Genomic DNA, 57,671 nt, shown 5'->3' on the forward strand with positions numbered 1-57,671 from the left:
GCCAAGACGAGGCAGTGCGTTGGGCGGCTCTGCCGACTTGAAGCAACTGCCGTGCCAAGAACGCCAAGAATCGTAGAGTGTGCGTAAGTCCTAAATTAGTGTGGGTTCATTAATCAAACCATTGGTGCTGATGGCAGTGTCGGTATTTGGCACGAAACTTATTTAATAGAACCAGGAAGATATGAGGCGGTTTACGGGAATATGCCTGTCTTTGGATTAGCTGCTGCAACTAAGCACGTCCCAGCTATCAGGCAGAGGGAGACAGCTCGCCGTCGCCTGGGAGGTGACAGCAAGCCAGCTGTGCCTTCGCCAATAACACAGCCCTCTAACTGATGACTGAGCATTGATCCTCTTGAATTGTTTGAGTTGATGAATCTAAGACAATGCCGTTGCGGGAGTTAAACCCAGTTTAGATAACAGGCGGTCAATGTCAAAATGCTCTGACATCAACTGGCGAATGCACTGAACCTTAATCGGCTCGTGGAGTCGGACTTGCCCGAAAGTGCGGTCAACAATTTCTACAGTGGTGAGGGTGTCTAAGTCAACAGATAAAATGGGGATTTCTAGTTCTTCAGCGCGACTGAGAATGAACGGTGGGGGTGGTAGTTGCCCGGTGAGAATTAAACATTGGGTAGAAGTTTCCAAAGCAGCTTGCTGAATTTCGACGCGATCGCCTCCTGTTACCACTGCCATATTCCGGCGTTTGCGGAAATACTTGACAGCGGAGTTGACATTCATCGCTCCAATTGCCAGACTTTCCACTAACAAATCTAGGCGATCATTACCACAGAGAACATCAGCCTTTAACTGCTTGACTAGTTCGCCAACACTGACACTGCGGAGCAAATCGCTGTTCGGCAGCATTGCTAGCACCGGAATTCCCTGCTGTTCCAAAAATGGGCGCAAGAGAGTGTCAACCGCTTCTATTTGAGTGAGTGGGATATCATTGATCACAACTCCAATCAGGCGATCGCCTACACGCCCTTTAGCAGCCAATAGCGCCTCAACCGAAAGCAACGATTTATAGCGGGTTACTAACAGCACAGCAGCATCCAATACTTCAGCCATTTGCAGCAAAGACAAGTCAAACAAATTGCCTTCGGACAAATCACCAGGCCCCTCCAGTAACACCAAATCTCCTTGGGACATTTGCAAATATTGCTGTGTTAGGGACTGTTGATAATCGGTTTTGTCTTCCCCCCGCAAGCGCTTTTGCACATTTAGTTCATCCAAAGCCAGCATTGTAGGTGCAACACGCTTTTCCGGCAAATTGAGGCTAAGAGCGATGAACTGGACATCTTCCTCAATTACGGTTCCACTAGACAAATTCAAACACGTACCGAGCGGTTTACCGTAGGAAATATCCAGTCCTTTTTGCTGTAGCTGATGAGACAAACCCAGAACAGTTGCAGATTTACCGCTGTAAGTCTCGGTTGATCCAATCAGCAAATATTTAGGGGATTTTGGCACACATGCACTCCTAATTTCAAAAGTCAGAAGAACCCAGCTAGGTGTTTCCTAATTCTAGTTCCTTCTGGCAAAAGCTCTCGCTCTCACAAGTTAAGGTTTCCCAGAATTACCTTCTAATTGAACAAGCAGGGAGCAAGCGCTGAAGAGACTCTATGGGTGGGAGAAAGGGTGCAGTGGAGAGGAATTTTCCCCCTGCTGCCCCCTGCTCCCTACCCAATTATTTGTAGAAGATAAAGGCTGGGGCAGAAGGAAGATATCTGTGTTATCCGTATTTTGAGCAGAAAATTGCTTTGACAAATATGAATTATAGATGAATATAAACTTGTCAATAGTAATATTCAGTAATTTTTAAATTTATTATTAATCTGGTTGACTTATATAAAACTTCTATGGCAGTATAAATACACAGGTTTCTGGCACATAGCTTCATAAATTATATAGGCTCTAAAGGAAATTTAGTCAGCTTTGAGGATTGCATTATCTTCAAATAAAAAACCTGTTGATAATAATTACTTAGCATGACGTGCTGAATTAGAGGGATTTTAAAAAACCTAGATTTTAGTTTGACTAAGCGCTCTCAATTTTTTTAATTGAGATTGCAATAACGTTTTGAATTATTCACTTTCATGATATTGAAGTGAAGTGGATTTTGGTGAATAAATAACACTTAAAAAGATGAAACTATCTACCACTAATTTAAATTCTGTAGAAACCCAATTTATACTTAACATTTTTTTTGAACTTCAAGATAGTTTGGTTAAAGGTTGGCAAGACTTTAATACAAGTGACAACCTCAAGATACTTAACGGATTTTTTGAATTTCTTTTAAGGGCTGGATTCGACGAAAGTGAGTATAGGAAAGCAATACCTAACCCTGCTTATGATAATGGTGCTAAATTGATTGGTAAACCTTTCTTGGAAACAGCAAGTAAATTTGAAGTTCATTTTGATGAAATTTTCCCTGGAAGCTTTTCTGAATCACAAGAAGCACAAAAGGAAGGTTTTGATGTTCGCTTCTTTAAGCTAAAAGCTTTTTATCACAATAAACCTTTGTGTCTATTCTTACTCAAGTTTCCTCATTTTCATGAGAAGTTTGGCTTTCCACTATCACCAGAATTAGAAATTTTAGAGTTGTATTGATTGCAGTAAAGACCCAGCGTCAGTCAAAAATGCTGAATCTGGATCAATTAAATAGTTGCGATCGCACTAGATTAGGACTTACGCAAAAATTGCCAACTTCGCTTAATTTATCGAACCGCCAAGACGAGGCAGTGCGTTGGGCGGCTCTGCCGACTTGAAGCAACTGCCGTGCCAAGAGCGCCGAGAATTCGTAAAGTGTGCGTAAGTCCTATAGATGATCCCCTCAACGCTTCTTTGAGAATGTGGCATGGGAGGATCTAATACTTAGCTTCAAGCCACAAGTTGTAAAGAGCGCACTCGCGGCATAATTTCTTGGGCAAAGCGCGTCATTTCCTGTGTAAAGGGATTAAATTGCAACATAAAAGTCTCGATTCCGGCATCAACAAAATCTGCAACTCTTGTAGCCACCGTGTCGTAGCTACCAACCAGCCCTGCTGCTGTGCCACCATTGCCGCCAACAGCTGGATTTTTGGCGAAGAGTTGGAACATTACAGCTTCTGGATCAACTCCTTTGGCAACACTTAATTTTAAGTGTTCTTCTTGCTTCTGGAGTGCCATAAGTCGCTCAAGTTCTGCTTGGGCTTCGGCATCGGTGGAACGAGCAATCACAAAGGCTGATAGACCAAAGCGCACTGGTTTGGGTAGCGATCGCGGTCTACTTAAAACTTGTTTAATCACTTTGCGGACATCCTCAATCGGTTGACCGTTAATGAAGTAAATATCTGCCTGTTCCGCAACTAGTATTTGCGCCGGATCAGATGCCCCTCCAAGGTAGATGGGAGGATGCGGTTGGGCGATGGGAGTGGGCCGAAAACTCAAATCCTCTATTTTGAAGTATTCGCCTTGGAAGTTAACCCTCTCGCCACTCCAGAGGGACTTGACAACCCGCAACCACTCACCCGAATAGCGATAGCGCTCATCGTGAGGCGGGAAGGGAATATTAGTGCGCTCCATCTCTGGTTTAAACCAGGCACTGATTAAATTTATCGCAAAACGTCCACCACTGATGGCATCAATGCCCAGCGCCATCTTCGCTAAAACTGCTGGATGGAACAGCAGGGGTTTTATCGCAGCGATGATCTCGATTCGTTCTGTGGCTTCAGCCAAGGCTGCACATGCCGTCCAGGTTTCTAACTGTTCTAATTCTAGACTGCGGGGGTTGGCGATGTGCTGCGCTACTAAAGTGCTGGCGTATCCCAAACGCTCTGCTTCTAAAATAAGCGATCGCGTGCGCTCATAACTTGCATTCACAGGTTCCTCTGGGGTGTTGAGAGGGCCAAAATTGCCACCAACAGGCGCCCAAATCCCATAACGTGGTTCTGACATAGTTAACTCCTAGTAAAAAGTTAGTTACAAATTCCCTAACCGAGTATTAACTAGTTTTGGGGATCTAAATCCCTGTTACAAAACTGAATTACAAATTACGAATTATTTAATTGAGTCCTAAAGAATCCCTTAAAGTGTTGCCTGTATATTCTTTACGGAATAACCTACGTTTTTGTAATTCCGGTATCACTAAATCGGTAAACTCATCAAAAGAGCCGGGAAGATAAGCAGGCGAAATCACAAAACCATCCCCAGCCTGTTCGTGAAATAGGGCTTCTAGTTTGTCAGCAATTTGAATAGGAGTACCAACCAGTTGTGGTACAGCGAGACTTCTCCCATAAATTTTGCCTAAATCTCTCAGCGTTATAGTTTTATCTAAACTCAGTCTTTGAACTACAGCTAACAGTTTTTAATAATCTTGAACTTCAACTTTTTCCACAGATTGATCTAAAGAATATTGCGACAGATCAACGCCTAAATGATTCGACATAGTTAATAAACCAGCCATAGGATGTACTAACTCATTGTGGAAAGCTTGCTTTTCTTGAGCAATAGTTTCTGTCTCACCTACAAATGGCATCACCGCAGGTAGAATTTTACAGGTGTCTGGCTTGCGCCCATATTTAGCCATGCGAGTTTTAATATCTTGGTAATAGGATTTCATGGCTGTGGGATTGGGACTAATTTCAAAAATTAATTCCGCCCATTTTGCAGCAAACTCTCTACCTTTATTAGAAGCACCAGCTTAAATAATCACTGGACGACCTTGGGGAGAGCGAGGCACAGTCAATGGTCCCCGTGACTTAAACCATTGCCCCACATGATGAACATAATTCACCTTGGAGGGGTCAGCAAAGATGCCGTTTTCCTTATCCAGAACTAATGCCCTTTCTTCCCAGCTACCCCAAAGTTTGCAGGCGACTTCGAGAAATTCATTCGCGCGATCGTAGCGGAGATCGTGTTCTAGGTGGTTCATTGCTCTGGAGTTACCGCCAACGCAAATCCCAATTCTGTAGGATGGTTCAGACATAACTGGCTTTACCCTTGTACTAGGGGCTTTTAACATTTGACTCGGACTTAGGGCGTGAGCATTTGGGTTAATTAATTAACCTATTTATACTACGGCGAACTGGTCAATAAACCGTATTATTATAATTGAGTATGAACATCTCACAGATAGTGAGAAAAAGCAAGAGCATTGACATTCTCTTCGGCAAGATCGAATTTTGAAAAACTGTTGTGTTTAGTAAGGAAAATCTCAATGATTATCGATCCCTCCCAGAACGATCCACGAAATACCTATCAATTACTTGTTGGTTCAGTGGTTCCCCGACCGATCGCTTGGGTGTCAACGATCGCCAGCGATGGTACGCCCAATGTCGCACCTTTCAGTTTTTTTATGGGCGTGACAGCTAACCCACCAACTTTAGCCATCTCCACAGGTCTACGGGGCGGTGTTAAAAAAGATACTTTATTGAATGTAGAGCAGTCGGGTGAACTGGTGATCAATATAGTTGTTGAAGAATTGGGGGAACAAATGAACGCCACCAGTGGCGATTTTCCGCCAGATGTGGACGAATTTCAAGTAGCGGGACTAACTCATGCTCCCTCAAAACGAGTGCGTCCGCCACGAGTTGCTGAATCACCAATTAATATTGAGTGTGTGCTGAAGCAAGTAGTTTATCTAGGGAATGAAGGTAGCCAATCGGGATTAATTATTGCTGAAGCGGTGCTGTGGCATGTTCGGGACGATTTACTTACACCACAAAACACAATTGATGTCGCCAAGTTACACGCGATCGGTCGCCTGTCGGGCAACTGGTATACTCGTACCCAGGATTTGTATGAGATTATTCGCCCAACTTAAACAAGTTTCAACCAGCCCACAACTCAGAGCATTTTAAGTCTAATAGGACTTACGCACACTCTACGAATTCTCGGCGCTCTTGGCACGGCAGTTGCTTCAAGTCGGCAGAGCCGCCCAACGCACTGCCTCGTCTTGGCGGTTCGATAAATTAAGCGAAGTTGGCAATTTTTGCGTAAGTCCTATCTAAGAAGGTTGTTATGGACTTTTGTAATAGCCTAAATAAATCTGTCTTTCACCAATGTGGATAAATTAGCATTACCAAGTACTGCGATCACTTCCAGTCTGCCGGAAGCGATCACAGTGAAAAGCATTCAATATTTTCCTCAAAAACCCAACACCTGCTTTGATTTTTCAAGTACTTCTTTGGGGCGAAATGGTTTCGTTAGATATAAGTCTGCACCAACCTCAATTCCTTTTTGTTTATCAAATTCCTGCCCCTTAGCTGTCAATATCACAATGTAGATGTCAGTCATTTGCATGTCGTGTTTAACAATATGGCAGACTTGCAGACCATTCATTTTAGGCATCATTACATCAAGAAAAACCAAATTTGGTTTTTCAGTTTTAATAGTTTCGAGAGCTTCTTCTCCATTTCTAGCAGTTAAAAGTTCAACCCCCTTGTCTTCTAATGCTTCTAGGGCTTGTTCCATCAAAATCAAGATATTGGGTTCATCGTCAACAATCAGAATTTTCTGGGTCATAAGGATTGGGGATTGGGAATTGGGCATTGAGAATTAGGCATTGGGGATTAGAAAAATTTTTTTCCAGTCTTTAGTAGCAGCGATTACTATTCGGACAGCATAATAAAAAATACATTTTCCAACTCCTTTTCAAAGCGTAGAGTTTTCACCAAATCAGCTTCTTGAGAAAACATAGAATCGATGATGATCATGTCAGGTTTGGCTGACAAGGCTTTATGGATGCATTCTTGCGGATTCGAGGCTTCAATCACGCTGTATCCCTGAGTTTGTAGTACATCTGATAAGGTTTTTAAGGCTGATGCATTTTTATCTACAACCAATACCTTTTTACTAGAAGTGCCTTGGTAAAGGAGTGAGCTAATTTCGTTGAGGAGTTTCTCTGTGTCAATGGGCTTGGTGAGATAACGATCAATGCCAATATGGTAGCCCCGTTCTTTGTTTTCAATAATTGACAGAATAATGATCGGAATGTCTGCGGTCTGAGGATCATTTTTGAGAACGGCTGCCACATCGAAGCCGTTGATTTGGGGCATCATCACGTCCAAGAGAATCAGATCGGGACGGGCTATTTTGATTTGATGAATTGCATCCATGCCGTCTTTTCCTTCCCGAACGTTGTAGCCTTCGTTTTCCAGTTGTTGACGGAGCAGTTCCCGAATGTTAGCGTCATCATCTACAACCAAGATAGTTTTACGGTTTTGGTTGAGTACAGCGTTTCTGGTGATGACGTGTTCTTTGAGTTGTTTGACTAGCGTATCCAGATTAGCAGTGGTTTTTTGATCGCAGGTGTAGGTGGGAATAATGAACGAGAATATGCTGCCGTTACCCGGTTCACTCTCAACCCAGATTCTACCGCCGTGATGATCGACGATTTGTTTACAGATGGGCAGTCCTAACCCTGTGCCTTTGGGTTTGTCGGTGAGAGTGTCGCCAACTTGGCGGAATTTCTCAAATACTTTCGGCTGGTCTTCAAGTGCAATCCCAATGCCTGTATCAATGACACTGATGCAAACACCGTCGTTTCCTTGTTTGACGCGGCAGGTGACACAACCAGATTCGCTAAACTTAACGGCATTGGAAATCAGGTTAATTAAAACTTGCAGCAGACGGTTGCGATCGCCTACGATCTGAGGCAGTCCAGGTTCAATCTCGCAAACCAACTGCAAGCCATTGGTTTCAAATAACCCTGCGGTGGAATTGCTTGCCCAATGGAGTAATTCGCTGGGATCAATGGGCTGCATCTGCCATTCCACTTTACCTGCTTCCATCTTGGCGATGTCCAGGACATCGTTAATCAAAGACGTGAGCCGTTCTGCTTCAGAGACAATAATGTTGAGATTGTCACCCACCCGCTTGATGGTTTTCTGAAGCTTGCGGTCTTCGGTAGAAATTATTGGGAACACATCAGTTTCTAGCTTTTCTTTAATGATCGATGCAAAACCGAGAACAGAAGTCAGCGGCGTCCGCAGCTCGTGGGAAACTGTTGAGATGAAGTCGGTCTTCATCTTGTCAATCTCCTTTTCTGCCGTCACATCCCGAATCAGCAGCGCCGAACCGAAGCAGGCAGCAGGTTCTTTATCTGTCGTCTTTTTGAAAATGGCGGTCGCCACAACCTGACCAATGCGTTCCTTCGTCAATGCAACTTCGGCAGAGAACACCTCTTTGGGATGGGACTGAGTTCGTGCAACCAGGTCTGTTAAGCCAGAGATCGGCAGTTCTCGGTAGTGACAGTTGAGGGCGGTAGCTGTCAATCCGTACATGCCTAAAAAGGCAGGATTGAAGTGGGTGATTTGTCCTGCGGTGTCTGCCACTAACAAACCATCTGCTAAGTTATCTAAAATGGCATTTAATCCCTGCGCTTCTGCTAGAGTATTTTGCATGGCAGCTGTCCGCTCTACAACTCTGGCTTCCAGTTCTTGATTCAGTTGCCGCAAAGCGATTTCTGCTTGTTTGCGGGCTGTGATGTCGGTATTAATTTCCAGCACCGCGCAGGGCTGACGGTCGATGTCCCGTTGTAATGTCCATCGGCTCTGCACGGTAATCAGGCTGCCATCATGGGTGAGATGTTGTACTTCTCCTTCCCAATTACCTTGCTCTAATAAATCTGCGATAATTTCTTGTTTTGGTTTTGGAAAGGTTTTTTTAATAAATGCGTGAATGTATTGGCCTTTCACTTCTTCACGCGTCCAGCCGTAGAGAGTTTCGGCACCTTGATTCCAGTACAAGATTTTCTCGGTCATGTCGCGGACGATGATCGCATCGCTGGAATGATTCAACATATCCAATAAACGTTGATTTTCAGCTTCTGCCTGCTTGCGATCGTGAATATCAGTACAAGTGCCAATCCATTCCCGAATGCTGCCATCTTCTTCTAGGACAGGGGTACCACACACAGAGAAGTAACGGTATGTGCCATCCTTGCCACGCAGCCGATATTCGGTTTGGTAAATACCTCCGTTCGCCACAGCTGCATTCCAAACTTCTGTGGAGCGGGCATGGTCATCGGGGTGAATTGGATCAATCCAGCCCCAACCCTCAACTTCAGCTTCGCTCTGCCCCGTATAGGCTATCCAGGTGAGCATTTCACTGCTTATTCCTAGTCCTTCTGGAGTAGCTGCCCAGACGATCTGTGAAGTAGCAGTTACTAACGAGCGATATCGTTCTTTAAGCCGCTGACTTTCGGCTTCTGCCAGCTTGCGATCGTGAATATCGGTACAAGTGCCGATCCACTCCCGAACGCTACCATCATCTTCGATGACGGGGGCACCCCAGACCCAAAAGTAGCGATAATTGCCATCCTGACCCCGAATTCGGTATTCAATTTGATACATGCTCAGGTTTGTTACGGCAACACCCCAGGCTTCTCCGGTATAGGGGCGATCGTCGGGATGAACAGCATCAATCCAGCCTCCATTTTCCGCTTCAGCTAGACTTTGACCTGTGTAGGCGATCCAGTCTGTCAATTCAAAGCAAATTCCTTCTGGTGTGCTGACCCAGATAATTTGCGTGTTAGTTTTGATTAGAGAGCGGTATCGTGCTTCGCTCCGTTTCAATATTTTTTCGGAGTGTTGACGTTCCTGCTGCGCCCGCCTGAGGTCGCTAATGTTTTCCACACTTGACCAGATCAGGCGCTCTCCATCCTTGTCAATCATTAGTCCAGAAACCCTGACCGGAACTAGATGCCCGTCTTTGTGGATGAACTCTTTCTCATCCGGCCCGTAGCGACCAGTTTGTTCTAGGTTTTCTAGCAGGGCTTGCTCGGCGGCATAGTTTTCTGGAGTAATTTGCGAGTACATGAGATTCAGGGTTTCTGGAACAGTGCGCCCCAAAATGGCAGCATAGGCGGGGTTAATGTTAATTAGTGTCCCATCTGTTCGGCATAGTACTAACCCAACAGGACATTGTTCAAATAGCTGACTGTTGTATTGATCAAGTTGGTTAAACATAGTTGAGGTTTCTTTAGTGGCGTATTTGAGTAGGGTTAGAACAACAGAACCAAGACAACAAAGTGGCGTAAAGCTTTAACGAAATTGGGTGGCGTTGGAACATCTGGTAAATTTGATCGGGTGATGCAGCTTCCACCTCTGGACTGTGCTGTGAAAGTCGCTGGATCAATTGAGTGTGGCAAATCAGTAAATCCGTCGGTTCGAGCATTGGAATTGTTGATGCAATGAAGCCGTCGGCGTCGCAAGTGGGGGATGATTCGGTTGTGATTGGCGAGGTAGAGGTGCTATTTTGTTCTTCAGTAGCGTTCACCATTGCACAATTTACTGGAATCTGAATCCAGAATTCTGTCCCTTCACCTGGTTGAGAACGACACTTGAGAATTCCCCCATGTTTATCCACAACAATTTGGTAGCTGATTGCCATGCCTAACCCGGTTCCCTTACCAACATCTTTTGTGGTGAAGAAGGGATCATAAATGCGGTGGATTGTCTCCTCCTTCATGCCTGGGCCGTTGTCGGCAATGCGAATCACAACCGAATGGTGGTCGAGGACTTTGGTACGAATGATGATTCGGGGAGTAGGGGCGGATATTTCCCCATTTTTTATTCCCCATTGCCCTTTATCCCTAATTCCCAGAGGGGACACTGAGTCCTCCATTCCCTCTTCCAGCGCATCAATGGCATTTGCCAAGACGTTCATAAACACCTGATTCAACTGTCCGGGGTAGCATTCAATCAGGGGAAGTTTTGCATAGTCTTTAACGATTTCAATTGCCGGACGATGAACATCTGCTTTCAAGCGATGGTGAAGAATCATCAGCGTTCCGTCGATGCCATCGTGGATGTTGACGGCTTTCATTTCGGCTTCGTCATGGCGGGAGAAGTTTTTCAGAGATTGCACAATTTCCACAATGCGATCAGTGCCCAGCTTCATCGAATTCAGCAGTTTGGGGAGATCCTGCATGATAAATTCCAAATCGATATTGTCTAACTCTGATTCCAGTTCTGGAGGAGCAACAGGTAGAAATTTCTGATAGTTTTCCAACAGGTGCAACAAGTCGTGGGCGTATTCGGCAACATACTTTAAATTGCCGCAAATAAAGTTAACCGGATTGTTGATTTCATGGGCAACTCCGGCAATGAGTTGCCCTAAACTGGACATTTTTTCGCTTTGGATCAACTGAGTTTGGGCCAATTGCAACTCATGGAGAGCTTGCTGAAGCTTCTGTGTCTGGGCTTTTGCCTGGACGGCTGCTTGAGTGCTTTGTTCGTAAAGTACAGCTTTGTCAATAGCGATCGCACTTTGAGAGGCAAAGATACTCACAAGTTTCAGGTGTTCAGCCTTGTATGAGTCCGTTTTGTCCGCTCCAATGGCGATCGCTCCCAGTACCCGCTCCTTGGCTCTTAACGGTACACAAATCATTGCTCTAACGTTTTTTTGTCCCTCTAACCGCGGATCGGCTTGCACATCATTGACGAGTTCTGCTCGGTTGGATTGCACAATGTTGCCAATAATTCCCTTACCTGGTTCCGGCTGACTGTCATTAAAAAACACTCCAAATTCGGCAATGATTTCAAATGCAGTTGCATCTGGACTCAGGAGCAGAATCATCCCCGCAGACGATTCAATTAATTGACTCAATTCCTGAAGCACGAGTTGGGCAATCTGTCGAGTATCTAAACTTGTTGTCAGTTGAGTCGAGATATCCTCAAACAAATCAATTTCTTGGTATCGTTCTAGCAATTCTTTGGCGAGTTCTTTCTTTTCAGCTTCCTGCTTTGCTAAAAACGAGAGTAAAGTTGCAAGTAGAATTGCCTGTTCTCCCCCAACAACCCAACCGATGATTTCTCCTGACACCTCGATTGGATATCGGTTTTTTGCAGTTTGCTCCCCAACGCTAATTAGTTTCGTGCCGTCTACCAGTTCAACATCAATCGCAATGTTCAACTGGTAGACTAAACCCTGAAGAAGAGATGGCAACTCTTTTTTGTTGAGAATCTTTCTGAGGCTAACTGCCGACATGAAACACCTCATAAGCAGCAAGTTGCAAATTTCCAGCAATAAAACCAACTGGATTATTAATTTTATTTGCCACCTCTACCACTAAGTTTCCCAAAACGGACATTTTCTCACTTTGTACTAGTTGCAGTGGTGTCTGTTGATAAAACCCTGGATTTTCTGAAGACGTGGCTTGAGTACAGAACCGATTCAGGATTTCAACTAAATCGCGTGTAAATTCTTCTCTAGACTGTTTGATGGCAATAGGGAATTGGTTAGTGTCACCCTCAGAGTAAATCTCTTTGGTGGTCACATAGCAGAGAATCCGAACGGTTGCCTTAGCGTAGCTATCTGTAACCCTACCCTTCGGGTTCTGCTTTGCAGTACGGGAAAGCAAGCTACGCCTAGCATCGCCCCAAAAGAGAGAAATTATCATAAAAATCTAGGCAATATAATAATTTATTAATTAAGACTAGCTTTCCCAAAAAGATTGGCGGTATAACAACATTAAAGTTAAGCGGTGGCAAATACCTTTAAACTCTTTACCAGAGGCATCTTTCTCTCCGTGTAACTCGCTTACTTTTCGATGAGTTATAGAAAAACTATAAATAAAAATTTTATAATTAGAGAGAAGCATAGATTTTAATCTATGCTCAATTAATATTTTTTATTGCTACTACTTTTAAATTGGCAATCAACATTTCTGAGACTGGAATAATCCCCTCTCTGGCAAAACATAAATAGTGTACCAAAATCAGCTGCGATCGCCGCTGATTTTGGTAATTTTAAAAAGTATTTAGGTAAGCGGTAGCTTCAGTTAGATCCGAGAGTAGCGAAAACGAAGTCTGAGTAGCCGAAGCCAGCGTAACCACATTTGTGCAGGTTGTTCAAAGAATGTGAAAATATCACCGAAACCCAAATTAGTTTTGTGATGGTGTAACCAGTGTCTCTCAGGAGTAGTAATAAATAGAATTTGGCATAAAATATTTACAGGCTTTGAAGTTTGCCAACCTAGTACACTTATGTGTCTCCACCATACATGAAACTGACCAAGCAGTAATCCAGAGATAACGCCAATGGGAGAGAAAGACCACAGGACTACTGCTATGAGTACATAAGGCAAAGCTCCCAAGATACCATCTAAAAGAACCTGGGGATTAAAAGTCAAAATAGCGTAGTGGCGGAAGTCCTTCTTCCAGGAGTGGTGCGTTTTTAAATGAAGGCTACCAAAAACGTGCTCGGGTACGTGATAAAAGAATGTAGATAGAAAATCGCCAAAAAACAGTAATAACCAAGCAACAGCGATAGCCTCAAGCATTTGTACTCCTCAAGTAAGTAAAACTCCACAGAAAATATGCAAATGTCATGCTGTCGGCGTAGACACCTGTTTTGTACTATGCAAAGTAACTGTGCATCTCATGGCTCTACATTCCAGTTAATTTGGCTCAGAGTATATGTAATTGGGTTTGCAGTTTCATGAATCTCCGCTGCTTAATGCAGTCAACAGCAACTTGTAATAACCTCCAATTTGACTTCTAACTCTGGGTTAACGGTAGTAATACATCTAAAAAACGATAGAAGTACAGTACTTTATCATAGTTACTACACAATCTTCTTACTAAGGCATACAGCGTAAGCAAAGGTTGAGTTAAAGTTAGTACAAATTTAGGTTAAGGCTTTTTTCAACATTGTTAATTCTAAATTGATTGCGATTAAGCTACAATTATGAATCTAATTAGAACGATATTAATAGGTATTATGCCAAAGCAATCAGGGTTATCGAGGTAAATAAAGCGGGTTTATAATTAAATTGAGAAGCGGCAAATTTTTGATCATCTAGAATTAACTAGATGCCATAATAGTAGACTATCAATCAATAGATCATGGATAGGGAGCGACGCAATTAGACGAAGACATAGTGACGCGGAGAATGAATATTTCCCTGTGTCCCCGTCTCAACCTATCAATTTCAACTTATACCAATTCTATGTAGGCTTAAAGCAAGTGGCATCAGGTTTTCCGATTTGTAGCCTTACGGGGATCTTGCTAGCAAGAGCGTCTCCCTTAGGAGAGTTTAGTTTTTTTATGCCCATATACTTGCTTATCTTCACACAGTTTGGTATTTTCTTGTCTACCTACTTAAACTCTGCTTTGATATAGAAAAAATGTTCAGAGACTTTAAGAGCGGCAAATGTGGCGATGCCTGCGGCGGGCTGCGCCAACGCAGATGGGTTCACCGATCTTTTGGTTTGTGAAAACTGAACACTATTAGTCAAGCTCTGGAGTATAAAAAGGTGATTAACTTCAATCAGTATAAGGCTTTAACTTTCGATTGTTACGGAACCCTGATCGATTGGGAGAACGGCATCTTAGGGGTGCTAAAGCCACTTCTGCTGGCAAATAGCATTAATTTGGATGAGGATTTGTTTAGGACTTACGCACACTCTACGAATTCTCGGCGCTCTTGGCGTCTTGGCGGTTCGATAAATTAAGCTTTTTAGCAATTTTTGCGTAAGTCCTATTGTTGTTACAAAACGAAACAGGGATTGCAACATAGATTGATTCTGCCTTAATGTGGAAAAACTACTACGCCAGTTTGATGGCACGTTCACCCTTATTTTGAGGGCGAGGTGCAAAGGACGGGTGACGCTCGTACCAACGCTCTCCTTCTGACTCTCCAGGATCAGCGTGCTGATAAACTTGTTGAATAAAACACTTTGATAGCCTAAAACGATGAAAGCATCTGCTAATTTCGACTTTGAAGACGATAAATTTAATGCACCGCCTTCTCAAGTCATTCCCTGGTGTCAGATGATTAATCCTCGGTATGGCACAGATGGTATGCAATCCCACGGTTTGGCGATTAAGCTAGATAATGCCAATGCTGTCGGCTTTGTGCCAGATGATAATTGGCAGCAGGTAGAGCATGAATTTAGCTCTGGAGTCGAAACGGTGTTTATTAGCACTAGTCCACACTTGGTTTTAGTGCGTCGGGGGCCATTGTCTGTTAAAGACCGGGAAAGTGGTTTAAAACTGGGTACGCTCAAAGAGAATTATGATGCTTTTTTAGCCGACAAACTTAAATTTAAAACCTTTACTCGCTATCTAATTTTTATAGTGGATGAGAATAAAAAGTTTTTACATGAATCACCACTACAACTAACTCTTAATGGTGCCGCCGGAGCGAGTTTCAGCAAAACCTACTGCGAATATCAACAAGGTAAAGTAGTTAGTGGATTCGTTGCTGAATTAGAAAAGGCTTATGCTGTTTACCGCAAGCAACCCTTGACACCAAAAGGCCCTTTGTTCCACGCTCACGGGATTTTTTGCCCGATAATTGAGTGTGAAGAAAGAGGTATTGAACCAAATACAGTTCTGGTAGCTTCAACTGTAGACTACAAACATCCGACAGTAGGAACTTTAACACAATACTTAATTGCTTCCGATTCTCTTGAGTCTGCAATGATTTGCAAGACTTTTGAAGAATACAAAGATTTTGGGAAGGAACCTGTAAAATCAGAAACGCCTAAATTGGCGATGGCAGGAGTTTCTAACTCTTACGTTTATGCTGATGAAGATGATTTTGCTTATCCGCCGTACTAAAAAAAGTGAAGAGTGAGGAGTGATGAATGATGAGTTTTTAATTAATAACAGAGGCGATTAATCGCGTTCCTAACTCCTGTACAAAAGCGATTAATCGCGTCTCTTTATTCTTTGAGCAGCAAATAATATAGTGAACCATTACCGCCTGTGATGCCAGCGCGATCGCCTGCTAGTTTACCAGACCCCATGAAATAATCTACCCGTCCTGGGCCTTTGATGGCGCTTCCTGTATCCTGGTCTAGCACAAAGCGGCTGACAGTACGCCTCTCTAGTTTGCCACCACTGGCAGGATAGGGAAATGAGTTATGAATCAGGGCTAGCGCTCCCGGAGGCATGAGAGACTTATCTGTAGCAATGGAACGTTCTGCTGTCACTGGCACACGAATACAGCCTGTAGCTGCGGTACCACCAGTTTCTTGAAAGAAAATAAATCGTTTCCAGCGTGGCAGATAATTGCTCAACTCCTGCGGACGTCGCCGGAAGAAAGCAGTCATCCGTGGCAGTGTCAATCCATCTAGTGGAAGTTTGCCATCTTTGGCTAGTTCTTTGCCGATACTTGTCCAAGGGTAATCAGTTCCACCTGCATAGCCAACTGACGTTGTTTTGCCATTAGTTAATTTAATTTGGGCAGAACCTTGGATATGTACCATGTATGCGTCAAAGCGATCGCGAAACCAAAGCAGTTCTAAACCGCGCAACTTGCCCTTATTTCCTTGTAAACCATCCTTACCTTCCAAATCAATTCGTTTTGGGTGGGGTTTACGCCATTGGCTGAAATCAGGTGGTAGCCGATAAAGAGGATACTTATATATTGAAGTCCTGACACGGCTAGCAGTGTAAACAGGTTCGTAGTAAGCAGTAAACTTAACAGTACCCTTGCCATCGTTGCCCACAGACTGGTAAAAAACAAACTCACGGCGGACAGCGGCTTGTAGTTGCGCTGCTGACTTAGAACCGATAACCAGTTCGCGGAAACGTAGCAAACTCGTGCGGACGCGATCAAGGGTAATTTCCTTAACTGGATAATTTTGATATGCTGCGATCGCCTCCTTCTTTGTTAGGTAAAGCAGACTGTTGTCAATGGAAGCCAACAACGCATTGCGATCACCTCCGGTGGGCGAAGCGCCAACGCCTATTCTACCTGTTTGACCCCAAATTTGGTCATCCCAACCCAAACAAGTCTGCCCGAACGCACAATCGCTTGCAATAGCGATTGGTTTTAGCGGTGGCCTTAACTCAGGAGTAATTGGTACTGGTAGAGGTTGAAGATCAGGAGTTGTGGGTACTGGCAACGGCAGTAAATAAGGAACCTGAGCAACAGCCGACCAGAGAGGGTTTATAAGGGCAATTCCCAAACTCAAGGAAAGCAAAGCAAGGGTTTTTCTCATCATTTAGTTGAATCTTTCAACACTGGAACTAAAAACGGGTTCTACCCGGATTGCCACAATCCGAGAAGGGCGAATGACCATATACTCCCCTTGAATATTTTTGATCGGCACGCTAATAAAGTCATTAGAAGCAGACTTTGGCACAAGTTCGCCACTATACCACTTCTGAAACTCTTGAATAGTAGGAAAACGTACTTCTTCCCGGTGACCGCTTTCCAGTAGGAGGTATACGGCATATTCATTTGCAGTTCTAGGCATAAGGTTGGATCGTTTGAAAAACATTCAACCCATTGTTAACCACGTAACCCCCGAATGAAAAGGGTAAGCATACGGGAGGTGGGGAGCAGAGGAGCAAAAGAAAATAAATAACTAATGCCCAATGACCAATGCTGCATGACTCTTCACTGTAGACGCCTAATCCTTTAACCAGTTCCTTAAAAAGTGTAAGTTTATATTAGCTGTTGCGTAACGGCGAAACTTTCTCTACCACCAGTAGCCTATAAATTGAGCTTTAGGGGAATCACCTACTTTGTAAATAAAACTGCACAGGGAGAAGTTCCCGTAGTCTCTCAACCAACTAGTACTTCAAAAGTTGCGACAGTAGCGATTTCTGAGGAATTAAAACTTCAACAATAAAATGGCTACAAGCCGATCTGAAGTTTAGGAAGTGATGAACTTGTAGTACAATCCTCAAAAAACCTTGGTATTTTAGCACTACCTATCTAGTTTATTTCTCAACAAACCTTGCCAAAGCTGGTAGTTGTGCCAAGATTAATTTGAGGACTTAGGCAAGTGAGACAATGTTAGGACAATTATTAGACGGACGTTACCAAGTCCTTCAAGTCTTAGGTGGAGGTGGATTCGGTCAAACGTACATGGCCCAAGATACCCATCGACCAGGTTTGCCGAAATGCGTTGTCAAACACCTTAAGCCTGTCACTCGTAGCCCTGAATTTCTTGAAACTGCTAGACGGCTATTTACCAGTGAAGCAGAAACACTAGAACAACTGGGCAACCATGACCAGATTCCTCGGCTTTTAGCCTATTTTGAAGATAACCAAGAGTTCTTCTTGGTGCAAGAGTTCATTGAAGGGCATACTCTCAAAGCGGAACTATTCCCCAATCAACCTTGGACAGAAGATCAAGTAATTCAACTGCTCCAACAGGTGTTGGGTGTTCTACAATTTATTCACAGCCACAACGTTATCCATCGAGATATCAAGCCGGACAATATAATTAGGCGGCAACAAGACGGCAAGTTGGTGCTGATTGACTTTGGCGCAGTTAAACAAGTCCAAACTCAACTGGTTACAGTTCTAGGGCAGATGGGGGCTACTATTATCATTGGTACCCCAGGATATATGTCTACAGAACAGGGGCAAGGTAAGCCCCGCCCCAACAGCGATATTTATTCCTTGGGCATTATTGGTATTCAATCGCTGACTGGGTTACATCCGATAAACTTTGAGGAAGACCCAAATACAGGAGAAATTTCTTGGCAGCATCAGGCTAACGTCAGTTCTGGGTTGGCATCTGTGCTATCTAAGATGGTACTACACCACTTCAAACAACGCTATCAGTCTGCGGCTGAAGTTCTACAGGCGCTTAAGGATCTCGATTCTAAAATAGAAGCGCAATCACTTCAACCACTATCTTTTACACAACCGCCTCAAGCTTTACTTTCTCAACAAAACTCAATTGGGTATCTGCCTGCTTCTATCCTGTCTCCCGAAAATTACAGCCGCTTGGAAATAATTCTTTTAGAATTTGTCGGCCCCGTTGCCTCAAGATTACTACGACAAGTTGCGGCATCAGCGCTCAACCCCGAAGAATTAATTAATCAATTGGCCCTTCATCTTCGAGGAAATCAACAAATTGATTTTAAGAAGAAAACAATGTTTCTACTAGAAAAACCTACTCTACTACAGGAACTTACTGTTAAATCGGAAATTAAATCAAATAGTTTACCAAGCCAAGAACCTCAAGGAATCAGTGATAGCTTTGTGCATCAGTGCGAACGGGAATTAGCTAATTTAATTGGGCCAATAGCTAAGTTCTTAGTCCAAAAAGCTGTTAAGTCTTCTGGGCAGATTTCCCGTGCAGAATTTGTGAAAGTTTTAGCATTACAAATTCCCGAACCTCAAAAAGCTCTGCAATTTCAGCAACGTCTACTTTCTTAAATTTTTAGCTAATACCAATTTTGAGAAAAATGCAACAAATGGGTAGGTTGTACGCTTGACTCTTTCATAAGCCAAAATCTAGAATCTAAAATGGAATTAGCTCTAATTATTCAGCATCTCCAGAGCTATTTTTAAGCTAGCTTTCATTCGATTAAATGCTTCTGCTAACCCGCCAATTTCATCACTAGAGCTTTCTTCAAAATCAGCGCTCATATCACCCACACTAACTTTTTGGGCTATTTTCTCTATTTTTCTGATCCGCTGAATCACATATTTTTTGATTAAGAAGTTAATTAAGAAAAGTACGAGCGCAAAGATAGTAATTAAAATTCCCATTATCAATATCCAAGTCCGTTTGGCATTGGCAAAAATCTCTTGAGAGGGAACAGAGATTATTTGGGCAGAAACAATCTGATTCAGTTTCCAGCCAAAACCATTTTCCGATCCATAAGTTACCAGTTGACTCTTAGGAGCCTGTTCTGGTGTAGTATGACATCGCAGACATTGCTGCTGTGTAATCTTGAGTGGTTGGGCAATATAAAATACTTCGCCTTCTGACAAGGTGCGAAAGCCAGTAATTTCTAGAGTGTTTGGTTCCTTGCGAAAACGCTCTACAAGTTGAGTTTCAAAACTATCGGCTTTATCTGCTAAATTAGTTGGATTAAGTGTTGCATCTTTATGAAAAAAGTTTTTATATTCCGGCTTTTTACGAAAATTCTCAAAAACCTCTTTAGAGGAAAAAGTTGGTACTACTTCAGGCATAAACGTTGGGTTAGTATCTAGGCTGGGTTCCAATAGAGGAACTATCCGATTTTGTGTATAATCTCTAACTGCGTTCACCATTTGGATGAGAGTCTGTGCTTGAGAAGCCACTTCATTTTGCGCTCTCCCTTGAAGTACACTGGATAAGGCAACACCACTTCCCACAATACTGACTATGAAAACTAATATTAAAAGTAAGTTAAATTTAGCACCTATTTTTAAGTTTTTTAACGTAATGTTATTTAACATAACCTAAGCAACGAAGGTGGGATCTAAGTTTGTCTAATATTTATTTATACCTGTTAGAAAGCATCTCAACAATATTTAAATAAATATTAATTTTTTGTTGCAATGTAACCTATTTAGGCAGCAGTCAAACTTATCTAAATTAGTCCTGAAAGCCAAGTTATTTCTTTAACCATAATTAATGATGTTTTTGCGATTTCCCCGTCGTTTCTTTCTGTTTAATCTACTAGGTTTGACATTTGCTGCCTGCCAATCACCAAAGGAGTTTGAGGGCACGTTAACTATTGGTGTTATCAACTATGGTGGAGGTGAACAGATAATTAACCAATATGCTAAATTCAATAGTTACTTGGGTGAAAAGACAAACTCATATATTCAGCTAGAGCCTGCTTTTAATGAAAATAGAGCGGTTGAGCGTCTTCAGGCTCGTGCTTGGTCATTGGTATTTGCTCCACCAGGTTTAGCGGCTATTGCGATCGCACGTCACCAATATGTTCCCCTATTTCCTTTAATAGGTATTAGTAATTTGCGTTCAATCTTCGTTGTTCGCAAAGACAATCCAATATCTGACTTAAAACAGCTGCAAGGTCAAACAGTGGCTTTAGGTCAGTTAGGTTCAGCAACAGGATATTATTTCCCACTTTACAATCTTTTTGGTACAACATTAGCAGAGATCCTATTTGCACCCACACCCAAAGCCGGGCTGGAATTGGTCGCCCAAGGAAAAGCGATCGCCTGTGCTGTCTCGGAGGCAGAATTGGCTCTCTACGGTTCACAGTTGGGTTCAACCGAATTCCGCATATTATTTAAAGATCCTCATTATGTACCGTTAGGTGTGGTCTTGATTGGACCGAATGTAGAACGTAACCGTCAAGAGTTCATTCGCAAAGTAATGAGCGATGCACCTTCAGGTTTAGCTCAAGAAGTAGGGTATATATCCAATGGACAAGTACCAGATTACAAATACATGATTTCTGTGGTTGATCGGCTGAGTTCGATTACTTCTCAGCTACAAAAAAAACCTGTTCGTTTATTTTAATTAACGTAATAATAAACTTTTTTAGCTTATCGGGACATTATTTACATACCCTTACCCTGTAACCTAAGGCACTTACAAAAAACTCCCCTCTAGGATGAAGGGAGTTAGCTGACAGAAATTAATGGATGATTACTGACTCAGTAACCCGATAGCGATTTCAAGATACATTTTCGCTTTATGCAAAGCTAACAGCTTCTCTTGAGTGTACCTATCTGGGTAATTCATAATTCTCCCTTCCATCGTAATTTTGATGAGTGCTGCTTGTTCATCCGTAGGAGCATTCATCTCATCTATAGCGTTACTCAGTGCTTGCATGAAAGCAAAGGTAGGAGGTTTTAACCCTTTACCTGCCTCGAATTGAGATAACGCCATTCGAGGGAATACCATCAAGGATGTAATCCATGAGGTTTTATACCCTTTATTCCCAGTCGGTTTGATGCCGTAGCGTAAGCATAGCTCACTGAGTTCTTTGATGGTTTTGATTTCTAACTCGGAACGCGTAAACATAAAATAGAGTTACCTCTTGTAAAAGTGGTATCGGTGAGCTACAAGTTTTCCAGACAATATGCTCACCGATTTAAAACTCTATTCCCTCGCAAACATTAGTATCAAGCCTTATTTACATCTCTCAACAATGCCTAATCCTAAAGGGAACCCACAGAATTTTGAGCCAGCACAACCAAAAGGTGAGGAACCCATGACAGCTACTATTAGTTTTCGTGCTACTGAAAAGATGAAGGAAGAGGTGAAGGCACAAGAAGACCCGCCAGAGTTTTGTCGTCAAGCTATCCAAGAAAAGCTAGATAAGGATAAAAAGAAATAATTCCAAAAAACTCTAAATATAAAAAGCTCTCTACTTATCAGGGAGCTTTTATTTTAAAAAAAATTTGAGCTTCAATTGTTGAAATCTAGTTCAATCATTTATTCGATCCTTTATCTATTTTTAGTACATATGTACTATAATAGTATTGATTTGTTAATGTAATCCCATACTTATTAAATATATTTACTCATATATTTATATTTGAAAGTAAAAATTACGTAAACAAGCTGAAGATTTACTTAGAGTAAGTATGCAACGGTAATATTATTCTTTCAACGTCAAAGATAAAAGGAAAGCATGGAGATAACATCAATCATTACTGAAATTTTAAGTGGTGCAGATAAAGCGGCGATAACAATTTTAGTTAAAGCCCTCTTTGAAAAAGAAATAATAACGATAGGCAATTTTACAAAGAAGAAAGGTGAGAACTTGATTGATGCAGTAAAAAGGCTTATAAAAAAGCCAACTTTAAAAGATATCAAACCTAAAGAATTGATAGAGAAAATAGAAGATGTTGAACCGCAAACATTACAACCTATATTAGAAGGTGTACTTATAGGAGATAAAAACGAAGTAATTAGACAGAAATGGATTAATTTATTGGAATCAGCAATATTGGGGCATCAAATTCATCCTAGATACATAGAGGCATTAAGACTTTTAGATGGTAGAGACGCCAATGTTTTGGAATTTATGTCTGATTATCGTCAAAGAGGAAATCGATTAACTAACTCTGAAATTGTAATAGGCTTACAACAAAGACAAATAGAAAATCCTACGGAAGAAATGGTAAAAGATAGTTTATATAATTTAGTAGAAAGAGGATTGTGTGATGTAAATACCTTACAGGGAAAACCAAGGTATTCAGACATGAATAGCGAAAACATATATATTAGCCATTTCGGGAATAAATTTTTAGATATGGTTAGACTAAAAAGCTCTGAATAGCAAGTCTAAAAATAGAGTTTGCAGTTCAGAGCGTCAATGAGCCGACTTTCACGAATAATTTAGGAGTGTTATAGTTCGATTTTTGGTAAGTAATATTATCTTGCTCAGAAAAACAATTTGAATCGTGCTAGCTGGTTTTCAATGGTTCCTGTGAGGATTTTATTTAGTTCTGTGGTGTCTTGGAATTGCAAAATTTGCTGTGTGGGTAAGTCGAAGGGAAATTGCCCTTCAAACTCTGGGCGTTGCATTTGCGCTAGTAAAATCTGTTCAGACCGCTTACTTTGAATAGCATAGCCAATCTCAATACAGACATTAGGACTGGGAATTAGTTGGGGAGTTTCTTTACCATCAATACTAGCAATGGGCGTGGTGTCAGCGATAAATAACAAACTCTTACGGATTTTTCGCATGATCGTGCGGTTAATCCGTACAGGCGCACCGCCAGGACGAGAGGATTCTATTAATGTTAGGGGAAAGCGCGATCGCTTGTTTAAACTGTCCAAACTTTTTCGCAGTTCTTCTCTTATAACATTTGTCGCTGCGGCATACTCAGTTTGATAGCACAAAAAAATCGTTGGTTCTAACTGAGCTAACACCGCCTGCTTGGTGAAATAAATTTCATGACTAATTAAGTCAATGTTAGCTACGCAATAGCCACCACTACCTTCAATATAAAATTCAATATTTTCCCCTTCCAGATAGCGCCCAAACCAAGTTGATTTCTTAACTTCGTCGCTTTCTTCCAAAAAGTCTGCTCGCAATGCTGATTTCAACAGACTTTTTTTGCTTAAGCGAATGTCTGGCAGACGTTTTTCCAGTTCTGGAATCGGCTCGTAATCCTGTAGATACCACGCTCTGAGCGCAATAATTGACATAAGGCGCTATTTAAACTATTTCTTACTATTCAACTTCGTATAATCTTACACCCAGAGGAGACCCTAGCTCAGACTTTTCTTTAAACACAGCAACATCCAAACCTCTAATTGTTGAACTATTTCCTCCTCTTCTTTATTCTATCCAGGGATGTAATCACTTTCATCGCTTCTGTAAACAAGTAATGAAAATCAGTTACGGCGTCCCATATCTTCCATATTTGAGGAAATAGCAGTTTTCGCGTTGGGTGTTGCTGTCTTTTTACGAGACAGATGTAATAAGTTAAACAGCGTTTTTTACCTCTTATTACATTTCAAATGCAGCTGTTATATCTGCTAGCGAATGCTTATTTAGTGGCTTCAACTATTAGATTATCATTTGGGGAGGAATTTTTTTTGCAACGAAACTTTACTTTTGAAGCATTTTTAATCATTGTACCATGAATTATTTATGCAAGAAGTCTATTGATTTTGGCTTAAGGCTTGACGGGAATTTCAATCCAGAATTCTGTACCTTTGCCAGGTTCTGAAATACACTCCATTATTCCACCATGTTTTTCGACAATAATTTGATAGCTGATTGCCAGTCCCAGTCCTGTACCCTTGCCCACAGGTTTGGTAGTGTAAAACGGGTCAAAAATTCGCTTTTTCACCTCTTGAGTCATTCCGGGGCCATTGTCACAAATACGAATCAACAGACGAGAGTTGTCTACTGAGATTTTAGTGGAAATATAAATAGTCAGTATTGGGCATGAGTTATTCCTTTTGTCTACCTTGTCCTTAGTCTTCAGTTCCCCAGTCCCTAGTCTCCAGTCCTCAGCCCCCATTATCAGCGCATCTATGGCATTGCTGAAAATATTCATGAATACCTGATTCATTTGGCCGGCATAGCATTCCACCCGGGGGATGTTGCCATAATCTTTAATTACCTGAATACCTGGAAATTCAGCATTCGCTTTCAGCCGATGTTGCAAAATTAATAAGGTGTTGTCAATGCCTTCATGCAAGTCAACGCGTTTGTTTTCAGCCTCATCCAAGCGAGAAAAATTTCGTAACGACAGCACTATTGAGCGGATACGCTCAGTTCCTACTTGCATTGAGGTCATGATTTTCGGGAGGTCTTCTACCAAAAATTCAAAATCGATCGCTTTGATCGCAACGTGAATTTCACTATGCGGGAGGGGATAGTGTAACTGGTAGAGGCGTAAAATTTCTAGCAGTTGTTCGGTGTAGTCACAGGCGTGGCACAGGTTACCGTAGATAAAGTTAACGGGGTTGTTGATTTCGTGGGCGACACCCGCTACCAACTGTCCTAAGCCAGACATTTTTTCGGTGTGAATCAATTTTGTCTGTGTTTCTTGGAGTTGATGTAGGGTATGCTCTAAATGTGCAGCTTGATTTCTGGCTTCAGTTTCGGCATCACAGGTTTGTTTGTAGAGTTCTGCTTGTTGAATGGCGATCGCAGCCTGATCTCCTAGCTGTTGTAATAAATCAATTTCTGCATCCTGCCAATTTCTGGGAGCCTTACACTCATGGGCAATTAGTAACCCCCATAGTTCCATACCGATGTTTATTGGAACTATTAAGTTTGCTTGCACTTGCAGACTCTGCAAAAACTCTTGATGACAATTACTTAAAGGATCTGTTGAAACATTGTTAATTGCCCTTACTTTGCCCTGAAAGTATGGAAGGGTATACTCATCAGGAAAGCATTCTGGTGGTGCATTCATTCCCAAAGTTGACTGCCAATTACCATTGATCTCTTCTACAATCACCGATCTAGTCTGAAGTTGGAAAATCAGCACCCGGTCTGAGTTTAGTAGGGGACGGACTTCCCGAACGATGGATTGCAGGGTTGTCTGTAAGTCCAATGTGCGGCGAATCTGCTCTGTGACTTGCTTAAGTAGTTTGGTAAGCAGTAATGATTTTTCGAGTTCAGCAATTTGCTCTTGCACCCGCAATTCTAGGTTAACATTCAGGGATTGTACCTGTTTATACATTTGCTGCTGCTGAATTGCCATTGAGAAATGCTCGTATAAGGCTTGTGCCAATAAGATTTCTTCCGGTTTCCACTCAGCTGCTTGCCCCTTTTTTTGCTCTCGCCAAACCTCAAAGGAAAGCTGGGGTAATAGTTGTCGCCGATTTAGATCACATCGTCCCGCCCATAAGATTTCAGTTTCAAATTCCGAGCGAAAAATGCTTAATACACCGATAAATTTTTCGCGGTAATGTAGGGGAATCACCATGAGTCCACGAATTTGAGTAGAACGGAATGCTAAAGCCAAAACTCGCAAACGTGGTTCTTTATAGAGGTCGGCAGTTGTCCAAATATTACCTTGTTTACACTCAGCCATCCACTTTTGCCAGATGGGATGCTGTTCGATAATACTGTTATCTAACTCGTAGGGCAGTGTCGGCTGATCGCCGCAGGTGTATAGTTCCCGACTCTGTTCAATGTAAAGTCTGCCACCTACTCCACCAAAGGCAGTAATAACTTCTTCTAGCGCTCCCTGCAATTGGATTGTCGGTAGTTTATGCAATAGTGTGGTAACTCGGTTAATAGTAGCTTCTCGCTCTTGCTTGGCGCGGGCTGCGGTGAGGAGATTACTTTGAGCAATGGCAATTGCTACCTGGTCAGCAACTTGCTGCAATACTTTCAGTTCCCGCTTCAAAATATTTCGCGATTCACTGTGGTGACATACCAACAATCCCCATAATTTAGGCTTTGCCGATTGTTCTTGTGGATCGGAATCTAAAATTGGCACTATCAACGAAGACTGCACACCCATTGCATTTAGGTATAGAAGATGGCACGGGTCTACCTGCCGATAGTAGATATTAGTTTGTAGGCGTTTGCCAGTTTCTTTTGACTGTAGAGGTGATAGCCCGATTTTCTGGTTTACCACATCCACAATCGAACGTTGCTGCGCTAACAGAAACATCTCCCTAGCTTCTTGTGGAATATCATCAGCTGGGAAGCGCTGCCCCAATAAGGATGGCAGACGTTGCTCATAGATAGATTCAGCAATAACTTCACCACTACCATCAGTCTCAAAGCGATATATCTTGACCCGATCTACGCCCAAAAATAAACGCACTTGGCTAACGGTAGTCGTTAATATCTCTTGGAGGTCGAGCGATCGCCTGATCTGGTTTATCATCCGATGCAGTAAACTTTCTTGGTCTAAGTTTTGCTGCAAACCTTTTGGTTTATCGGTAAATGTCATTGCCTATATACACCATGACTGAAGTATAGTTTTTTTTATAATTGTCTTTGATAAAAATTTTTAACTTACAATCCCTTGATTTTCATCCAATTTTAAGAAATTCCTGCTACAAACGCATTGCTTGGGGCGTACATTTGTTGCAAATATTTTTGGAAATGGATTATGAGGATATTTGAAAAGGATCAGATGTTTTTCTTGATACCCGTAGACTTCTAAAATTTATTTAAGTAAATATTAAAACGCTTACCGTATCAGTAAAGACTTTTCAAATATTTCTCAAGTCTAAAGTTAAGAAATTTTAATCATTGTCATCTATTAATTTTATATTCTAAAACATGAAGTTATTCCAGTAATTATACTTAATTTTATGCATTGATAATTTCCTGAAATTAAAAATATTTTTTAACTATTTTTGCCCATTAATTCAATTAATTAAGATTTTTTCAAATAAACAACTAAATTATTGGCAACTTTTTCAAATATTTTTGGCTGGGGAATTTTACTATTCCCCGTACAATTGCTGATTTTATGTTGAATGCAACTATTTTGATGAAATTATTCGTAAATTACCGTTAAAGATAGTAACTTACGGATTTCTTCACGCACACTCATGAGAGTTTTACCGAGATGGTTTTGACCTGTTTTATTAGCACCACAGCCCCAAAAAGAATCGGTTGGGGAGTTTTCAACCAAAATCTCATCGTCTGTGTTCAGGAGAACTTCTCTAATATCAAGATGAGTGAGAAACTTTTTGAGTACAGCTTCTCGCATAATTTGAGTTTTCACCAAATCCCAGTCTCGACGGAATTGGCGAGTGTTACATCTTCCCAAAGCGGCAGCTTCTTCTGGGGTGGCGGCGGCATGAATGAGGGGTATAATTGCCGCATCTGTGCTGCCGACAAACTTTTGCGCTTGATAATAATGCTCAACCGTTGGCCAGTAAGTACCCTGGATATGGATTCTATGGAGAGAAAAGTTAGAAAAACAGCCATAAGGCTGCCAAACCTTATAAAAGTAAATAGTCATTTGAAAATTGCTCTTTTATATATCAACTTCAGGGTAGCTGAAAGATCGATCGTACTCGCAACCCAAAACCGAACTTATCAAACAGATTTTCTCTCAGTTCATATGATTGGGGATTCTTCCCAACGACTTATAAAGATTATCAAACTTCAGGATAATTGAAACTTTATCAGATTTGAAAACTCCTCATTTGTATGAAGGGTTTGTAACATCACCATCCGGTAATTATTTTATACAATTCTTGGAACAGCAAGTTTACTACCTTGCTCATGAGGTTACCCTGAATGTGCTTACCACCTAGCAGCTGCTCGCCTTGCTCATTGACTGTCTTCTTGAGTGAGTTGCAGTGGTAAATCAATTCTCTACAGGATTTACGCAAATTATGATAAAACGTAGACGCAAAGCGGTGAAGCAGCGTAGTCTTTTCACTTTGGGCTAGCACGTGCCGTAGGATGCCCGTTCGCCGCAAGGCGTCCCGTTAGGGAAGGTAACTGAGCGCAGCCGAAGTAGTCGAACCATGCCGTACTCCTACGGGGATCTTGCTACGCGCAGCATCTCGTAGAGAAGTGTGAGCTACGCCGCTTGCTCACGATGAAAGTGCGATCGTCGCGAAGCGAACCGCCTTCGGCATCGCATGGTTATTTATTGAAATCACTTTCAGCCTATCTACTCAGTTGTGATTTGTCACAAGTTCGGGTAGATTTCATCAACTTCATCTTATGCCTGGTTCGCTAAACACGGAGAGTGCCTAAGCCTTGATCTCTTGATGGTCATACTCCCCATGCTGCAAGCTCTCAAAAAAGATTTAGAGAAAGCAGAAAATAGAGTTTGGCGTTCATAAAGCATTGATCGCTGTCAATTTCCACATAGCGCTCTAGGGATTTGAAATCTTGATGGCTCGTAATTTGCTTGATTGTATAAAGGTCTGTTCCGTCCTGGTGCAATTTGATCATAAAGTTCCTGCGGGTGCTATGGGTGCTAATACCCTTTGCAACCAATCCAGCCCGCCCTCATTCCTTAGTACGCCCAATTGTGGCTACTGAAAAACTTTTTACCTTTTCTCATCTCGCCACAAAGCAATACCGCCTAATAAACCAGTGATATTGGGAATGAGTTTCACATTTAACGGTAGCTGGAAATTCACTCTCACGGCTTCACCACCGCCAATGTAAAGGTAATCATAATTGAACAGATGTTCCAAGGATGCGATCGCTTTTTCTAAACGCCTGTTCCATCTTTTCTCACCAATTTTTTCTAACTCTGCACGCCCCAACTGTTGCTCAAAAGTCTCTCCTTTGCGAAACGGATGATGCCCCATTTCCATATTCGGTACCAGCTTACCATCCATAAATAAAGCCGAACCAAACCCCGTACCTAGAGTAATCACCAATTCTACGCCTTTACCTGCGATCGCTCCAAACCCCTGCATATCTGCATCATTAATCACCCGCACAGGCTTGTTTAAATGTTTTAATAATGCTGTTTCCAAATCAAATCCGATCCAATCTGGATGTAGGTTTACCGCTGTTTCCGTGACTCCAGACCGCACCACACCAGGAAAACCGACCGAAACGCGATGAAATTCACCTTGAGCCGCTGCTAACACAACAATTGCATTAATTACAACATCTGGTGTAGCGGGTTGGGGTGTATCTAAACGTGCCCTTTCCGTGACAGGATTCCCCGTAACATCTAAAACCATAGCCTTAACGCCACTACCGCCAATATCAACTGATAGGGTACGAATCGATCCATTTTCTTCAACCATTAGCTTAAGTCCTTGTTATTAGTCCCTATCTGGTTATTATCCTCTGCCGCATCTTGATTAGACTGGATATAGCTAGAGTTCTTCACATGACGATTTACAAGCGAACGCTCCCAATTTACACATAGGAAAAAATCCGGCTTGCTTTGGGCGGGGTTATACCCCTTTTCTGTCACTCTCCGGGAGGGCGATCGCTAGAAGCCTCATGAGGCAACCAATACAAGCTATACTATTAGAAAAAAGTGGTCTTGTATTTGTTATTAGAAAAGAATCGCGCGTAGGCGTAGCCCGTCGTAGACATCGCCTGCTATACAAAAGCTCTAGAATTCAGAAATTGTAAAAGTTTTCGGAGAGTGACAGAAGAGGGGTATTGTGGCGGACACTGTACTTGCAGATAAAGGCTATGATGCCGATGAGCGAGTAATTGAACGACCTCAGGTACAGGGCAAAACGGCAGTGATTCCTCCCAAACGCAACCGTAGCAGACCTCATGACTACGACCGAGATTGAATTTTTGCCAAACTCAAGCAGTACCGAGCGATGCCTAAGGCGGGCTACGCCTACGCAACGCGCTACGACAAACGCGCTACAAACTTTCTAGGTGCAATTTATCTGCCTGCTTCTGTCATTTGGCTCAATTGATGACACGCCCTAGCAAGTTGTAAACAAGTCGGAGTAGTTCATGTTGTGTACTCGGCGTTAATCTTCACGTAGTCATAACTCAAATCGCAACCCCAAGCTTTACCTGCACCATGACCGTTGCCAACGTTGACTGCAATGATCACCGGATTATCTACTCGTTGAGCCTTGATAGTGCTTCTATCAAAGGATAAATCATTACTATTATTGGTGGCAATGAAGTCTTTGGGCAGGGAAGAATCAGCAGCAGTTTGTTTCAAATAAGCGCTTGCTGCTGCACGATCAAAGGTTAAAGGTTGGCCATTTTCTAACATTAAGAAATCCCCTAGCTTAATTTGCAGGTTTTCTTGCTCAAAGGGCACACCTGCACGTCCAGCGGCGGCGGCGATGCGTCCCCAGTTGGGGTCACGTCCAAAGATTGCAGATTTAACTAAGGATGAGCCAGCGATGGTTTTGGCTATTTGTCGGGCTGAGAGTTCATCATGGGTACCTGTTACTTCCACTTCAATTAGACAGGTTGCACCTTCACCATCACGAGCGATCGCTTTGGCTAAATGCTGACAAACTGCTGTTAACATCGCCTCTAATTTCTCTGCTTCTGCGCCCAATTCTGTAATTGCTGGGGTGCGAGATTGACCATTTGCCAAGGCGATTAAGCTGTCGTTAGTGCTGGTATCACCATCCACGGTAATCGAATTAAAGCTTCTATCAGCTGCCCTTGCTAACATCTGCTGCCAAAGGGCTGATGAAACGGCTGCATCACAAGTAACAAATGCCAGCATGGTTGCCATGTTGGGGTGAATCATGCCGGAACCCTTGGCAATACCGCCAATTCGTACCGGGCGATCGCCTATAGTTGTCTCTAGAGCAATGGATTTTGTTACCAAATCTGTAGTAATAATCGCCCCGGCGGCGGCATCTGAGCCTGTTTCTGAGAGTGCTGCTACTACCTTGGGAATCCCGCTTCGCAAAGCATCCATCTTTATTCTTTGACCAATCACGCCAGTGGAAGCCAATAACACAGATTCAGATGGGATGTTCAGTGCTTGGCCTACTGCCATAGCCGATTCTAAGGTATCAAGGTAGCCTTGAGTCCCTGTAGCGGCATTTGCTTGTCCAGCGTTGCAGAGGATGGCACGAGCGCTATGTTTGGCTTGCAAGCGTTGGCGACAATATTCTACGCAGGCAGCTTTAACCTGGCTGGTGGTGAATACACCCGCTGCGATCGCTTCCACCTCTGAGAATATCAAAGCTAAATCTGGCAACCCCGAAGGTTTCAACCCTGCGGTAATTCCCGCCGCCTGATACCCCCTTGGTGCTGTGATGCCACCTGTTATTTTTTGCCAATCTGCCATTATTCTTCCTTACAACTATCAGGTTGGATAGGTTAACCCTTTGGAAATTCAAAATTCAAAATTCAAGTATTTCTACTTCTTGTGAGTTGATTTACTGATGGCAATAATAATGCACGAGTTGGCGATTAGCATAATTGTTTTTACCTTTCTTATGACGAAAGACAAAAGCGAAAAAGGAGAGCCACTTGGGTCGCTCTCCAGATCAGTACCATGCATTCTTTTAACACTAATTTTTTGATAATGTCAGGGTTAATACTTATTTATTGGAATTATTTTTACTAATGTTATGACTTTATCCGTAAATACCACAAAAATAAAATAAAAAAGAGAGCCACTTAGGCAGCTCTCCAGATCATCAGGGTGCATCTACTTACCACACTATATCATTTTATGTATGCGGGTTGTCACCAGTTTTTATGTGAAGATTTTGTGAAGAAGCACCGGGAAAATACTTACTTAGGGCATGGGGCAATTCAATTTTGGATAATGGAATTGATGATTTTAGATTAAATTTAAATTCCATTATCTAAAATTCTTATTCCTCTGTCCCCCTCACCAAGCATTGTTGACTGTGACAGACTACTAGGCGTTCAGTTTTTTCTCCACCAATTCGTTAGTCAGCTTAGGATCAGCACGTTTGGCTGTCTTTTTCAGAACTTGTCCGACAAAGAAGCCTTTGAGGTTGGTATTACCGTTGCGATACTTTTCTAGTTCTTTGGGATTGGCGGCTATTACTTCATCAACGATGGGTTCCAGTACACTAGGATCAGTGATTAACTCCTGACCAACAAAGGCTTTGTCAGGAGAAATACCACTGAGCAAATCTGGCAACTTTTCTTTAGCTTGAGCATTGCTAATTTTGCCCGTTTCAATGCGAGTGATGATATCAGCTAAATTGGTGGGAGTCAGGGCGATTTCAGTAATACTGAGTTTTTGCTTATTGAGGTGGGCTGCGATATCTTGAGTAATCCAGTTTGCAGCAGCTTTCGGATTTGCTCCAGCCGCGATCGCAGTTTCAAAATATTCCGCTACCGGATGATCTTCTGTCAACACTCGCGCATCGTAAGCCGAAAGCCCCAACTCACTTTCATAATGATGGCGTTTTTGGGCTGGTAATTCTGGTAATTCGCTGCGCCATTGCTCTAATTGGGCATCTGACACCTCAATTGGTGCTAAATCTGGTTCGGGGAAATAGCGATAATCGCTAGAACCTTCTTTCACCCGCATACTACTTGTGCGTTGAGCGCCTTCTTCCCACAAACGAGTTTCTTGGATAATGCGATCGCCTGCTTCAATGGCGGCAATTTGGCGCTCAATTTCGTAGTCAATCGCCCGTTGGATGGCGTTGAACGAGTTCATGTTTTTAATTTCTACCTTAGTGCCAAATTCCTTTCGTCCCACCGGACGCACGGAAATGTTGACATCGCAGCGCAGAGATCCTTCTTGCATATTACCGTCACTCACGCCGAGATACCGCACAATCCGGCGCAACTCTTCAGCATATTCAGCAGCTTCTAGTCCAGAACGCAGTTCAGGTTCTGAGACAATTTCCACTAACGGTATACCTGCGCGATTGTAGTCTACCAGAGAATAGGAAGAACCGGAAAGGTGATCGCTGCCAGCATGAACCAATTTTCCAGCATCTTCCTCCATATGCAGACGCGTAATCCCAATACGTTTGCGAGTGGGATTACCTTCAGCATCTACCAACTCAATTTCTAACCAACCATGTTCTGCGATCGGTAGATCATATTGAGAAATTTGGTAATTTTTGGGTAAGTCTGGATAAAAATACTGTTTACGGTCAAATTTGCTATATCTAGCGATTTGACAATTTAGTGCCAAACCAGCCTTGACAGCGTATTCTAATACTTTTTCATTGAGTACAGGTAAGACGCCAGGCAAACCCATACAAACCGGGTCAATGTTAGTATTTGGGTCAGCACCAAATGCTGTAGAGCTATTAGAGAAAATCTTGGTATTGGTACTCAGCTGACAATGGGTTTCTAGACCAATAATCGCTTCATACTCAGTTTTTACAGTCGTAGCAGTGGTCATAATATCAATATTTGGGCATAATCCTTGTAGTGGTACTATTGTAGCGGCGTATTGAGTTGCCCTGAAGACGGTTATTTGGGTGAGTAATGCTTACCCTCTTTAGCTTGAAAAGGGAGATGCAAACCTAAGGTGAACAAAATCTTAATCATTGGTTCTGGGGGTGCTGGTAAATCTACTTAAAATCAATAGTTTTTTCTATTATTCTCATTTTCAAGTGCTTTGAGAATTTTAAGATATAAATTTTCTACTCTTTTTGTCTGAACTTCACCAAATGAAGCATAGTGAGTTAAGCTAGGAGCGCCATTTACTTCAATGATTGTATAATCCACCATTGGTGACGTTATATCACTAGTAAGAATATCCACACCTGCTAATCTCAATTCCATATCTTTTGTAATACTTACTGCTAATTTTTGAAAGTCTGGATGGATATTTTCAGTAAAGTCTATTGCCTCACCTCCAGTCGATAAATTTGCATTGTCTAAAAGATAGACTATATTGTTTTTAGGTATAACACTACTAAAATTTAACTTTCGTCTTTGCAAGTTTTTTTTGATTCTGTAATCTTCAAAATCTATAATTTCTTTTCTACCATTTTTGATAAAAGTTTCCTGTTTCTCTTGCAGAAGTTCAAAAACATTAGATTGACCATCTCCCATTATAAATAGGGGAATTCTTTGATATGCTGAAACTACTTCATCATCAAATACTACAATTCTATAATCATTGCCACTATAGAATCGCTCGACAATAAACCCTGAGATTTTTTGCAAGATTTTCTTGGCTGCTTGATAGTATTCTTGCTTGTTGTGAACCTTTGTAACAAATGCTCCTTGACTGAGATTAATTGGCTTGACAATTAAGGGAAATCCCAACTCTTTAGCATAATAGAATCCTGCATCTATATTCCTGTAATTAGCTATTTCTTCGCATAATTCTTTACTAAAAAATGTTTTTCCTTCAGTAACCTTATAGCCAAATTTATTCAGAAAAAAGCTCGAAACCCCTTTGTCTTTTGCTATTGAAGCTGAAGCAGAAGAATTAACGCTAAACCTAGTAGTACGAAAAAAGGTTTTATTGCCGTTTTTAAACGTAATCAGTCCCACAAAGGTGCATTCGGGATCTACTAAAACTACTGCTCCTATTTCCTCTGCTACTTTTTGAATTATTGATGTTACAAAGGGTGTTTCCATTATCATAATTATAATTTGTTTGGGGAAATATTAACTTTTCTATAGCAATTAGTCAAGATATTCTAAATTAAACAATTGCACTATGTATTGTCCCTAAAACTCTAATAAAAACCTAAGAAAAAATTTATTTTTTTAATATTAAAAAAATAATTAAAATTTAAATATATAGACTAACTATAAAGAACGTAAATGTCCGCAATATGGCTTTAATGAATGCACTTATAGAAAATTTAACAGTGTGTCTGCGCCCATTAATTTTAGGCACGTTATTGTTCATTTCCAACTGAGTTTTAAGAGTATTTTTTCAGACATCACTGTTGGCTTTACCACTGATACGGACTTTACTTCTGTGTATGCATAAAATCATGCAAACCCAATACTTGCCAAACTTTCTGCTTGAGCTTTGTTGTGTCCTGGAAACAATTGCAAATTAAGCTTTTGAGATTCATAGCCAGCTGAAAATTCCAACTTAGTTGGTCTAAAATATAGCGTTAAGTGTTGACAATCTATAAATAATCGAATAACAAGGTGGCAGCAGCATTAAAAAAAAGCGTTAGTGCATTCCTACCTAGAAACTAATTGACGCCCTTGATTAAACTTCATACGGATAACAGAATTATGCCAGAAAATACGGATAACAAAGCTACTAAATCAGACAATCAGGCTGTTGCCTATAAAGAGCGGCTCAATTCTTGGGCGATCGCTCGTCTACTTCCTAATACACAACGGGAGATTGTTGCTCGCTTCCGCAGCCGTTCTGATGCCGATGGCTATATGCGGCACCTCCCCCAGGAAATACCAAATGCTTCCTACATGGTTGTTTTTGATTGTCAACACCAAGAAGCTGTCATTTAAAGTACAAGTATAGGCAATAGACCTATCTTGAAAATAGGGAACAGCTTACAGGTGATAAGGAACAGGGAAAGAGATTTTCGTTCTAAATTGTGTTCGCGTAGAGGGTGCTTTGTCCTGACTCTGTTCATGAGCGTCTCTTGCAAAAGGCACTTTTGCACTCTTGTGGTGAAAAGGGAAGGGTTAAAGGGGAAAGGAAAATTCAATCCCTATAACCCTTGCTCTCAATCCCCACCACAATCCAAAATTGATTGACGCTTCACTTAAAAATTCTGGATGTTGCCAACGAGCATATTGACCTTTGTATTCTACCTTTCCAAATCCAAGTTTCTGAGCCACCCTTGATAATTTACCAAACAGTAAGCCTTTGCGCGTCTATATTGGTGAGCCATTAACTTCAAGTTTATTCGCATCAGCCGCACATTAGCGATCGCTTTGTGCATCTGGTAGAAAAGCCTAGTACAGCAGGCGCGTAAATCCACCTACCATCTCAATTTTAATGATTACAGCAGTTGAAGATCAAGAGTCAGTTGACCGTACATTTGAAGTGGGGGCAATGGATTATGTTAACAAACCGATTCACTGGCCAGTTTTGCGACAACGGGTAAAACGCTTGATTCAACAATTTCAGTTACAGCAAAAACTGGAAGCCGTTAATGTGGAATTGCAGCGATCAGTTATTATCGATGGATTAACTCAAGTAGCTAACCGCCGACGGTTTGAAGAGTATTTTAACCAAGAGTGGTAGCGCCTGAAATGGGAGCAACGAACCCTTTCGTTGATTCTTTGCGATGTTGATTTCTTCAAATTATATAACGATACTTATGGTCATCGGGTAGGCGATCGCTGTCTTCAAGAAATTGCTAAAGCCATCAAAGATATTATTAAATGTCCCGCAGAGCTAGTTGCCCTATGGTGGGGAAGAATTTGCTATGATTTTACCTAACACAGACACTGAGGGGGCGACTCATGTTGCCGACAAAATTTGCCTCGCCTTTGCGTGAGACTAAATTTCTACTCTTTATCAGCAACGCCTAAAAATCTACCCCCCGTTTGAGTTCTACTCCTTGATTAGCATAGTGTTTGTGGCAATAAACCTCTGAGTGGACGCTAGCCAAGTCGAAGTACGCTGGTTGATTTTGGCAGCGACCAGTGATAATGATTTCAGTGTCGCGAGGTTTGCGGAGTAAAGCTTGGACAATGGGTTCAACGGGGAGTAGTTCTAAGTCAACTGTGGGATTGAGTTCATCGAGAATAATAGTTTTATACATTCCAGAGGCGATCGCAACTTTAGCGATTTCCCAACCCCGTTCGGCTTCTACGTAGTCTAATTCTTGCCGGGAATTTCGCCAGACGATCGCATCTCCACCGCAGCGCTGATGATCCACCACTTCTGGATATGACTGCTGCAAGGCAGCGATCGCTGCGTCTTCTGTATACCCGCTACCACCTTTGAGCCACTGCATAATCAACACACGGGTAGAACCGGGATGATTGATTCCCCTACCAATGGCCTGTAAAGCTTTGCCCAAAGCACTGGTAGACTTGCCTTTCCCAGCACCAGTATAAATTTCAATCCCTTCAAGTAAGAGGGCTTTAGCTGTTGGGTGGTGATGAGGTTTCATTTCTGAGTGCAAATCTGCAATATCGAGCAACTTTTGCGGCGCAGCGCGTCCGGTGGCGATGATTTCTAACTCTTGGGGTTTGGATTTTAATGTCTTTACCACTTCATCCACTGGTAGCAAACCTAGATCCAGAACAGGGTTAATTTCATCTAAAACCACAACTGAATATAAACCACTGGCGATCGCACCTTTGGCTACATCCCAACCCCGCTCCGCTTCATTTCGGTCAAAGGGGATAATTTCCTCATGCCCAAAAAATTCGGCTCTGCCAGTGCGAACCTGGTCAATTAAATGGGGAAAACCGCGCTGCAAAGCTGCGATCGCGCCATCTTCATCATAATCACGTTCCGGTCCTTTTAAAAACCGCAGCAGTAAAACCCGATTAGAATTGCTAGGCGTATTTATCCCCAAGCCAATGGAGCGCAAAACCACTCCCAAAGCCGCTTGAGACTTACCTTTACCCACGCCATCGTAGACGTGAATTTGACCGATGAGCCGCTCCTGACGCACTTGCGCCGTGCGAATACCAATACCGTTCCTTGTCATCTCTCGAAAAGCTATAACGTGGCAGTCTTTAATCTTACCTAACGTCTTGTCCTCTCATCTGAGAAACTGCTCCTCTAACACGCCCGTACAAGCATCAGCTTGATATATTAACAATATCAATAAAGGAATACTGGCACACCAACATGGTAAAGGACATGTCTAATGTGATAATTTCCCCCATCACCCTCACTATCCCAGTTATACTCTCTACAGTTAACCCTTACCGTTGACCATTTATGCCTGAAAATTGGATACCTCCCAGGATTTTTCCCATTGGTGGAATTCTGTTTGACTTTTTATTTGTACTGATTGCCATCCCCATCGAAGCATATGTTTTCCACAATCGACTAAAATTTGACAAAAAATCCAGTATTTTTTATGCCATTTCTATCAATCTGTTTTCTAGTGTGATTGGTTGGATCATATTTTTTGTATCAGAACCAATGTTGCCGATCCAGGTGAAATCAGAATTAATTAACTATATGTTTTTTAATAATTTTAAATCACCCAAAACACAAACGTTTATCATCTTAACTGCTTTTGGAGTTTTTTTTGCTACTTTTTTGATAAAATTCTTCCTTTTAAGAGGATTACTACTATTATTAAATGAATCATTTGCTAAAAAAGAAGAGGAACCTAAAACATCTCAACGGCGGCGTTGGCGGAGTTTTAGCAATCTTAGATTACAAAGTACCAATTTAGTCACTACTATGTTAATTGCGAATTCTGTGAGTTATAGTGCTATCACCATTATTTTATTGTTTCGCTCAAAGTAGGAAGAATAGTGATTAATCAGGTGTGATGAGGAATATGAATACGCTATTTAAAGATGTATTTGGGCTTTTTAAATTTACGGAAGGGCTTTATGCGGGAATTAGAAAGCTATTAGTTCCACCCAAAGCTTATTCCTGGCAGACATTTATTTATCTGAGTATTTTTTCTTGGGTACTTTCATATTGTGCTACAGGTTATATCAAAGATATAATTGCCTTTTTCGGTTGGTTATTTTTAATTGCTGGCACAGCTTGGTATACAACTGAAGATCCTTTGAGGGTTCCTGGTACTTTTATGCCAGTCGGGGCAGTGATCACTGGATTCTTAGTTAGCGTTTTTGCTTTTGGAAGTCAACAAGATGTAATTACATCAAGAACAATCGTTTTTTGGCCAACAATTTCATCACTAATTACAGCAATACCAGAATTTATTGAAGGAAATGACACCGACGCTAAAGCTCGAATTCCTAAGCCAGAAGACCGCCAAAGAATTATAATTTTAGTTGCTAGTAGTATGCTGCTAAGTTGCTGGATTCAGTTTTACTTTGTGATGGATAATTGGTTCCAACAATATCCCAGTTTGCAGGCAGATACTTTTAAACGTAGTGCCTTTGTTGTCAGAACAGAAGAACGAGTAAAAATACCGCAAAACGGTGTTGTGATTTTAGAAAAACTTCAACCAAGAGTAGTAGAAGAAATAGATCAAAGACCTTGGTCGGAAGTAGAAAAATGGTTGCTAGATGCGAAACAGCGGGTAAGAACTCTGAGTACGGAAGTAATTCAAAAAAACCTTGGGAGATATGAAGAGAAGGAACTATGGCACGTTGAACCGCGTGTAGCTAATACTAAGTCTGGATATATATTAGATTTATTAAGTATTTGGATAGGCCCAAGTTCTAACCCACGGGGCTATTACTTGAAAAAATCTTGTCGGATTGAACCGGTTGCAGCAACTAACAATCCAGGGAATAAGATTACAGTTGCAGAAATTGAATGCGATCGCATCAATAAATTAATTGCTGGATCACCGCCTCCGCAGCAGTGACTCAATTTTGTATTTTAGATGGCAACTCTTAGAGACACTCTCGCGAACGCTTCAGTCGAACAATTTTAGATTTATTCTCGCATTTAAATTTGGGGGCAACTTTTACAAGACGCGTAAGGGACAGGCATTTTTAAATTCTTTGATTTTGAATTATTCAATTCCATTATCCAAAATTTAAAATCTAAACTTCGGTGAGGGAGATGAGAAAATGAGGGAAAAATGATAAATGACTATTAACAGAATTTTTGTATTGGCAAAGAATGTGTTTCAGGAAGTGGTACGCGATCGCATCCTATATATTATTGGTTTTTATGCCTTAATACTTGCCACTGCTTTCCGCGTCCTTCCTGAATTTGCGGCTACGACTGAAGACAAAATGTTTTTAGACTTTGGGATGGTGGCGATGAATGCCATCGGGTTAATTGTGACGATATTTGTTGGTACAGGACTGGTTAATAAAGAAATTGAAAAACGCACTGTCTTAATGTTAATTGCTAAACCTGTCAGCCGCAGCGAAATTATCGTCGGCAAATACTTGGGTTTATCCGCAGTACTAGCTGTACTTATCACCACGATGACAGCAATTTATCTGATATTTCTGCAATTTGGTAACATTCCTCATCCAACGGGGAGCATTCTAATTGCGGCAATTTTCTTATTTTTACAGTTATCATTAATCACTGCTATAGCTATTACCTTTGGTGTTTTTACTGCTTCTTTGCTAGCGACTATTTTAACCTTTGCAGTATATTTAATCGGAAATATTACTCAAGATTTAGTACAACTTGGTCGTCTTAGTCACAACCCTGGTATCGAACGTCTAACTCAAGGTTTGTTTCTCATCTTACCAGATTTATCTCGATTAGATTTGAAAAATGATGCTGTTTATGGTCTGCAAGCACTACCTGACATAACTGCACTGATTATGAATGCTGGCTATGGCTTACTTTATAGTGCCATGTTGTTAGCGATCGCTATTCTTATCTTTTCACAACGCGAATTTTAGTCATTGGGCAGAAGAACAAACAGAAAGTTATTCTCTCTTAACTCTGCTAATTTTAGATTTTAAATTTAAGGAAAAATCTAAAATCTAAAATCTAAAATTGAATCACTCCTAATTCTTTTAATAAATCATTATCTGGGGTTGCTTAATTGTGCCATCAGGCATGATAGTATTTCGGAACTTCGCATAAATCAGGTTTGTTTCCCAAAGGTTTGCCTTACTCAAGTTTGCCTTGGTTAAATTTGCCCATGTCAGGTCTGCACCAGTTAAATTGGCCTCAGTTAAATTAGCTTCTAGTAATTTTGCTCCACATAGCTTTGCTTCTGTGAGATTTGCTCTAACTAAGTTAGCTTCAATCAGTGATGCTTCAATTAATTTGGCTTCACTTAAGTCTGCTTCCCTCAAATCTACATCACACAAAGAAGCACCCCAAAGATTACTATTTGTGAATTTTGCCCGCCATAAGAAAGTTCCGCACAAATTTGCTCGTGTTAAATCAGCATTAATCAAGTTAGCTTCACACAAAGATGCTTCATACAAATTAGCTTCACGTAAGCTAGCTTGCATCAAATTTGCGCCACTTAAATTAGCACGAGTGAGGACACAGCCACACAGATTTGCATCACGCAAATCCGCTCCTATGAAGTTAACACCACTTAAATCAATTCCTTTCAGGTCGATTCCACTCAAGTCACATCCACTGAAATCTCGGCGCTGAAAATATTTATTTGTAATTTGACTTAATATAAATTCCTGCTTATCTGCATAATTTTTCATGGTATTCACCTCTGGGTGTAATTTATCTCAAAGTTCGAGTAGATAGTTACCGTATATTGAGAGTACACCCCAAATGGAGATCAGCTCAGTAAATAATCAAAAATAAATTCTTAAAAAATCGCCAATAACCTGAAAATACGTTTTTGAAGTGGTTTTTAAAACAAAGAATGCTGACATAGGTCAGGAAACATTGATAAGTCAAGTTGGTAGGGTGCGTTACACTAAATACTAACGCACCACTTTACTAAGTTGATAGCGAAGGCTAAAGTATAAACCATCATCCTGGGCGTTATTACCGCGATCGCTCAGATCGATAACTTGACCAAATTTAATTATACTAGTACGGCTAACTCCATTGGCGTCAGGGCCAATACCAAAGGGGGTTGCAAGGTTATCGAAGAGAAAAGTTTGACCATCCTCATAGGTAAATCCCAGAGATAGGGTAAATTCAACTCTTAGCGATCGCAATTATCCCACTCTTAATCACCTCATTTCTGCTTGCCACCGACTATATTTTGCAACAAATCCCCTATTTACGAATTACGATTTATTTTAATTACTAAGTCAGTCTTTCAACTTTGAATTTGGAATTGCTTATGTCTAACCTACCACCACTGAATACAGAAACAATTTGGGCAATTCTTAACGAGAAACTTGATGATGCCACAGTCAACCAGTTGCTATGGCATTATTTAGGCTATCGCTATGATTCCTCAACTGCACACTGGGACACTAGCCAAGTTGCACCAGAATGGCAAGATGAGTACCCACAACCACCAGATTTCATTGAATCTCGCCCTGCAACAGTCAAGTTGACTCGTTCCATTCCTGCTGAAAATAAACAAATGCTAAAAGAAAAACTGGGTTTCAAAGGTTACAAAATTGGTGAATTTGGGCCTCGACAAACTCGCAGGGCGACGGCGGCGAATTGGTTATTAAGTTATCTACAACAAACTAACGGCAAAATTGAGTAATTTCATGCGGCAGATATTTCTAGTAATCCTAAATCCTTTCTGAGAAACAAGATCCCCGGCTTCGTAAAAGTTGTCGGGGATCTATGGATTGCAATTATCATAAATTAAATCACATTGCTCTAGTAAAAAGTATCTTATTATTACCAATATTGTTTTCATTACCGAATATCTGCTGTTTTATGACTTAATAAAAAACTATCAATTTATTTATTAACTAATATTTTCTATTTAAATAGAATAATACTTTAAAGACAAAGTTGTAATCAGTCAATTTGAATATTAATCACAAAGTAAATGCTATAAACAGTCAAAAATTGCCAAAAAATAATTAATTTTTATAAAGTATTTATCAATTATTCCTGAAGATAGAAGCACTGGTTATATAATTATTTCTCTAGAGTGATTTGCAAATTCAAATGAGCATCAGAAAATATTCCTATCAACCATTGATATTAGAAACACTTTTATGGCAAAGCCAATTGAATTTAATTTATTTGCACCTTACAACAAAGGAGCCGCATTAATTGGTTCTTTTTCTGATTGGCAGGAAATTCCAATGGAAAAAGGTGATGATGGTTATTTTCGTACAAGTGTTGAACTAGAAGACGGCGTTTATAAATATAAATTCCGCGTCCAATCAAATTCATGGTTTTTGGAACCAGAACAATGGGTTGATGTCACAGACCCCTATGCAACTGATATAGATGAACAAAGTGGAAAAGATGATGGTGTTATCCAGGTAAAAGATGGTAAAAGGATTACTGATACTTATATTTGGCAACATGATGATAAACCTTTACCCGCTGACCAAGAATTGGTAATTTATGAATTGCATGTCGGTGACTTTTCTGGTGGTGAGGATGACCTTTATGCACGAGGTAAGTACAAACATGTCATTGAAAAGTTAGATTATTTGTGTGAACTGGGAATTAACGCTATTGAGTTGATGCCACTTAAAGAATATCCTGGTGATTATAGTTGGGGTTATAATCCCCGCCACTTCTTTGCAACAGAATCTAGTTATGGTTCAACTGCTGAGTTAAAAAAGTTGATTGATGAGTGTCATGCTAAAGGTATTCGTGTGATTCTTGACGGTATTTATAACCACTCAGAAGCATCTGCTCCTTTAACACAAATTGACCACGATTATTGGTATCATCACTCTCCCCGTGACCCTGGTAATAACTGGGGACCTGAGTTTAATTATGAACATTATGACGAAAAATTAGATATTCATCCAGCATGGAAATTTACTGGTGATACAATCCGTTTTTGGATTGGGGAATATCATCTTGATGGTATTCGCTATGATGCAGCACGGCAAATTGCTAACTACGACTTCATGCACTGGATTGTTCAAGAAGCTAAAAAAACTGCTAGCATGAAGCCTTTTTACAACGTTGCCGAATACATTCCTGAAACTACCAGCATTACCAATGTAGATGGGCCAATGGATGGTTGCTGGCATGATAGTTTCTATCACTGCATTTTAGAACATATCTGCGGTGATACATTTGATTTAGAGCGTCTCAAAGATGTCATTGACTGCAAGCGCCAAGGCTTTTTGGGTGCCACTAATGTGGTAAATTACCTCACCAACCACGACCATAACCATCTCATGGTTGAATTGGGGAACCGTGAGATTTTTGACGAAGATGCCTTTAGGCGGGCTAAATTAGGAGTAGCCATCCTAATGACTGCTGTTGGTATACCTTTGATTTGGATGGGAGAGGAATTTGGCGAGTATAAACCTAAACAACCCGAATCATCCAAAATTGATTGGACGCTGTTAGGTAATGATTTAAATCGTGGTTTATTTGAATCATACAAAGGCTTAACCAACCTGCGTAAAAATAATCATGCCCTCTACACAGAAAATATTGATTTTATCCACGAAAATCCCGAGGCAAAAGTATTAGCTTATACTCGTTGGAATGATGAAGGTTCTCGTGTAGTCGTGGTAGCTAATTTTTCAGAAAATTTTCTAGGTGACTATCATGTTCCTAATTTAGCAAGCAGTGGTACATGGCACGAGTGGACAGGGAATTATGATGTCGAAGCTAGTGACGATGGTATCGTAGCTGATTTGGGACCATACGAAGCCAAAGTGTTTGTATGGCAGTAATGATATACACTACTGCTGAGTCGGTAGTCCAATAGCAAAGAAAAGGGGAAACATTTTTCCCCTTTTTCAGTTATTATCTTATGTATATACAGTTTCATTAGAAATTTGTCAAGCAGAAAACAGGCTATTTTAAAATATCATCGGTTTGTGTTACACTTTTGAGTTGAAGTGCGGATATAAAATTGCCAAATCATCCCCATGCACAACAAATTATTTAATAGTAATATCGAGAGCGATCGCATTTTATTAACTCCCAATGAAATCAAATCAAAATTACCTTTAACACAATTAGCTGAACAAAGAGTTTTAGCATCTAGACAGGAAATAGAATATATCCTGGATTTTCAGGATCGCAGAAAATTTATAGTAGTTGGCCCATGCTCAATCCACGATCCTAAAGCAGCGCTCGAATATTCTGAGAGATTGAAAATATTGGCCGAGCGAGTTAAGGATAACTTGCTATTAGTTATGCGAGTGTACTTTGAAAAACCAAGAACAACTGTAGGCTGGAAAGGATTAATTAATGATCCAGATATGGATGATTCTTTCCATGTAGAAAATGGTTTGTTAATTGCCCGGAACCTGTTATTAAAAATTACAGAATTAGGATTACCTGCTGGGACAGAAGCACTAGATCCAATCATTCCTCAATACATTAGTGAACTGATTACATGGTCTGCCATTGGAGCACGCACGACCGAATCACAAACTCACCGCGAAATGGCAAGTGGGCTTTCGATGCCTGTAGGTTTTAAAAACGGTACTGACGGTAATATTCAAGTAGCTTTGAATGCCCTACAATCAGCTAGAAACCCGCATAATTTTCTGGGAATTAATCAAAACGGACAGGTCAGCGTATTTCAAACTAAAGGTAATGCCTACGGTCACGTAATTTTAAGGGGTGGTACTCAGCCCAACTTTGATCCAGCAAATGTCAAACTGGTAGAAGAGAAATTAAAACAGGCAAATTTACCACCGAGAATTGTGATTGACTGTAGCCACGGCAATACCAATAAAGATTACAAATTACAAGGTATTGTCTTAGAAAATATTATTCAGCAAATAGTGGATGGTAATACATCAATAGTTGGCATGATGTTGGAATCCCATTTGTATGAAGGTAATCAATCAATTACTGGTAAACAAGAAGAATTAAAATATGGTACTTCTGTAACTGATAAATGCATTGGCTGGGAAGAAACCGAAAAAATTATTTTGGCTGCTCACGAAAAACTTAAGTAAATATTATAGCGGAGGTTTTCAGAGGTTTTGAATCTTACTCCCCAACGCTAGTAGGGCTTGTCATTACCCATATATGACAATCCCCGCTTCGTTTTTATATAATATGAACCTTATGTAAAATAATAAAAAATACTTGAGGGGGCGACAAGTGAGCTAAAAAGCTTACTGTATAAGTGACATAGCTTTTAAACTTCGCCGATAAAAGTTTGCCTATTGCGAATAGATTCCATGAGTTCCTCAACCCATAGTTGACATTCATGAAAAGCAGCTATCTAATTTTGTCTGTATAAACCTATCCAAAAATTACTGTGTCGTTTTCTTGTTCTAGCTTTGGTGTTACACAACAACTATTGCGGTAAATATGACCCCAAATTCTCCTGCGGGGGTTTTTTTTAAATTAGCGATGTTTACGACGAGCTTGTTTTCGAGATGCTACGCGCAGCTCGATTCTCCGTGTGGGTACGCTTACGCAAGCAAATCTACTAAGCCTGTAATGCCTTAAACCATTTATTTAAAACTGTACTGATGGTTTTCTTAATCTGATGCTTACGACTCCATTTCTGAAATGCCATTTCATACTCTTCGCCTTTGATTTGAAAGGTATTCCAAACATCTAGTCCTATAGGCAATCCGCAGAATAGTAAAATGTACAGCGACCAAGAAATTCCACCACCAGTAATTAAATTCAACAGTATAAAAAAGCCACTTAAAATTGCGTAATTGCCTAGACGCTTCTGAAATTTTTTGATGCGGTAGGCGTCAAAAGCCTTTCGCTGTTCAACTTGACCCTGTTGTACTAACCAATCATGTTGGGCTAATTTTAAAGAATCAGGTGAGATTTCTAACTCAGCAGCAATTTCTAATATTTGCTCATAAGAAAATTCTGTATCCTTGTCATTAGCTTGACGAGCGATCGCTAAGTGCAGAATTTGTTGGACATCTTCTTGGCTATAAGAGCGGATGCTTTGAGGTTCAAACGCTGTCATAATTCTTTCGCTTATATTGGTTTTAATAGAAATTTGCAACCCAATAGATTTTAAGTAGCTACGCCAGTACTATTTCCATTATCTCTACATTAGCAAATCTGGATGTTGTCGCGCGTCTAATGTATTGTATTTTTAACTTTGAGTAAAATGCGTCTATCGCTCCTGCACTTTTGGTTGTCAATAGGCATAAATATCTTTAATAACTTGTACCCAACCGTTAGGGACAGATTCGAGGATGCGATCGCCTTTTTCTTTGGTTGCGATTGTGGCGTCGCCAATCACTTCACTTTTACTGATATCTCGCGTCACCCAAGCCACAGGTAACTTACCTTCCCAACTCAGTAAAATAATTTCTGACTGTTCTGGAGGATACTCTGCAACAGTTTTTTCTAGCTTTACTTGTTCTGGCAAAATCGATAACATAATGCTAGTTTCAGCATCTACAATTAACCGCAGATAAGGGCCATGTTATTCAAGTTGCCCCCACAGGTACTTGACAATAAAATTCAATTTGAATGGTTGAAAACTTAGACAAATCAAGATTATAGTGATTCGATGCCAAATTCTAAGGGGCGATCGCTCACAATTGTAAAAGCTTGCTCAGGGGGAATTTCTGGTCTTCTTAAAAAGAAATATTCTCTAGCATCAGAACCATAATTAAAACCCACAATTACTACAAACTCTTTTCTTGGGTCGTAGTTGTCAATGAAAGCGCAAAACTGGGCATATAGTATTGGTTGTCTAGCGGCTGCTGCTGAGAGTTGCATCATCTGCCAAGCTTCAGTGCCTTTAGCAGTATAATACATTCTGTCTCCTAGCTGCGATGCACCTTCAACTAGCGAAAAATTATTCCCACTAGTATGCTCTATCTGGAGTACTTTATGTAGATAGAGGTAGCCCCTGCCTAGTCTTTGGAAGAACTTCCATGCTTGGGCGCTAAACAATACTTCACCCAATGAAACGATATTTTCGGCAATTTGCTGCTGAATTTCCTTTTCAGGTGTCATAGTAATTCCTAATTCGTAATTGCTAATTCGTAATTAAGACAGACTTGAAAAAAGCTTGAAACAGGCGTTTTTCAGGACTTTATCCTGGTTTTAAAAAAATAGATCCAATCCCAATTTAGTATAGGTGAGATATTTTTTCTTACTTTTAAGTTAACAAAATTTAATTGGATTGCAACTTTCAAGTTGATCTAAAAGCTAAAAATGCCTTGTGCTGCCAGTCGAATCCCCCTATTGATAGAGAAGCGCAATGAGCTTCTAGCCCCAAGCCTTGCCTAATCCTTTGCTTATGCCCGTGCTGTGGCACTCGATTTATTAATGCAACGACAAGTAGCATTTGCTAAGTTGAAATAAAAAGGTGTATTAGTACTAAATGCACCAGCAAATCAAATTGCCGATCAGTTAGTTGAGCGATATCTGCAACTCAAAGCGCGAAATCAGCTTTAGCTAATTGCATTGATAAATCGAATGCGAGGTGCTATTTTCAGCACCTCACAATCCATGCCTAAAGTGATGAAAAAGTACTAATCACGATTAGACAACCACAAAATTGTTTTTGCTTAGTGACAATCCAGCAGATAGTTGTGCAAACTGTACCTTAGCAAACCCAGACGCACTGCCATCTTGGTCAAAGAACAGTCCACCTGTAGAAAAATCATAGATAAATCGTTGAGCGATCGTCGTTGCAGATGCTCCGAGGGTAAACTGACTTGTCTGAAGTGAACCGATTGATAACCCGCCACCAAAACCAGCAGCCGATACCCGAATGATTTCATTAGTGGCATTGAAGTCATAAAGACGATCAACACCTTCATTGTAACTATTGAAAGCAAAGGTATCAGTACCATTATTTCCATAGAGGGTGTCATTACCAAAACCACCTGTCAGGATATCGTTGCCATCGCCCCCAGACAGCAGGTTCTTGCCTGTTGAACCGCTAGCACTCAAGGTATCGTTACCAGCACCACCGTTGAGAGTGTTATTGCCACGGCCACCAGTGAGGATATCATTGCCATAATCACCATAAAGGGTGTTATTACCAGAGGCATTAGAGGCAGAGAGAGTATCATTGCCATCGCCCCCAGAGAGTAGGTTATCGCCTGTTGAACCGCTAGCATTCAAGTTATCGTTACCAGCACCACCGTTGAGGGTGTTTTTGCCAGACGAGCGAGAGTCGTATGTGGTGGAGAGGTCGCGGGGTTCGTACGGATCTTCGTAAGGGGTGTAGCTGTAGTAGCCAGAGATGGAGAGAGAATCATCGCCATCACCACCATTGAGTAGATTATTGCCTAATGAACCGCTAGCACTCAAAGTATCTTTACCAGCACCACCGTTGAGGGTGTTATTGCCAGACGAGCGAGAGTCCGTAAAGACGTAGGGATTTCCTTGGTAGTAGCCAGAGACGGAGAGAGAATCATTGTCATTGCCACCATTGAGCAGGTTATCGCCTGTTGAACCGCTAGCACTCAAGTTATCGTCACCAGCGCCACCATTGAGGGTATTCTTGCCAGACGAACGAGAGTCGTAATCGTCGCTTGGGTAGCTAAAGCTGTGGTAGCCAGAGACGGAGAGAGAATCATTGCCAGCGCTACCATCCAGTAGGTTATTGCCTGCTGAACCCTCAGCACTCAAATAATCGTTACCAACGCCACCGTTAAGGGTGTTCTTGCCAGACGAGCGAGAGTCGTAGTCGTTTGAGTAGCTGTAGCTGTGGTAGCCAGAGACGGAAAGAGAATCATTGCCATCGTCTCCAGAAAGCAGGTTATCGCCAACGAGGGAGTCATTCCCCGTACCACCAACGAGAGTATCATTTCCCGCACCACCAATGAGAGTATCATTCCCCGCACCACCTCTGAGAATGTCGTTGCCACTCAAGCCGTCGATGCGGTCATTACCCCCCTGACCATTGATGACATCATTTGAGTTATCTAAACCCGTAATATTGTTAGAGAGGTCATTGAGGAAAGTCACCGTGTTCTTGATGCCGATGCTCGGATAAGTAGAGTTAGCATCCAGGACATTAAAGCTGTCGGTGATGCTAGTTTGTCCATCAAACAGGATATTACCGATAGCTGGTCTGGCTCCAGAAGCTTTTAGATTCTCCAAGTTTTCTAATTTAAAGTTTTGCAGGATGACTTTTGTACCATCTTGCCCTTCAAAGGTGATTTCTAGATTGCTGCCATTCTGGGCAAGCAGCAGATTTCGGGCAGTTAAGCCAGTACCCTGGAATTTAATGGTATCCACTTCGGCAATCACTGCTGCTGTGGGATTTATACCTTTACCAATGCCAGCGAAATCGGTGATTGTATCAGTACCGTCACCCAAGTTGTAAACAAATTTATCCTTGCCGCCTCCACCAATCAGAGTGTCGTTGCCCTGGTTAGCTGTGATAGTATCATTCCCGGCAAGACCCTTAATCGTGTCCGCACTGTCGCTACCCAGTAGGGTATCATTACCGTTAGTTCCAATGATATTTGCCATAACTTTTACCAACCTAAATCGATTTTTTCAGTAACTTAAGTTCTCAATCTGCTGTTAGTGCTATTTTAGGGCACAAATAACTCGCCAAAATTTGACATTTTCGGCATAGTTTAACGTCACCCTTGAGCATCAGTAATATTTCTCGAAGATTCACCCTTTAACTGGCTTGTAAATAAGACTTGCCAACTATTGAGAACTATCTAAATCTTAGGCACCGTACACAATTATCAGCGTGTGCATTCTAGTCAAATAGATAGTTTCAGGCTTTTTTAATTATCCTTGACTCAGTAGCTTCGGTGATACCTTTCCTGCGGAACGCTACACGTAGCAAAATCCCCGTAGGGGTATGATAAGTAAGCTTCTCTACCAGAGGCGACACCAACGCTAACGCCTGGGTTGGGTGTAGATGCGGCTATGATCAAGATTAAGCGATGCCTGCGGCGGGCTACGCCTACGCCTGGCAATGTTTTCTATCTAAACAAGAATCGCTATAGGTTACCAAAATTATGAGCGCAGACATGAACACTTGCAAACTATCCGCACCCATGCCCAAAGTTGAGGAACAAAATCCAACATCTATTCTCTGCTAACAGTAATTGTATTCAACAATCTAATGGGAGGTGCTTAAAATAGAACCTCCCATTGCGTGCCGCTTAGTGATAGAAGAACGCTAATTATGATTAAACAACCACAAAATTATTGTTGGTTAGTGACAATCCAGCAGATAATTGTGCAAATTTTACCTGAGTAAACCCAGACGCACTACCATCAAGGTCAAAGTACAGTCCACCTGTGGAATTATTATAAATAAATCGTTGAGCGATCGTCGTTGCAGATGCTCCAAGGGTAAACTGACTTATCTTAAGTGAACCGATTGATAACCCGCCACCAAAACCAGTAGCCGATACTTGAATGAATTCATTAGTCGCGTTGAAGTCATTAATACTATTAACGCCGTCATTGTAACTACTGAAGGCAAAGGTATCAGTACCGTTGCCACCTACCAGGATATCATTGCCATTGGCACTAGTGAGAGTATCATTCCCATTGCCACCGTTGAGGGTGTTACCATAATAAGAAGAATTAGAGAAGCCTGAGACGGTGAGATAATCATTCCCATCACCCCCGTTAAGGATGTTTGAACCTGTAGGACCATTAACAATTAAGTAATCGTCACCAGTGCCACCGTTGAGCGTGTTTAAACTGGAGCCGGCTGCTCCATTGGAAAAAGAGGAAAATAGAGAATCATTACCATCGCCCCCAGAGAGCAGATTAAAGACATCAAAAGAGTCAGAACCTAAAGAGTTAATACTTAAGTAATCATCACCAGCGCCACCGTTAAGTGTGTTAGTACCTCCACTACCAATGAGAGTATCATTTCCCGCATTCCCCCGCAGCAGGTCGTTGCCAGTACCACTATCGAGGTAGTCATTACCTATACCACCAATGAGAGTATTATTCCCCGCACCACCGTTGAGGGTATTATTGCCTGAGGCGTCAAAGGCACTAAGAGAATCATTGCCATCGGCTCCAAAGAGCAGGTTATTGCCTGTTGAATTGTCAATATTCAATGTATCGTTCCCCGCACCACCGTTGAGGGTGTTAGTGCCCGATGTGGTAAAACTGCGCCCGTAGTAGTCGTTGTACTCGAACCCAGAGCCGGAGAGAGAATCATTGCCATCGCCACCAGAGAGGAGGTTATTCCCTGATGAATAGTCAATATTTAATGTATCATCACCAGTACCACCGTTAAGGGTGTTATTGCCTGATGTGACAAAATAAAAACTTTGGTCGAAGTCGTTGCGGTAGTAACCAGAACCGGAGAGATAATCATTACCATTGCCTCCATCCAGCAGATTATTGCCTGTTGAATTGTCTATATTCAATGTATCATTACCAACGCCACCGTTGAGGGTATTCTTGCCAGAAGCGGTGGAGAATCCTGCGTAATAGTCAGAGTAGCCAGAGGCTATGAGAGAATCGTTGCCATCGCCACCATTGAGTAGGTTATCGCCTTTTGAAAAGTTAATATTCAATGTATCGTTACCAGCACCACCGTTGAGGGTGTTATCCCCTAAAGGGTTAACAATGCCGTATCTGGTAATATAGCCAGAGCCGGAGAGATAATCATTGCCATCGTCACCATTAAGTAGGTTATCGCCTTTTGAAGCGCCAACATCCAAGGTATCATTACCGACGCCTCCAGAGAGGAAGTTATTGCCTGTTGAATAGTTAGCAGTCAAGTAATCATCATCAGCACCACCGTTAAGGGTGTTATTGCCTGAGGCACCAAGGAAGGAGAAGTACTGGAAACCAGAGACGTAGAGATAATCATTGCCATCACCACCATCAAGCAGGTTATCGCCTGTTGAATAGTCAGCAGTCAAGCTATCGTCACCAACACCACCGCTGAGGGTATTATTGCCTGAAGCGCCAATACTACGGTTATCGTAGCTAGAGGCTATGAGAGAATCATTCCCATCGCCCCCGGAGAGCAGGTTATCACCTGTTGAACTGCTAGCATTCAAACTATCGTTACCAAGACCACCGTTGAGGATATTATTGCCTGAGGCAAAATAGATATCTCCATATGTATTGTAGTCGTCATCGCCAGAAACGGAGAGAGAATCATTCCCATCGCCCCCAGATAGGAGGTTATCGCCTGTTGAGCCGCTAGCATTTAAGCTAAATTTATTTCCTGTACCACCAACGAGGGTATCATTCCCCGCACCACCAATGAGAGTATCATTGCCCGTACCACCTCTCAAAAGGTCGTTGCCACTCAAGCCGTCAATGATGTCATTACCCCCCTGAGCATTGATCACATCATCTGATTTGTCAAAGCCATTAACATTGTTGGAGAGGTCATTAAGGAAAGTGACTGTATTTTTGTTGAAGATAGTGCTTTGGGTAGAGTTGGCATTGAAGACATCAAAGCTATCGATAGGGCTAGTTTGCCCATCAAACAGGATATTAGCCAAGTCTACAGTAGCTCCAGTAGATTTACTCAAGTTATCCAGGTTTTCCAAGGCAAAGTTTTGCAGGATGACTTTGGTATTATCCCCTTCAAAGGTGATTTCCAGATTGTTACCATTCTGAGTCAGCAGCAGATTTTGAGCAGTTAAGGCAGTACCAAGGAATTTTAGGGTGTCCACTTCGGCAATGACTGCTACTATCGGGTTTGTTCCTTTACCTACGCCATTGAAATCGGTGATGGTATCAGTGCCGTTGTTGTAGTTGTAGACAAATTTATCCTTGCCACCGCCACCAGTTAAAGTATCGTTGCCCTGGTTAGCTGTGATAGTATCATCCCCGGCTTTCCCGTTAATTGTGTCCGCGCTATCGCTGCCCACTAAGGTATCATTACCGTTGGTTCCAATGATATTTGCCATAACTTTTACCTACCTAAATCGATTTTTCTAGTAACTTCTGTTCTCAACCTGCTGTAAGTGCTATTTTCCAGCAGAAAAATTCGCCTCAATTTGATGTTTTCGGCATACTTTATCCGTTACCCTTGAGGAATAGTAATATTTTTGGAAGATTCACCTCATGAAAAGGCTTTTACGTAGCATTGCTAACTATCTCAAACTATCTAAGTCTTAAGCACTGTACAAATTAATCAGCGTGTGCATTCACGATAATTGGTGATTTCAGGCTAAATTAATATTTTTGTTCAATAGAAATCACTGAACAACCATCAAAAAATCTCACAATTGAATGCCTAAAACTCACCTTTCATATTTGGTTTTTTTTGTCAGTGCCTAAGTCTTACTAAAAGAGAAAATAGTCAACAGTTGACTCTTGCTTGGGAAAGAAATTTTTCTGCCCTCCTTGTAGGCTATTCTGTGTGGATGTCTAGCTTGAAAATAGAGAACATTTCATCTCAATAGTCTCAAAATAAATACATAGTCCATATTTTACTTAAATGTCTATGCTGAAATCAGCATCTTTGCATATTCTTTACATTATTGACCGATAAATCTATATATAAATACTGAACTTTGTGTATTCTTCATATTCTTTTAATTTCTAGGCAATAACAAAGCAGAAAGCAGTAGGCAAATATTTCAAGGAGTGATACAAAATATATATTTTTACTTGGCGTTGCTGAATCACGGGATGATTTTGTTTACAGCAGAATTCAAGTATTTGAACCACATCTGTCGTAGGGGCGCAACGTCTTGCGCCCCTACCACGTGGTCTATTTACCTGAAAATAGCTGTAATGTGGAACAAAGTTTCACTGGTTCCAGCCGCCAATTCATCCCGCAAATATGCAACGCCTTCTACTTTTGACCGCTGCGATCGCTTCTAGTGTATCTGATATACGTAGCAACATCTCCGTAGGGGTTACAATAAGCTTCTCTACCAGAGGCTATGCCAACGCTAACACCTGGGTTGGGCGTGGCTGCAACTATGATCTTGATCGTCTGACAATATCTTAATATTTAAGCAAGAATCGCTATAGGTTACCAAAATTACAAATGCAGAGATGATCAGACTGAGCCAACAACACTTGCAAATTATCCGCACCCATGCCGAAAGCACTTACCCAGACGAGTGTTGCGGTATAATTTTAGGCTATCTGGCTAATGGAGGCAAAATTGTGGTAGAAATCATGCCAACAGAAAATGCTTGGAATACAGAAGCGGCTGCTGAGTTTCCAGGGGAACGCACAGCAGAAAGTAGTGCGATTCGTTGCTTAGTGAATCACGGTAATCAGCCCGTACATAACTAAGCCAGCCTGACAGCAGATTACTGTCACTAAAAGGCTGAACTCTCGGTCAGATGTAGGTGAAAGTCCTACCATTCAGACTCAGAATTGACTCCTTATCTGCCCACACCGAACAAGCTCGGTTCTTGTAGAGTGAAGCTGGGAACAGGGCGCAATCAGACGACCGTTGCGGGTTGACACTGGCGCTAACAGGGAGTTCCCACGGTGAAATCGAGCCTAGAAAAGCAACCTATGCTGAAGCAGGACGCAACTTTTAAAACCTGACTTTATTGGAGCCAATTCCCGCCACATTTTAATTTTTTAGCGGCAAGAGTCTTGGGAATCCAATGGTTGAATTGGCTACACCTAACGGAACTATCAATCTTTCCGAGGGAACGAATAAAAACGATTTGTGAGTCTTGGGGCTTTCGTTCCCCAGGTAGGCTAGACGAGAAGCGGAACTCTCACAAGTCGGGTAGGACAGACCGTAATTGGTCTGAGGTGTTCAGAATACACAAACTCCAGAAGAGAAAATGATTAGACACAGTTACAAAACTAGTGAATCTTGGAGAGCATTACCGTGGAAGAAATTCCGCCGAAATCTTTTCCGCCTTCAAAAGCGAGTGTACAAAGCGGTTCTTGTTGGAGACAAGCGGAAAGCTAGGTTACTCCAAAAGCTTATTCTAAAATCAACCTCGGCTCGATTTCTTGCAATTAGACTTGTATCTCAGTTAAATGCTGGCAAAAAGACGGGTGGTATTGATGGCAAAAAATCCCTCTCATCTGAAGAACGCTTCAATCTTGAAGAACTACTGAAAATGAATAGTGGAAATTGGAAACATCAAGGACTAAGGGAAATCCCCATCCCTAAAAAGGACGGGACAACCAGAATGCTTAAAATACCAACCATCGCGGATAGAGCTTGGCAATGCCTAGCAAAATATGCCCTCGAACCAGCACACGAAGCCACTTTCCACGCTAGGAGCTATGGGTTCAGAACTGGGCGCTCTGCTCATGATGCACAAAAACACATGAGCAAAAGCGCAAGCTAAGAACATCGGAAGCTGGGTGCGGTGAAAGTCGCACGCCCAGATTTAACTGAGAGGTGCGGGGAATAATATCCCCCATCGACTCAACCAAAGACGGCAATATGCGATCGCACCCGAAGTTATGCTAAAAACACAAAAGGAAGGACGCGATCGCTCACTGAACATTATTGGCATTTTTCACTCCCACCCAGATCATCCTGCTATCCCTTCAGAATGCGATCGCCTATACGCTTGGCAGGGATACTCGTATATAATAGTTTCCGTCCAAAACGGCAAAGCTGGAGAACTCGAAAGCTGGAGCCTTGATGAGCATCATCAGTTTCAAGCAGAGGTAATTGAAAATATAATTTAACGGCTTAGTTTAAAGACAGTCACTCGTACTGGTTTTCGCCGCCACCACGGATGAAAACTCGTCTTCCCCACTCGTCCTATGAAGATACAGTTTTTCGATAGGATTAATATTCCGTCCCACATGATAACTACTATGCTCAATCCCAATCTGGATGAAATCCAGTTGACCAAAGACGATTACGAACGCTACTCCCGACACCTGATTTTACCGGAAGTAGGACTAGAAGGACAAAAGCGCCTGAAAGCTGCCAGCGTCCAGTGTATCGGTACAGGTGGACTAGGTGCACCACTACTTTTATATCTGGCGGCGGCGGGTATTGGACGCATCGGGATTGTCGATTTCGATGTTGTTGATACTTCCAACCTGCAACGCCAAGTAATCCACGGTACATCCTGGGTAGGTAAACCCAAAATTGAATCGGCAAAAAACCGCATTCACGAGATTAACCCCTATTGTCAGGTTGATCTCTACGAAACTCGCCTGAGTTCCGAAAACGCCTTGGAAATCCTCCAACCTTATGATATAGTAGTGGATGGTACTGATAACTTCCCCACCAGATATCTAGTCAACGACGCCTGCGTATTGCTGAACAAACCCAACGTTTACGGTTCAATTTTGCGGTTTGAAGGGCAGGCTAGTGTATTTAACTACGAAGGTGGACCAAATTATCGTGACCTTTTCCCAGAACCACCACCACCAGGAATGGTTCCCTCTTGTGCAGAAGGTGGCGTATTGGGAATTTTGCCAGGAATTATTGGTTTAATCCAGGCAACTGAAACTGTCAAAATCATTCTGGGACAAGGTAACACCTTGAGCGGACGGTTGCTGCTATACAACGCCTTAGATATGAAATTTCGAGAGTTGAAGCTGCGTCCTAACCCGATTCGCCCAGTGATTGAAAAGTTGATAGACTACGAACAATTCTGCGGAATTCCACAAGCTAAGGCAGAGGAGGCAAAACAGCAGATGGAAAGTCAAGAAATGACCGTCAAGGATTTGAAGGAATTGCTGGATAGCGGTGCAAAGGATTTTGTCCTGCTGGATGTCCGCAACC

At 41.6% G+C, this 57,671-nt stretch carries 43 protein-coding genes and 8 pseudogenes (1 of these 51 running past the window's edge); 23 read left to right on the forward strand and 28 right to left on the reverse strand.

All coding sequences use genetic code 11. The features are described 5' to 3' along the window. Window positions 1-120: 120 nt before the first annotated feature. Window positions 121-333: a monooxygenase family protein gene (locus tag V7K35_RS19210; protein ID WP_335080858.1), complete on the forward strand. Its 213-nt coding sequence runs from the start codon at window positions 121-123 to the stop codon at window positions 331-333. 42 nt (window positions 334-375) lie between these two features. Here the strand turns inward: V7K35_RS19210 and V7K35_RS19215 are convergent, their stop codons facing one another. Further along, window positions 376-1,470 carry a phosphotransacetylase family protein gene (locus V7K35_RS19215; protein WP_335080778.1) on the reverse strand — a complete coding sequence of 365 codons (1,095 nt, stop codon included), beginning with the start codon at window positions 1,468-1,470 and terminating at the stop codon, window positions 376-378. 675 nt (window positions 1,471-2,145) lie between these two features. Between V7K35_RS19215 and V7K35_RS19220 the strand changes: the two genes are divergently transcribed. Together V7K35_RS19220 and V7K35_RS19225 are read left to right on the forward strand one after the other, a co-directional pair. Then, window positions 2,146-2,610 carry a hypothetical protein gene (locus V7K35_RS19220; RefSeq protein ID WP_335080779.1) on the forward strand — a complete coding sequence of 155 codons (465 nt, stop codon included), beginning with the start codon at window positions 2,146-2,148 and terminating at the stop codon, window positions 2,608-2,610. Window positions 2,611-2,639: 29 nt separating this feature from the next. Beyond that, complete coding sequence (locus V7K35_RS19225) at window positions 2,640-2,768, forward strand: hypothetical protein (protein WP_335080780.1); 129 nt, start codon at window positions 2,640-2,642, stop codon at window positions 2,766-2,768. Window positions 2,769-2,880: 112 nt separating this feature from the next. Here V7K35_RS19225 and V7K35_RS19230 read toward each other — a convergent pair whose 3' ends face one another. The 3 genes from V7K35_RS19230 to V7K35_RS19240 all read right to left on the reverse strand — a co-directional run bounded on the left by V7K35_RS19230 (window position 2,881) and on the right by V7K35_RS19240 (window position 4,966). Next, window positions 2,881-3,936: an LLM class flavin-dependent oxidoreductase gene (locus V7K35_RS19230; RefSeq protein ID WP_335080781.1), complete on the reverse strand. Its 1,056-nt coding sequence runs from the start codon at window positions 3,934-3,936 to the stop codon at window positions 2,881-2,883. A 409-nt stretch (window positions 3,937-4,345) separates the two neighbouring features. Further along, window positions 4,346-4,600, reverse strand: coding sequence for a hypothetical protein (locus V7K35_RS19235; protein ID WP_442939746.1), 255 nt, complete (start codon window positions 4,598-4,600; stop codon window positions 4,346-4,348). A gap of 81 nt (window positions 4,601-4,681) precedes the next feature. Then, entirely contained in the window at window positions 4,682-4,966 is a 285-nt protein-coding gene (locus tag V7K35_RS19240) for a hypothetical protein (RefSeq protein ID WP_335080783.1), read from the reverse strand. A 231-nt stretch (window positions 4,967-5,197) separates the two neighbouring features. Here V7K35_RS19240 and V7K35_RS19245 point away from each other — a divergent pair, with 231 nt between their 5' ends. Continuing rightward, window positions 5,198-5,803 (forward strand): flavin reductase family protein, encoded by a 606-nt coding sequence (locus tag V7K35_RS19245; RefSeq protein WP_335080784.1) that lies wholly within the window; start codon window positions 5,198-5,200, stop codon window positions 5,801-5,803. A gap of 323 nt (window positions 5,804-6,126) precedes the next feature. On the opposite strand, the gene V7K35_RS19250 is transcribed toward V7K35_RS19245, so the two are convergent. The 5 genes from V7K35_RS19250 to V7K35_RS19270 all read right to left on the reverse strand — a co-directional run bounded on the left by V7K35_RS19250 (window position 6,127) and on the right by V7K35_RS19270 (window position 13,267). Next, the gene (locus tag V7K35_RS19250) at window positions 6,127-6,504 is read right to left on the reverse strand and encodes a response regulator transcription factor (protein WP_335080785.1); all 378 of its coding nucleotides are present in this window, start codon (window positions 6,502-6,504) and stop codon (window positions 6,127-6,129) included. 86 nt (window positions 6,505-6,590) lie between these two features. Next, a complete protein-coding gene (locus V7K35_RS19255; RefSeq protein WP_335080786.1) occupies window positions 6,591-9,950 on the reverse strand; it encodes a PAS domain S-box protein in 3,360 nt (1,119 codons plus the stop codon). A 13-nt stretch (window positions 9,951-9,963) separates the two neighbouring features. Then, complete coding sequence (locus V7K35_RS19260; RefSeq protein WP_335080787.1) at window positions 9,964-11,973, reverse strand: sensor histidine kinase; 2,010 nt, start codon at window positions 11,971-11,973, stop codon at window positions 9,964-9,966. Continuing rightward, window positions 11,960-12,385, reverse strand: coding sequence for a hypothetical protein (locus V7K35_RS19265; RefSeq protein WP_335080788.1), 426 nt, complete (start codon window positions 12,383-12,385; stop codon window positions 11,960-11,962). Before V7K35_RS19265 ends, V7K35_RS19260 begins: the two co-directional genes overlap by 14 nt. A gap of 381 nt (window positions 12,386-12,766) precedes the next feature. Then, window positions 12,767-13,267, reverse strand: a complete 501-nt coding sequence (locus V7K35_RS19270) for a fatty acid hydroxylase (protein ID WP_298919162.1) — start codon at window positions 13,265-13,267, stop codon at window positions 12,767-12,769. 1,415 nt (window positions 13,268-14,682) lie between these two features. Between V7K35_RS19270 and V7K35_RS19275 the strand changes: the two genes are divergently transcribed. Further along, window positions 14,683-15,552, forward strand: a complete 870-nt coding sequence (locus V7K35_RS19275) for a DUF5895 domain-containing protein (RefSeq protein WP_335080789.1) — start codon at window positions 14,683-14,685, stop codon at window positions 15,550-15,552. A gap of 104 nt (window positions 15,553-15,656) precedes the next feature. On the opposite strand, the gene mltA is transcribed toward V7K35_RS19275, so the two are convergent. Together mltA and V7K35_RS19285 are read right to left on the reverse strand one after the other, a co-directional pair. Further along, window positions 15,657-16,940 carry a murein transglycosylase A gene (gene mltA, locus V7K35_RS19280; protein ID WP_335080859.1) on the reverse strand — a complete coding sequence of 428 codons (1,284 nt, stop codon included), beginning with the start codon at window positions 16,938-16,940 and terminating at the stop codon, window positions 15,657-15,659. A 3-nt stretch (window positions 16,941-16,943) separates the two neighbouring features. Next, the gene (locus V7K35_RS19285; protein WP_229463410.1) at window positions 16,944-17,198 is read right to left on the reverse strand and encodes a hypothetical protein; all 255 of its coding nucleotides are present in this window, start codon (window positions 17,196-17,198) and stop codon (window positions 16,944-16,946) included. A gap of 542 nt (window positions 17,199-17,740) precedes the next feature. On the opposite strand from V7K35_RS19285, the gene V7K35_RS19290 reads away from it, so the two are divergent. Continuing rightward, complete coding sequence (locus V7K35_RS19290) at window positions 17,741-19,120, forward strand: serine/threonine-protein kinase (protein WP_335080790.1); 1,380 nt, start codon at window positions 17,741-17,743, stop codon at window positions 19,118-19,120. 102 nt (window positions 19,121-19,222) lie between these two features. Here the strand turns inward: V7K35_RS19290 and V7K35_RS19295 are convergent, their stop codons facing one another. After that, window positions 19,223-20,131, reverse strand: a complete 909-nt coding sequence (locus V7K35_RS19295) for a c-type heme family protein (RefSeq protein WP_335080791.1) — start codon at window positions 20,129-20,131, stop codon at window positions 19,223-19,225. Window positions 20,132-20,312: 181 nt separating this feature from the next. On the opposite strand from V7K35_RS19295, the gene V7K35_RS19300 reads away from it, so the two are divergent. Then, entirely contained in the window at window positions 20,313-21,167 is an 855-nt protein-coding gene (locus tag V7K35_RS19300) for a phosphate/phosphite/phosphonate ABC transporter substrate-binding protein (protein ID WP_335080860.1), read from the forward strand. Window positions 21,168-21,296: 129 nt separating this feature from the next. Here the strand turns inward: V7K35_RS19300 and V7K35_RS19305 are convergent, their stop codons facing one another. Continuing rightward, a complete protein-coding gene (locus V7K35_RS19305; RefSeq protein ID WP_335080793.1) occupies window positions 21,297-21,674 on the reverse strand; it encodes a hypothetical protein in 378 nt (125 codons plus the stop codon). Window positions 21,675-21,801: 127 nt separating this feature from the next. On the opposite strand from V7K35_RS19305, the gene V7K35_RS19310 reads away from it, so the two are divergent. Next, window positions 21,802-21,990: a hypothetical protein gene (locus V7K35_RS19310; RefSeq protein WP_273767980.1), complete on the forward strand. Its 189-nt coding sequence runs from the start codon at window positions 21,802-21,804 to the stop codon at window positions 21,988-21,990. A gap of 297 nt (window positions 21,991-22,287) precedes the next feature. After that, window positions 22,288-22,938, forward strand: coding sequence for an Abi-alpha family protein (locus V7K35_RS19315; protein ID WP_335080794.1), 651 nt, complete (start codon window positions 22,288-22,290; stop codon window positions 22,936-22,938). Between the two features lie 104 nt (window positions 22,939-23,042). On the opposite strand, the gene V7K35_RS19320 is transcribed toward V7K35_RS19315, so the two are convergent. The 4 genes from V7K35_RS19320 to V7K35_RS19335 form a co-directional block, all read right to left on the reverse strand. Further along, the gene (locus tag V7K35_RS19320) at window positions 23,043-23,813 is read right to left on the reverse strand and encodes a hypothetical protein (protein ID WP_335080795.1); all 771 of its coding nucleotides are present in this window, start codon (window positions 23,811-23,813) and stop codon (window positions 23,043-23,045) included. Window positions 23,814-24,286: 473 nt separating this feature from the next. Then, window positions 24,287-27,037, reverse strand: coding sequence for a GAF domain-containing sensor histidine kinase (locus tag V7K35_RS19325; protein WP_335080796.1), 2,751 nt, complete (start codon window positions 27,035-27,037; stop codon window positions 24,287-24,289). A gap of 555 nt (window positions 27,038-27,592) precedes the next feature. After that, a complete protein-coding gene (locus V7K35_RS19330) occupies window positions 27,593-28,063 on the reverse strand; it encodes an NADAR family protein (RefSeq protein ID WP_334796244.1) in 471 nt (156 codons plus the stop codon). A 1,048-nt stretch (window positions 28,064-29,111) separates the two neighbouring features. Further along, window positions 29,112-29,828, reverse strand: a complete 717-nt coding sequence (locus V7K35_RS19335) for an ROK family protein (protein ID WP_334796242.1) — start codon at window positions 29,826-29,828, stop codon at window positions 29,112-29,114. Window positions 29,829-30,197: 369 nt separating this feature from the next. On the opposite strand from V7K35_RS19335, the gene V7K35_RS19340 reads away from it, so the two are divergent. Then, window positions 30,198-30,335, forward strand: coding sequence for a hypothetical protein (locus V7K35_RS19340; RefSeq protein WP_335080798.1), 138 nt, complete (start codon window positions 30,198-30,200; stop codon window positions 30,333-30,335). Window positions 30,336-30,505: 170 nt separating this feature from the next. Here V7K35_RS19340 and argJ read toward each other — a convergent pair whose 3' ends face one another. From argJ to V7K35_RS19355, 3 genes are all read right to left on the reverse strand, one after another. Further along, entirely contained in the window at window positions 30,506-31,819 is a 1,314-nt protein-coding gene (gene argJ / locus V7K35_RS19345; RefSeq protein ID WP_335080799.1) for a bifunctional ornithine acetyltransferase/N-acetylglutamate synthase, read from the reverse strand. A gap of 582 nt (window positions 31,820-32,401) precedes the next feature. Continuing rightward, window positions 32,402-33,877 (reverse strand): Asp-tRNA(Asn)/Glu-tRNA(Gln) amidotransferase subunit GatB, encoded by a 1,476-nt coding sequence (gene gatB, locus V7K35_RS19350; protein WP_335080800.1) that lies wholly within the window; start codon window positions 33,875-33,877, stop codon window positions 32,402-32,404. Window positions 33,878-34,059: 182 nt separating this feature from the next. Next, entirely contained in the window at window positions 34,060-35,070 is a 1,011-nt protein-coding gene (locus V7K35_RS19355) for a cyanophycin synthetase (RefSeq protein WP_335080801.1), read from the reverse strand. Between the two features lie 618 nt (window positions 35,071-35,688). On the opposite strand from V7K35_RS19355, the gene V7K35_RS19360 reads away from it, so the two are divergent. Next, window positions 35,689-35,925 carry a hypothetical protein gene (locus V7K35_RS19360; RefSeq protein WP_335080802.1) on the forward strand — a complete coding sequence of 79 codons (237 nt, stop codon included), beginning with the start codon at window positions 35,689-35,691 and terminating at the stop codon, window positions 35,923-35,925. 490 nt (window positions 35,926-36,415) lie between these two features. After that, window positions 36,416-36,911, forward strand: a pseudogene (locus V7K35_RS19365) (diguanylate cyclase domain-containing protein); the annotation flags it as partial. Window positions 36,912-36,956: 45 nt separating this feature from the next. Here V7K35_RS19365 and V7K35_RS19370 read toward each other — a convergent pair. Further along, window positions 36,957-38,093 (reverse strand): cob(I)yrinic acid a,c-diamide adenosyltransferase, encoded by a 1,137-nt coding sequence (locus tag V7K35_RS19370; RefSeq protein WP_335080803.1) that lies wholly within the window; start codon window positions 38,091-38,093, stop codon window positions 36,957-36,959. 236 nt (window positions 38,094-38,329) lie between these two features. On the opposite strand from V7K35_RS19370, the gene fraC reads away from it, so the two are divergent. The 3 genes from fraC to V7K35_RS19385 all read left to right on the forward strand — a co-directional run bounded on the left by fraC (window position 38,330) and on the right by V7K35_RS19385 (window position 40,917). Then, on the forward strand, window positions 38,330-38,869 hold the full coding sequence (fraC, locus tag V7K35_RS19375) for a filament integrity protein FraC (protein WP_335080805.1): 540 nt from the start codon (window positions 38,330-38,332) through the stop codon (window positions 38,867-38,869). A 34-nt stretch (window positions 38,870-38,903) separates the two neighbouring features. Next, window positions 38,904-39,911: a septal junction protein FraD gene (gene fraD / locus V7K35_RS19380; RefSeq protein ID WP_335080806.1), complete on the forward strand. Its 1,008-nt coding sequence runs from the start codon at window positions 38,904-38,906 to the stop codon at window positions 39,909-39,911. 226 nt (window positions 39,912-40,137) lie between these two features. Then, window positions 40,138-40,917: an ABC transporter permease gene (locus V7K35_RS19385; RefSeq protein WP_335080808.1), complete on the forward strand. Its 780-nt coding sequence runs from the start codon at window positions 40,138-40,140 to the stop codon at window positions 40,915-40,917. Window positions 40,918-41,034: 117 nt separating this feature from the next. Here the strand turns inward: V7K35_RS19385 and V7K35_RS19390 are convergent, their stop codons facing one another. Both V7K35_RS19390 and V7K35_RS19395 read right to left on the reverse strand, forming a co-directional pair. Beyond that, window positions 41,035-41,691: a pentapeptide repeat-containing protein gene (locus V7K35_RS19390; RefSeq protein ID WP_335080809.1), complete on the reverse strand. Its 657-nt coding sequence runs from the start codon at window positions 41,689-41,691 to the stop codon at window positions 41,035-41,037. A gap of 228 nt (window positions 41,692-41,919) precedes the next feature. Beyond that, window positions 41,920-42,159 (reverse strand): hypothetical protein, encoded by a 240-nt coding sequence (locus V7K35_RS19395; protein ID WP_335080810.1) that lies wholly within the window; start codon window positions 42,157-42,159, stop codon window positions 41,920-41,922. 128 nt (window positions 42,160-42,287) lie between these two features. On the opposite strand from V7K35_RS19395, the gene V7K35_RS19400 reads away from it, so the two are divergent. The 3 genes from V7K35_RS19400 (at window position 42,288) to V7K35_RS19410 (ending at window position 46,032) form a co-directional block, all read left to right on the forward strand. Beyond that, entirely contained in the window at window positions 42,288-42,665 is a 378-nt protein-coding gene (locus V7K35_RS19400) for a DUF1823 family protein (RefSeq protein WP_335080811.1), read from the forward strand. Between the two features lie 466 nt (window positions 42,666-43,131). Further along, on the forward strand, window positions 43,132-44,790 hold the full coding sequence (locus V7K35_RS19405) for an alpha-amylase family glycosyl hydrolase (RefSeq protein WP_335080812.1): 1,659 nt from the start codon (window positions 43,132-43,134) through the stop codon (window positions 44,788-44,790). Window positions 44,791-44,988: 198 nt separating this feature from the next. Next, window positions 44,989-46,032 (forward strand): 3-deoxy-7-phosphoheptulonate synthase, encoded by a 1,044-nt coding sequence (locus V7K35_RS19410; protein ID WP_335080813.1) that lies wholly within the window; start codon window positions 44,989-44,991, stop codon window positions 46,030-46,032. A gap of 482 nt (window positions 46,033-46,514) precedes the next feature. Here V7K35_RS19410 and V7K35_RS19415 read toward each other — a convergent pair whose 3' ends face one another. The 3 genes and pseudogenes from V7K35_RS19415 to V7K35_RS19425 form a co-directional block, all read right to left on the reverse strand. Then, entirely contained in the window at window positions 46,515-47,018 is a 504-nt protein-coding gene (locus tag V7K35_RS19415) for a 2TM domain-containing protein (protein WP_335080814.1), read from the reverse strand. A 177-nt stretch (window positions 47,019-47,195) separates the two neighbouring features. Further along, window positions 47,196-47,459, reverse strand: a pseudogene (locus tag V7K35_RS19420) (creatininase family protein); the annotation flags it as partial. Window positions 47,460-47,560: 101 nt separating this feature from the next. Continuing rightward, a complete protein-coding gene (locus tag V7K35_RS19425) occupies window positions 47,561-48,025 on the reverse strand; it encodes a hypothetical protein (RefSeq protein ID WP_335080815.1) in 465 nt (154 codons plus the stop codon). 282 nt (window positions 48,026-48,307) lie between these two features. Between V7K35_RS19425 and V7K35_RS19430 the strand changes: the two are divergent. Next, window positions 48,308-48,469 (forward strand): annotated as a pseudogene (locus V7K35_RS19430) (DUF58 domain-containing protein); the annotation flags it as partial. 87 nt (window positions 48,470-48,556) lie between these two features. Here the strand turns inward: V7K35_RS19430 and V7K35_RS19435 are convergent. Beyond that, window positions 48,557-50,497 (reverse strand): annotated as a pseudogene (locus tag V7K35_RS19435) (calcium-binding protein); the annotation flags it as partial. A gap of 686 nt (window positions 50,498-51,183) precedes the next feature. After that, window positions 51,184-53,895: pseudogene (locus tag V7K35_RS19440) on the reverse strand (beta strand repeat-containing protein); the annotation flags it as partial. A 1,099-nt stretch (window positions 53,896-54,994) separates the two neighbouring features. On the opposite strand from V7K35_RS19440, the pseudogene V7K35_RS19445 reads away from it, so the two are divergent. From V7K35_RS19445 to moeB, 4 genes and pseudogenes are all read left to right on the forward strand, one after another. Continuing rightward, window positions 54,995-55,174, forward strand: a pseudogene (locus V7K35_RS19445) (Mov34/MPN/PAD-1 family protein); the annotation flags it as partial. A gap of 575 nt (window positions 55,175-55,749) precedes the next feature. Then, window positions 55,750-56,250 (forward strand): annotated as a pseudogene (locus V7K35_RS19450) (reverse transcriptase N-terminal domain-containing protein); the annotation flags it as partial. A 106-nt stretch (window positions 56,251-56,356) separates the two neighbouring features. Then, window positions 56,357-56,617, forward strand: a pseudogene (locus tag V7K35_RS19455) (Mov34/MPN/PAD-1 family protein); the annotation flags it as partial. Between the two features lie 132 nt (window positions 56,618-56,749). Beyond that, on the forward strand, window positions 56,750-57,671 hold the 5' portion of the coding sequence (gene moeB / locus V7K35_RS19460) for a molybdopterin-synthase adenylyltransferase MoeB (RefSeq protein ID WP_335080816.1). It continues 251 nt past the right edge of the window; 922 of the gene's 1,173 nt are visible here — the first part of the coding sequence; its start codon is at window positions 56,750-56,752; the stop codon falls past the right edge of the window.

The organism is Nostoc sp. (assembly GCF_036917275.1).
In the GTDB taxonomy this organism is placed as follows: Bacteria; Cyanobacteriota; Cyanobacteriia; order Cyanobacteriales; family Nostocaceae; genus Nostoc.

Bases quoted from the DNA above. Each gene is read 5' to 3' on its own strand.
- V7K35_RS19320 (WP_335080795.1), bottom strand. From the start codon at position 23,813: ATGTCAATTATTGCGCTCAGAGCGTGGTATCTACAGGATTACGAGCCG.
- V7K35_RS19370 (WP_335080803.1), bottom strand. From the start codon at position 38,093: ATGACAAGGAACGGTATTGGTATTCGCACGGCGCAAGTGCGTCAGGAG.
- V7K35_RS19310 (WP_273767980.1), top strand. From the start codon at position 21,802: ATGCCTAATCCTAAAGGGAACCCACAGAATTTTGAGCCAGCACAACCA.
- V7K35_RS19325 (WP_335080796.1), bottom strand. From the start codon at position 27,037: ATGACATTTACCGATAAACCAAAAGGTTTGCAGCAAAACTTAGACCAA.
- V7K35_RS19290 (WP_335080790.1), top strand. From the start codon at position 17,741: ATGTTAGGACAATTATTAGACGGACGTTACCAAGTCCTTCAAGTCTTA.
- fraC (WP_335080805.1), top strand. From the start codon at position 38,330: ATGCCTGAAAATTGGATACCTCCCAGGATTTTTCCCATTGGTGGAATT.
- V7K35_RS19220 (WP_335080779.1), top strand. From the start codon at position 2,146: ATGAAACTATCTACCACTAATTTAAATTCTGTAGAAACCCAATTTATA.
- V7K35_RS19300 (WP_335080860.1), top strand. From the start codon at position 20,313: ATGTTTTTGCGATTTCCCCGTCGTTTCTTTCTGTTTAATCTACTAGGT.
- V7K35_RS19400 (WP_335080811.1), top strand. From the start codon at position 42,288: ATGTCTAACCTACCACCACTGAATACAGAAACAATTTGGGCAATTCTT.
- V7K35_RS19410 (WP_335080813.1), top strand. From the start codon at position 44,989: ATGCACAACAAATTATTTAATAGTAATATCGAGAGCGATCGCATTTTA.
- V7K35_RS19265 (WP_335080788.1), bottom strand. From the start codon at position 12,385: ATGATAATTTCTCTCTTTTGGGGCGATGCTAGGCGTAGCTTGCTTTCC.
- gatB (WP_335080800.1), bottom strand. From the start codon at position 33,877: ATGACCACTGCTACGACTGTAAAAACTGAGTATGAAGCGATTATTGGT.
- fraD (WP_335080806.1), top strand. From the start codon at position 38,904: ATGAATACGCTATTTAAAGATGTATTTGGGCTTTTTAAATTTACGGAA.
- V7K35_RS19270 (WP_298919162.1), bottom strand. From the start codon at position 13,267: ATGCTTGAGGCTATCGCTGTTGCTTGGTTATTACTGTTTTTTGGCGAT.
- V7K35_RS19225 (WP_335080780.1), top strand. From the start codon at position 2,640: ATGCTGAATCTGGATCAATTAAATAGTTGCGATCGCACTAGATTAGGA.
- V7K35_RS19295 (WP_335080791.1), bottom strand. From the start codon at position 20,131: ATGTTAAATAACATTACGTTAAAAAACTTAAAAATAGGTGCTAAATTT.
- V7K35_RS19335 (WP_334796242.1), bottom strand. From the start codon at position 29,828: ATGGTTGAAGAAAATGGATCGATTCGTACCCTATCAGTTGATATTGGC.
- V7K35_RS19260 (WP_335080787.1), bottom strand. From the start codon at position 11,973: ATGTCGGCAGTTAGCCTCAGAAAGATTCTCAACAAAAAAGAGTTGCCA.
- V7K35_RS19245 (WP_335080784.1), top strand. From the start codon at position 5,198: ATGATTATCGATCCCTCCCAGAACGATCCACGAAATACCTATCAATTA.
- V7K35_RS19255 (WP_335080786.1), bottom strand. From the start codon at position 9,950: ATGTTTAACCAACTTGATCAATACAACAGTCAGCTATTTGAACAATGT.
- V7K35_RS19405 (WP_335080812.1), top strand. From the start codon at position 43,132: ATGGCAAAGCCAATTGAATTTAATTTATTTGCACCTTACAACAAAGGA.
- V7K35_RS19240 (WP_335080783.1), bottom strand. From the start codon at position 4,966: ATGTCTGAACCATCCTACAGAATTGGGATTTGCGTTGGCGGTAACTCC.
- V7K35_RS19385 (WP_335080808.1), top strand. From the start codon at position 40,138: ATGACTATTAACAGAATTTTTGTATTGGCAAAGAATGTGTTTCAGGAA.
- V7K35_RS19285 (WP_229463410.1), bottom strand. From the start codon at position 17,198: ATGCCTAGAACTGCAAATGAATATGCCGTATACCTCCTACTGGAAAGC.
- V7K35_RS19315 (WP_335080794.1), top strand. From the start codon at position 22,288: ATGGAGATAACATCAATCATTACTGAAATTTTAAGTGGTGCAGATAAA.
- V7K35_RS19235 (WP_442939746.1), bottom strand. From the start codon at position 4,600: ATGAAATCCTATTACCAAGATATTAAAACTCGCATGGCTAAATATGGG.
- V7K35_RS19330 (WP_334796244.1), bottom strand. From the start codon at position 28,063: ATGACTATTTACTTTTATAAGGTTTGGCAGCCTTATGGCTGTTTTTCT.
- argJ (WP_335080799.1), bottom strand. From the start codon at position 31,819: ATGGCAGATTGGCAAAAAATAACAGGTGGCATCACAGCACCAAGGGGG.
- V7K35_RS19425 (WP_335080815.1), bottom strand. From the start codon at position 48,025: ATGACACCTGAAAAGGAAATTCAGCAGCAAATTGCCGAAAATATCGTT.
- V7K35_RS19305 (WP_335080793.1), bottom strand. From the start codon at position 21,674: ATGTTTACGCGTTCCGAGTTAGAAATCAAAACCATCAAAGAACTCAGT.
- V7K35_RS19390 (WP_335080809.1), bottom strand. From the start codon at position 41,691: ATGAAAAATTATGCAGATAAGCAGGAATTTATATTAAGTCAAATTACA.
- V7K35_RS19250 (WP_335080785.1), bottom strand. From the start codon at position 6,504: ATGACCCAGAAAATTCTGATTGTTGACGATGAACCCAATATCTTGATT.
- V7K35_RS19355 (WP_335080801.1), bottom strand. From the start codon at position 35,070: ATGGAAACACCCTTTGTAACATCAATAATTCAAAAAGTAGCAGAGGAA.
- mltA (WP_335080859.1), bottom strand. From the start codon at position 16,940: ATGAGAAAAACCCTTGCTTTGCTTTCCTTGAGTTTGGGAATTGCCCTT.
- V7K35_RS19275 (WP_335080789.1), top strand. From the start codon at position 14,683: ATGAAAGCATCTGCTAATTTCGACTTTGAAGACGATAAATTTAATGCA.
- V7K35_RS19360 (WP_335080802.1), top strand. From the start codon at position 35,689: ATGCCAGAAAATACGGATAACAAAGCTACTAAATCAGACAATCAGGCT.
- V7K35_RS19415 (WP_335080814.1), bottom strand. From the start codon at position 47,018: ATGACAGCGTTTGAACCTCAAAGCATCCGCTCTTATAGCCAAGAAGAT.
- V7K35_RS19230 (WP_335080781.1), bottom strand. From the start codon at position 3,936: ATGTCAGAACCACGTTATGGGATTTGGGCGCCTGTTGGTGGCAATTTT.